Origin of the sequence: Enterococcus sp. FSL R5-0957 (genome assembly GCF_038008005.1) — a bacterium.
In the GTDB taxonomy this organism is placed as follows: Bacteria; Bacillota; Bacilli; order Lactobacillales; family Enterococcaceae; genus Enterococcus_B; species Enterococcus_B faecium.
Genome location: NZ_JBBOYG010000001.1, coordinates 346,029 through 403,699, shown reverse-complemented (window position 1 = coordinate 403,699; position 57,671 = coordinate 346,029). Strand labels below are relative to the sequence as shown.

Here is a 57,671-nt window from a genome sequence, read left to right as displayed (position 1 = left end):
AGCTCTGTGATTGCTCCGCTAGAACGGTAACTATTTCTAAGATCATACCGATGGATCGGCAGATGGTAGTCGTCGAAACAACGCATAATATCAGCAAAAGTATTGGAAGAATTAAAGATTGCCTGATTCTCGTCACCTACTAAAGTAAAGTGAGTTTTTGGAAATAATTCGATCAATAGACCTAATTGTGCCAGGGTATAATCTTGTACTTCATCAATCAATAGATAGCGAAATGCTGGTACATTTACCTTTTCAACAAGTAAATGACGAATAGCTAATATAATGACTGCTTCATCAACAGTACGTGTGGGTTGCCAAGCATAAGCTGAGCCATATCGCTTTTCATAAATTCTTTCAAACAACTGGTGCTCAGCCACCCATGCCATTTCTTCGATTTGTCTGGTTATTTTTCGATATTTTTTTTGTAAAAGTTTCCTTGCATAAGCTGCAATACTTTGTTCCGAATCATCAGAAATCAATTTACCGAATAATTCCAACTGCCTATCTTCTGTCAACGAGAGTACCTGATTCTGCACAGCAGGACTTTTTGCTTGTTTCAAAAGATGATTCTTCCATTCGCTCATCAGTGCCTTTTTCGTTGCTTGAAGCCTATCGATCAATTTAGGATGAGCAGGAACTTTCTCATATATTTTTTCGATCGTTTTTTTAGAAAGAACTGTTTTTCCATTTTTAGTAAGTCCACGGATAAAATTCGGATGATCTAAAAACAAAGGATCTGATTGTTTTAGATTATCGATAAACTTTTTGCTACGCAAACGTTCTGTCTGCTCCGATACATTTTCTCCCGTGATATGTTTGAAATAAGCCTCTTCACCTTCTATTTCCTCTGCTGAAAGCTGTGAAACCAGCTGCATGATGGTTAGATTCAGTGGATTTCTTTCACCTAATGATGGTAGGACATTCGAAATATAGTCGATAAACCGATGATTAGGTGATAGAATCAGCAAGTCATCAGATGTCATCGTATCTCGATATAAATAGAGCAGATACGCAATACGCTGCATGATAGCAGAGGTTTTACCACTTCCTGCTACGCCATTTACCAAGATATTTTGACTTTTCACATCCCGAATGATTGTGTTTTGTTCCGATTGGATCGTAGCTGTGATAGCCTTCATTTCATTGGTCTCATCTTGGCCTAAGACTTCTAATAATACGTCATCTTGAATAGCTACAGACGTATCAAAAAACTTGACCAAACGATCTCTTTCCAAAAGAAATTGTCGTCTTTCTTTAATAACCGTATCGATTTTATTTTGACGAACCGTATAAGAAGATGGACCAATCATGTTATTGTAAAAAAGTTCGGCAATTGGCGATCGCCAATCATAAACAAGATTCTCATCTGCATCATCTGTGAAATTTGCTGTACCAATATAAAAGGATTCTTGTGGCTCATTATCTAGAAAATCTACAATGACTTTTCCAAAGTAGGGACTTTTCAACAAACGTTCGATCTTTGCCAGCTGATTTTCTGCGTTTTTCTGTTTGATATTCATCTGATCGATTTCTCTATTTTTCATTTCAATCATCGAAAAAGTATCCAAATTATCTAAATAACTGTCAAAATTCAATCGAAGATCGCCAGCCATTTCTTTCAGCGACTGGTTTCCTTCTATTTTTGCCGTATCCATCGATTCCCACAGTTCGTTTCTTTTATCGATTAGCTTTTGATACACGTTCTTCAGATATGCTTCTTCTAACTGCTTTTGTGTGTTGACCATACACATTCTCCTCTTTTTTTAAAGTGGTGGAACCGATCAGTCTACCTCTTTTAAGAGTCGAATGCAAGCTTTTTAACGAGTATTATTTGTTAGGATATATCAGTTCTTCTGGTCGGACAGTTTGATATAAAGAAAATGCACCATCAAGGTTTTTTACGTGGTAGCCAGACTGCTTCAAGATTCTTTCCGCTAGATAGCTACGTAGTCCACTATGACAGATGACGATATATTCTTGCTGGCTGTCTAATTCATCTAATCGGTCCCGAAGTTCATTCAAAGGGATATGTTTGGCTTCCTTGAATTTGCCTTTTTCCAATTCTTCTGCTGTTCGCACATCTAATAAAATTTTTCCTTTTGCTAATTCTGTCGGCAATTCATGCCATTGTACGGTTTCACTAAGCCCTTCTGCAATATTCATTGCTGCATATCCTAGCATGTTTACTGGATCTTTGGCTGAGCCAAATGGCGGTGCATACGTCAATTCTAATTCCGGTAAATCGAAGATCGTCAAATGCCCTTTGATTGCTGTTGCTAAAATATCGATCCGTTTATCCACACCTTTTGCCCCAACACCTTGTGCACCATAAATCTCGCCAGTCTCTGGATGGAAGATCAACTTCAGTAAAATATCTGTTGCTTCTGGATAATAGCTTGCATGATCTTTTCCTGACACATGAACGACTTCAAAAGACAGCTCGTTTTCTTTGGCTGTTCTTTCACTTAATCCGGTGGATGCGGCAGTCATTCCAAACGTTCGTATAATTGCTGTTCCAATACCGCCTTGATTTCTTCGAGAAATTCCGGAAATCGTGTCCGCAACTTGTCTACCTTGACGATTGGCTGGTGAAGCAAGAGAAATAAGTGCATCTTTTCCAGTGATTTGCTGTTTTACAACGATAGCATCCCCCACCGCATAAATATCAGGAATATTCGTTTGATATCGTTCGTCTACTAGGATACCCCCGCGTATACCTAATTCGATTCCAGCAGTCACTGCTAGCTGGTTATCAGGACGAACACCAATGGATAAAATAACTAAATCAGCAGGGATGGTACGCCCATCATCCAGTCGCAATCGTTTCCCGTGGTCTTCAAATCCAGCGACAGCATGAGAAGTAATCACTTCTACTCCTTGATGAGACAATTCTTTTTCTATAAAAGCTGCCATTTCTTCATCCAGTGTCGGAAGAATATGTGGTGCTTGTTCGATCACCATGACTTCTAAACCTCTTCTTTTTAGGTTTTCTGCCATTTCCAATCCGATGAATCCTGCACCAACGATCACGGCACGCTTTGGCTGTTTTTCTAATGCATGCATCACTTTATCGATATCTGGTACATTTCTAATAGAAAAAACATTGTCGGCTTCTGTTATCCCTGGAATCGATGGAACAACTGGTTTTGCACCAGGAGATAAAACCAATGCATCGTACTGTTCAATGTGTTTTTGACCCTCATGTACGACTTCTACCGTTTTGTTTTCGGGAAAGATGGCTGTCACTTCATGATTTGGACGCACATCTAAACAAAAACGAGCGGATAATGATTCTGGCGATTGGACAAGAAGATTTTCCCGTTCACTGATTTCTCCCGAAAGATAATAAGGCAAGCCGCAATTTGCAAAAGAAACATACGGTCCTTTTTCAAAAACAACGATTTCTGCATCTTCCATTAATCGGCGAAGCCGTGTAGCAGCAGACATTCCACCTGCTACACCTCCGACAATAACGATTTTCATCTTATTTCCCTCCTACTGTTCGATCAAACCATTGATTCATGCCACCACGTACATTCACTACATCATAACCAGATTTCTTTAATTCTTTAGCTGCTTGTTTACTCCTCATCCCTGATTGACAAATCACATAGACGGTCTTTTCTTTGTCTCCATCATATCTGTTTATACTTTGTAACGGAACATTTTTAGCTCCTTTTATATGCCCACCCCGGTATTCTGCAGGTGTTCTAACATCAAGTAACGCTGGATTTTCCAAAAGCTTTTCCTTTAATTCTGGGACTGTTATCGATTTTATTGATTGAAATAGCAAATTCATTTTCTGCACCTCATTTACATTTTTATAAATACCTCGTGGGGTATATTAAACAGGAGCTTTATTAATATGTCAACCAGAATGACTCTTCATTTTTTTCACTACTTTTTATATTTGCATAAAATACCGATAAGGGGTATTATCTAATTATAAAAACAGAGGAGAATGTGTTATGGAGATTGATAATAAAAATATCCTGAACCGTTTGAAACGTACAGAGGGACAAATTCGTGGTATCCAAAAAATGATCGAAGACGAAAAAGAATGTATGGATGTCATCACTCAATTAAGCGCTGTTCGTTCTAGTATTGATCGCGTAATGGGCATGATCGTTGCAGATAATCTGAAAAATTGCTTTGAGAAACCTGATAGTAATCCAGAAGAACAAGCGGCTAAACTAGAACAAGCGATCAAGATGATTATTAAAAAGTAAAGGAATGATTTCAATGAAAGTCGTTTTCCATATTGATGAATTAGAAAAATGGTCAGAAACAGGGAAAAACGTAAAAAACCTGATAAAAGCTTCTCCAGAAACGACGATTGTCGTATCTGTAAATGGCATCGCGATTACCGGTTATCTAGACTCTGCCAATGCAGAATTCTTAGATTTGCAAGGAGTCGTTTTTCACGCTTGCGCCAATGCTATGCGTGCTAATCATATTTCAGAAAGTTCTTTACCTGAACAAGTAATCGTTGTACCAGCAGGTGTCCTTGATTTAGTTGAACTGCAATCCCAAGGTTATGCTTATATCAAGCCTTAGTCAGTAGAGGTTGCGACAGAAGTGATCAGCTTCAAGAAATTTCGGCTTATTTTTCGAAGAAGCTACTTCTGGAAAACCGTGAATCAAAGGTTGCGAAAACGCTGTCCTGCATCAAGTAATAAGAACAGCCAAACAAAAATAGCTTCTCATATTTTTCGTTTGGTTGGGCTTATTACCGCAGATGCAAGCTTTTGAACACCGTTTAAGGAAGAGATTGTGAAAAAGTCGCTTAGTTTCGAGTATTAAGAAAAATTTTGTGAAAATGGCTTTCTACATTTTTGCATAAATTTGGCTTAATACCGAGAAACTGGCTTTTGAATACCGTTTATCCAGAGGTTGTGAGCCTACCATTTAACTCCGAATCACAAGAAATAATTTCAAAAACAACTTCTCCTGTTTTTGGTTTGGTTGGCTTATTATCGAGAAGTAGCTACTGGGAGTCTATTTATCAAAAAAAGGAATGCGACATAGGTCACACCCCTTTTTTATTTTCTTTGAAACATCTTTCGGTACTCGACAGCATACAAGACAAAAGATTGTAAAAGACCGTAAGTGATGACGGCAAAAATGACTCTCACCCACAGCGTTGGTAATTCTGGGAAAAGCAGCAAAAGGATCATGCCAACATAGATGACAGCAGTCGCTACTTTGCCATACCACTTCGCTCCACTTAATTTGATATTTTTAGATAGCCCGATTAATCCAGCTACAAACATAAAGCCTTCTTTTATCAAGAATAGACCAAACAACAGCCAAAGCCACGGTCGATACCATGCCATAGACAAAATCAGAAAAAGTTGTGTCAATTTATCTGCAAACGGATCAAGCACCTTCCCTAAGTCTGTTACCTGATTATATCTCCGAGCAATGACCCCGTCTAGATAATCAGACAAACCTGAGACAACAATGACCGCTCCTGCTATATAAAATGACTGTCTCAGCACAAAATAAAGATAAATTGGCAGCAAAAAAATACGGAATATCGATAAAAGATTCGGAATCGTTTGTATTTCTTTACGCCAGTCTGTGCTTAATTTCATTTTATCGCCCCACCTCCTCAGCACTCTTTTCTTTTTATTTTAGCTTACACGGGGAATAAAACCAATGATTTCACTGTTTTTATTTTTCTTTACAGCCACTGATATTATGAGCTAATTTGAGATAATCACTTGCTGTTTTCATCGTTTACTCTTCTTTCTTCCTGTCGTTTGCGCATTTCTTTTACTAGTACTTTATGAGCTTTTTTTGATCCTCGCTCTAGGTCACGCTGCCGTTTACGTGTTTTATAATCGATAAACAGACTGTCTAAATCGTAACCTGTCGGGTACAGATCTTCTGCTGAACGCACCAGACGAACACGCTGACGAGGCACGTGGATTATTTTTTTGCCTAAATATACATCAATCGTATCTTCACCTATATCTTCATAAACTAACGCTTCTTTTTGGTATTCATTGACAAATATCCGATCACCTTTTGCAAAGAGCTGGCGTTCTTTTTTATTGTCCTTCCTATTTGTAACAGCTGTCTTAGGAAGAAATTCTTTTTTCTGTGTCCGATAGGCTTTTTCCGCCAAGTAACGCTCTGCTTGATGGATCAATTTCATCGACATATCCATTTTATGAGCAATCCACAAAGCTTGGCTTTCTCCTGTTTCTCCAACCCGCAACTGATATTTAGGACGAAGTGCTTCCCGATCGAAAGCCATAGCAGCCGGCACAAAATCTTCATGATCTCCGGCGAATTTCTTGATTTCTCCATAATGGGTCGTGGCAATGATCAATGCCCCTTGCTCATATATAGATTCCATGATTGCGATCGCTAGTGCAGCCCCTTCATTTGGCTCTGTTCCACTGCCAATCTCATCTAAAAGTACCAACGTATTCCTTTTTATCTTTTTCAAAATAGCAGCGATGTTTTGCATATGACCAGAAAATGTACTCAACGCATTTTCTAAATTTTGGTGGTCACCGACATCGACGAAAATCTCATCAAAGACAGCAAGCTCTGTCCCTTCTTTTGCCGGAACTTGCATACCGAACATCGCCATCAAAGTCAATAAACCGACCGTCTTCAACACGACTGTTTTGCCTCCGGCATTTGCTCCGGTGATAATCAAGCCTCGATAGTCTTTACCGATTTCAACATCCAATGGTACCGCATGCTCAGGTAAAAATGGATGTCTGCCTTGCTTGATAATGATATGTTCTGATTTATTGATTCTAGGTGTGATTCCATTGATTTCTCGGCTAACTTTTGCCCGAGCAAAGATGATATCTAACACCGTGATCGTTTCGATCAATAAATCGATCACTTCTTCGTTTTCTGCGATAGCACCAGTTAATGCCGCCAGGACTTGATATTCTTCACTGATTTCTTCAGCTTTTAACAACTGATAGCGTTCATTCAATTTAGAAATCACAGTTGGTTCAATAAAAACCGTCGTTCTTTTATTTGATTCATCGATAATCGTTCCATCTATTTTATTTTTATAGCTGGCTTTGATAGGAATCGTATAGTATTCGCCTTTTTGAACAATCATTGCTTCTTGGATCATTTCTTTGTTTTTCGGATGACGCAAGAATTTCAGCAATTTTGACTGGATTTCTTTTTCGATTAGTTGCAATTGTTTGCGTACTTTACGCAAATTACGTGACGCGTCGTCACTGACTTTATTATTTTTTATTTTCTGGTCAATCAACTCTTCTACATTTATCAAATCAGGAAGATGTTTGCTATAAGCAAACAACAAGGATGTCTGGTATTGATTCTTATCAAAAAACTTTGTGATCATCCGACTGCTTCTAAGAAAATCCGCATATTCGATCAAATCGGTTGGCTGCAGAATCAACCCTTTTTTGACTTGTTCTGTCAGTGCATCGATCCTCGGCAACCCCATAAATGGAACATGCTGACTGCTTTCTAAGATCAAGCGTGCTTCTCTTGTTTCTTCTTGACGATCCAAGACAGTTTGTAGGTTTGTCGAGACCGTCATATCGCTGATTCGTTTTTTGCTATAGTTTCCAATTGCTCTTGCTTGAATTTCCTTTTTGATCCGATCAAATTGTAATTGACTAATCATTTCGTTGTTCATACTCTCTCCTTTTCTTGAAGAGATACCTATCACAAAATAAATAAGGGCCTAGAGATAAATAAAAGGATAGAACACAGCTTAAAAAAGTCATGTCCTATCCTTATTAGAATACAAAGATATTGTTTTCCTGACAGGTACCGTTTCATAAGCACACCAAATAAACTTTGTTTATTGGCTATTCGACTTACTGATTAGATACCAGCTACACTCACAAAACATACCCCATTCTTCTAGGTCTTATTTATTTTCCACTTAACTATAGCAAGACACATTTTGGTTGTCAAACTTTAGTATGTTTTATAGATTTACACCATTAATGAATAGACACCTACAGCGATAATTGCTCCAATCATTGGCCCTGCAATTGGTACCCATGAATATGCCCAATCTGAAGTACCTTTATTAGCTATTGGCAATACCGCATGAGCTAATCGAGGACCAAAGTCCCGAGCAGGGTTGATTGCATATCCTGTTGGCCCTCCTAATGAAAGACCGATTGCCAAGATTAATCCACCTACAGCGAATACGTTCGTTCCAGGTGCAAATTCGTTTTGTCCAAAAGCTAGCAACCCAAGAACTAATACAAATGTACCAATTAATTCTGTTATCACATTTGCTGGATAATTCCGTATAGCAGGACCTGTTGCAAACGTGCCTAAAATCGCACTTTCATCTTTCGTTGCATTCCAATGTGGCAAATAAGAAAGCCAAACAAGAATGGCCCCTGCAAAAGCTCCTAAAACTTGCGCAATGATGAAAGGAACGACAAGATTCCAACTAATTGCCCCTGTCATCGCCATAGCTAGAGAGACTGCAGGATTCAAATGAGCTGGGCCCATGAATCCAGAAATATAGACAGCCATTGTTACAGCGAGTCCCCAACCAAATGCGATGACAATCCAGCCAGAAGCCTGTGCTTTACTTTTGTTTAAATTCACAGCCGCACACACACCATCTCCAAGCAAAACTAGGATCAGTGTCCCAATAAACTCCCCCATGATTTGAGTCATATCACTGTTCATTTATTTCTCCCCCTTTAGTTCCCGCAGATCTGATTCTGCAATCAATGCTTCTAAACGTTTAGTCTGTTGCGCCTTCTCCTCTTCTGTCCACCCAAAATACCCAGCAATTGCATCGATCACAGGTTGCTTGATCTCATCAAGCTGATCTCGTTCAAACAACAGATGATTTGTACGACGAATGAGATAATCGCCTGGGGCCAAAACCATTTCTTCTTCTAATCCATAACGTAACCGAGCTGACTCAGCACGACTCAAACCAGGATAAGGTGCCATTTCTTTTGCTAATTCAAAGATACGTCGGGCATTAGTCCCGTAAAAATCAGCGATATAAGTAGCGTCTTCTTCCTCTAAGCCGGCTGCTACTCCTTCTTTTGCCAATTCTGTCACTGTTTCTTCTAATTTAGTTGGATCGAAGTTTCCACCTGAAATCTGATATTTTTTAGAGTCGATTTCTTTCGTCTCTATTCCGTATTCTTCTTTTAACAGCTGACGGATCAATCGCAAAGCTCCTTCTGCCATCTTACGGTAATCGGTGATTTTCCCGCCAGATAAAGTCAGCAAACCATCTGGTTCTCTTTCTAAAGAACTACCTCTGGAAATCGTAGAAGGTGCTTTTTCATCACGGCTGTTTTCCAAATGGTTCAGCACGTCTTCTACTTCAGCACGAGAAACTTTGTTTTCCTTATATTCACTTACTGTATCGACAACTTTATTGAAGCTCTTGTCTGAAATCGATCCATTATCTCCACCATTGTAATCAGAACCAGAATTACCAATCAACAGTGGACGAAGTCCTGCCCAGCTTGCTTCGATATCTTTCAATGTGATATTTGCTTCTGGATAGCGATGATTGATCACATCCAATAGATAATCTACATCTTCTTGTGTGACTTTCGGATCCGTAAAATCTCCTTGGTAATCCGTATCTGTCGTACCAAAATAAGTCTTGTTTTCTCTTGGAATAGCAAAAACCATCCGCCCATCTTGCTTTCCTGTATCGAAGTATGTGGGTTGCGGTACAGGCAGTTTTTTCGCATCTACAACTAAATGGATCCCTTTAGTTGGACGCATTTTAGGAGAGACTGGACGCGTAAAATTCAAGTTTCGTACTTTATCTACCCAAGGACCACTCGTATTGATCACTAATTTTGCTTTGATTTCGATCACTTCATCTGTCAGCAGGTCACGAGCTTTGACGCCAACGATTTGATCGCCATCATATAAAAAGCCAACCGCTTTCATTTTACTTACTAGATAAGCCCCATCTTCGGCAGCCTTTTTGATATTATCAATCACTAAACGGGCATCATTGTTGCGGAAATCTAGATAGACACCCGCGCCTTTTAGCCCTTCTTTTTTCAAAAACGGTTCTCTTTCCAATACTTCTTCTGGTGTCAGCGTATAATTCTCATATTTGGTTCCTGTCACATTTGCCAATTTGTCATAAAGGTCCATTGCTACTTTGACCGAGAACATATTGAAGGTTGTTGCTCCTTCTCCCTCATAGATTGGCAAAAGCATTGGATCTGGTTTTGGGATGTGTGGGGCAATACTTTGTACGACTGCACGTTCACCAACTGTGTCAGCTACTACTTCCACATCAAATGTCTTCAGATAACGAATACCGCCATGAACAAGTTTGGTCGAGCGAGAGGAAGTCCCTTCTGCAAAATCCTGCATTTCGATCAATCCTGTTTTGATTCCTGATGCTGCTGACTGGACTGCCACACCGGCACCAGTGATTCCGCCACCGATGATCAACAGATCCAATTCTTCTTGCTGCATTTTTTGAATGCTATCTTGTCTTGTCTTGTTTGAAAACATATGGATTTCCTCCTTATTCAAATGCTTGGGTAGCTTTTACTGCTTTTTTCCAACCGTTGTAAAGTTTTTCTCGGCGCTCTTCCTCCATTTGAACTTCAAATAGCTTGCCAGCTTCATAAAATTCGCGGATCTCGTCTGTATCTTTCCAATAACCGACAGCTAATCCTGCTAAAAATGCTGCCCCTAGCGCCGTTGTTTCCAAGTTTTCTGCTCGTTGGATCGGTACATTCAAGATATCTGTTTGGAATTGCATCAGATATTCATTGTTTGCTGCACCGCCATCTACTTTCAATACAGGAATCTTGATTCCAGTGTCATCTTGCATCGTATCGATGATATCTCTCACTTGATAGGCAATCGACTGCAAAGTAGCTTTAATGATATCTTCTTTTGTCGTTCCACGTGTCAAACCAAACATAGCCCCTCGTGCTGCCTGATCCCAATAAGGAGCACCCAGTCCAACAAATGCAGGAACAACATAGACCTCATCTTCGCTTGTAGAGCGTTTCGCTGCGTCTTCTGAATCGCTAGCTTTTTGCAACATTTGAAGTCCATCTCTCAGCCATTGAATCGAAGAACCAGCCACAAAAATACTTCCTTCTAAAGCATAGTAAACCTTTCCATTTATGCCGTAACCAATTGTCGTCAATAAATTATTTTTGGATAATTGCGGTTTTTCACCGGTATTCATGACAATAAATGAACCTGTACCATAAGTATTCTTGACCATGCCTGGTTCGAATGCCATTTGTCCGAATAATGCGGCTTGCTGGTCTCCTGCCATCCCTGAAATTGGTGCTTCGCTTCCATAAAAATGATAACCTTGCGTATAACCATAAACTTCTGAGTTAGAAGTGACTTTTGGTAACATCACTCGAGGAATATTTAGTAAATCTAAAATCTCCTGATCCCAATCTAGCTGATGGATATTGAACAACATCGTCCGGCTGGCATTCGAGTAATCAGTAACGTGCGCTTGCCCATCAGTTAGTTTCCATACTAACCAAGAATCGATCGTTCCAAACATCAATTCGCCTTTTTCAGCTCGTTCTTGCGCGCCTTCTACATGATCAAGAATCCAGCGTATCTTCGTTGCTGAGAAATAGGCATCGATCACTAACCCTGTTTTTTCGTGGAAAAATTCTTGATAGCCTTCATTTTTTAAGTTATCTGCAATTCCAGCTGACTGTCTGGATTGCCAAACAACTGCATGATAGATTGGACGTCCTGTATCTTTTTCCCATATTACTGTTGTTTCACGCTGGTTCGTTATGCCAATCCCAGCAATCTGATTTGGTTTGATCCCTGATTCGATGAACGCTCCGGCAATAACTGACTGTACAGAATTCCAGATTTCATTTGCATCATGTTCCACCCAACTTTCTTGCGGGAAATATTGCGTGAACTCTTTTTGAGAACTGCCGATGTGTCTTCCTTTCTTGTCAAAGATAATTGCTCGTGAGCTAGTTGTACCTTGGTCAATCGCCATGATATACGTTGATTCTGTCATTGTGATTCCCTCCATTATATGCAAACGCTTTCTTTAACTACTCTTATCATACTACTGTTTTAAAAAAAGAAACTGTCAAAATTTTATTCTTTTTTTCTTTTTTTGACAGTTTTTTATTATGAAGCTATTTTTTAATCAATTCTTTTCTTTTTTCAGCGTCTCTATTCTTCTTTTCAATCGAATAATGTCGTAAGGTGACGCAAATTCTGACAGATAATATTCACACTGTTTTTTGTTTCTCTGGCAAAATGTGATCACCAAATCATATTCTTTACCTTCTTCATAACTTCCAATCTCAATACCGCCGATTCCCCTCAGTTCTCTGATCAGATATTGTTGAAAAGCAATACGATAAATCGGCAGACTTTCTAAATCGATTCCAATCACTACTGGTTTTGCAATATAAAAATCGATCATCAAAAGAACATTGGCATACTGGATCATCAGGTAACTAAGCTCACTGCCTTCAGCTCTTTTCCTCGGCAATTGCTGCACCGCTGTTTCCTGTAGTTTCGCCAGTAACTGTGTTAAGGAATGCCCGAGCATTTTCTGCTGCTGTTCCAAAAGCCGATCACGCTCGTAGACTTCGATCTTTCCAACAAAGAAAAACCATTCATTGTTGATCTGGGAAATTTGGTAGCCTACTGCCTTTTCTTCTTTGATTTTCAAACGACGAGGACGATAATGCCATAACATCGTTTCCCGAATGTAAGTATCTAAAACAGCGGTTGGTAACTTTTTGCTCCGTGTCAAATCATACTGATAAAATATTTCTTCGTCTACTATCGAAAAAGAAACAAAAAAGCTGTAAAACATCATTGTTTCGTATACATTCAGTTCTGCTGCTGTTCGACTAAGATGCATCACGATGATTGGATCGATTGCTTGATAAAGCCGGTCCGACTGATAGAGTAATTTCTTTTCTTTCAAAGTTGCGTACGTACTTTTTTCATTCAATAGTCTTTTTTTCGTAATCCCGAGCCAGCAAGCAATCTGTGCTTCTGCTGATGCCGTAAACGTTGTTTCTAATACACGGTCCAATCCTAGAATGAACGGTCTTTTTTCTGGTGTATTTTGCAAAAAAAGCGGTCGCTGATCTTCCGGGATATATTGGAATAGTTCATAATAAAAATATCGTATCTGTAGCTCTTCTCCGTATAATTGACCGTTTTTGATTTGTAATCCAAATTCCTCTAAGAGCTGGTTCAATTCTTTGATCTTTCGAAAAACAGAAGACTCACTGATATTAAACGCTGTCGCTAATCGAATGATGGATACTTGCTGATGTTCTAATAAATAGACGAGCATCTTAAACTTCAAGCTTTCCTGCAATAAAAACAATAGAATTTTTTCCAAACTTACATCTTCGTCCAACACCAGCAGCGCCTGATACTCATTTCGCTGTACTTCTACTTTTTTTTCCATCATTCGGCCAATCAATTCAATATCTTCCAAATATTGATCAAACGAGGCTTTTGACAGTTGGACATGCTCTCTCAAACCATTGATAGAGGCTGTTCCCCCTTGCAGAACAAGGTTTCGCAAAATCAGGATCTGTAACTGCTCTTTTCTTTCTAATAATGCTTCAATCTTCATAGGCAGTATTCGCCACCTTTGACCACACCATATCTGGCACACGGTATTCTGGCTGGAAAAATAGCTCATGTTCTTCTAACTGTTCAAACGTCCATCCTTCTTCTACTGCAATTGTCAGTTGGTCAAGAAGGTGGAACATCTCTTTTTTGCTTTGGAGCTGTGCTCCAAGAATCTTTTTTTCAGAATCAAATAGAAATTTGAGTTTAACTTTGCTTTGATTTATTGCTGTAAGCTTGTATTCTACGTATCCTGTTTCAATTTTTTGGGGATAAAAAATGCTCTCTTCTTCTGTCAAACCTACGCTTCCTAAGAAATAGCCAAACCACTGATTGCCGACTGGACGATAGGTTCCCTGATCCTTTGTCTGTGAGCCACTAATTGTCTTGCTGACATTTCGTGCTGTACGGACAGCGTTATTTACTAGAGAAACATACATTTTTTCATTTGTTGGACGAAAAGTTACTTGGATCGCATCGCCAATCGCATAGACGTCTTTTTGAGACGTTTGCAAGTAGTCATCTACCCAGATCGTTCCATCATCATTCAATGTTAATTGTTCTTCCCACATCTGATTGTCGGGGCGAGAATGATTAGCCAGCAAAACAAGATCATAGTTCTCCTTTCTTTTTTCCGTCTCTACAATAGCGGTTTCATTTTCAGTCAAAGACACAACTTGTTCTTCTAAAAAAAGTGAAAGCCCTTGATTTTTCATTTCCTTTACTAACGGTTCTGTCATTTCAGGATCTAGATAACGAAAAAGAATTGACTCTCGGCTTTCGTAAAGATGGATTTGTTTTTTTCTTGATGCCAAACCTTCAGCTATTTCGATTCCTGCTTGTCCTGCACCAATAATTGCAATTTTCTTTGCATTCATGATCTTTTGCTGAAGAGCCGTTACGTTTTGTATCTTTTTAACTGGATGAATAAGCGTTGATTCTGCAGAAATATTTCGAAACTTTTGATTTGAACCAGTCGCTAGAATCAAACGATCAAAATCCAATTTTTTTCCTCCTGCTAAAACGACTTTTTTTTCTTTCAATCCTATTACTGTCTTTTCTGTGTAAACATGGATTCGATAGCGGTCAGTCAGTTCTTCTTTCGTGATCCAAGAAAGTTGTTTTTCACTGGTAACCTTTCCTTTTAATATCAAATTGAACCCGCTGGGAATCCATCCTAACTTCGATTGCTTTTCAATCAAATATATTTCACTTGTTGGCATCAATTGGCGAAGATAAATAGCCGCATGAATCCCTGCAAACGACCCGCCGACAATTACAATGTTCATCTGCATTCCTCTTTCTTATAAGGTGTTCTACTGCTAACTTCTCAATCAGAAAACACAGTATTCATAACTCGCTTTCAACCTTATGATACATAGCGATGCAGCAGAATCAACCCTCTCCATCATACCGTGTTCTAGGTCTGTTTCTCAATAATATACTAGTGGACCTAATTGAAGAGTATCATTTCTGAAGAGATGTTTCAAAAAATGTACTCTTATAAAAGAAAAAAACTCGCCTTTTACGTACCTCTGTCCAAATAGGAAACAGAAAAGAACGAAAAGACGAGTTTTAGTGTGTGTAATGTAATAGTTAGAATAGACACATCATTTTTATGCTAACAATTTTTAATTCTTTAATGCTTCAACAACTGCTTCGCCTAATTGATGAGCAGATTGAGGATTTTGCCCTGTAAGAAGCCGCCCATCAATGTGAACCACTTCTGAAAAAGCTCCACCAGACTGATAGTTTGCTCCTTTTTCTTTCAAAGCATCTTCTGCTAAGAATGGTACTTCATTCGTTGTACCATTTGCTTCCTCTTCTTCATTACTGAACCCAGTCACTGTACGTCCAGCTAAAATAGATTTTCCAGACTCATCTGTAACTGGCAACAATCCTACAACACCGTGACAAACAGCTGAGACCAGCCCTTCATTTCGATAGATTTGTGAAGCGACTTTCCCAAGATCTATTGCTTCTGGAAAATCCCACATTGTTCCGTGGCCACCAGCATAATAAACCGCTGCATAATCATTTGCATCCACATCATCAGGACGTAAGGTATTTCCCAAGGCCCGATTTCTGAAATCTTCATCTTTATAATAGGCCCAATCGATTTCATCCATATTCAAAACACTTTGCGGTTCTAAAGGTACATATCCGCCTTTAGGACTGACAAAATCTGCATCGATCCCATTTTTTACTAATACATCATAAAAATGAGTCAGTTCACTTAACCACAAACCTGTAGGACGCTCGATCTTTTCGTACTTTTCTACATTTGTTAATACGATCAATACTTTCATTTTCCCATCCTCTTTCTATAAAAATTGCGTTATTGATAACGTGCTTTCAAGAAATTATATAATGGACTTGGCAAATAAAGCTCTTTATATGCTTCTTCGAAGGGTTTCGTTACAAATTCATCCTCACGGTTTTCCAATAATTTCTCTGCCCAGTCAGGATCGACGATCATTTGCTGTCCAATTGCTGCAAGTTCTGCATATTTCAATACCTGCTCTACATCTTCGCGATTGCGGATCCCACCGACACCAACTAAAGGGATCTTTCCTTGAATCGTGTTATGGACCACTTCAAGAATCGATTTATCGTTGTATTTATCAGAACGAGCTATTCGATCATACATATTTAATGAAACATGCAGATAATCTAGTTTTGACTCACGTAATCGTTCAAGAAGCCAGATCGTGTCTTCAAAACGGATACCTGGTGTTTCATATTCTTCTGGTGAGAAACGATACCCTACGATGAATGGTTTTTTAGCATATTGTTCAACCGCTGAGAAAACCGTTGTTAATAATTCTTCAATAAAACGATAACGACTTTCCAAGCTACCGCCCCATTGATCCTCTCGTCTATTCGAATGCGGAGAGAAAAATTGTTGAATCAAATACGTATTTGCTCCATGCAACTCGATTCCATCAAATCCTGATTCAATCGCTCTGCGTGTGGCTTCGCCAAATGCTTGGATTGTTTCTTTGATTTCATTTTCACTTAATGCTCGCGGTGTTTCTGCATCAGGTCGTTCCGCTGCAACTGCACTTGCAGATACAGGCTGTTCTCCTGATAGAGTAGCTCGACTAGTCATTCGTCCACCGTGGAAAATCTGAACAATCGCTTTTGCACCTTCTCCTTGGATTGCTTTAGCTAGTTCACTTAACCGAGGAATCATTTCATCGTGAGCGATGCTCAGTTCACCTGGCCAGCCTTTTCCGATATCTTGGACATTTGCAGCACCAGTAATAACAGCACCAAGTCCTTTAGAACGTTGTTTATAATAAGTGATCTCATCTTCGGTGATCACTCCATTGAAGAAGCTGAGTTGTGTCGTCATAGGCGACAGCATCAATCGGTTCTTCAATTGAACTCCTGAAGGTAAAGTAATTGATTGATCAAATTGTGACATTGTCATTCCTCCCATAATTCGCTCTGATTAACCTATCGAGAATCATCTATCATTAAACCACTCTGTTAGTTGCACATGCAACTAATTTGCTTAAAAAATTTTTATTTTTTTTGTAACTTATCTGTTGCTTCATTCATTATCTCGGCTAATTCTTTACTTGCTTCATTTCCCAAGACTGCTTTGTACGACTGATGGAGTTCTTCCCAACTACCATCGACTTCCTTAGTAAATTGGCGTCCTTGTTCTGTAAGATAAACTAATGACAAGCGCCCTTCGCTAACTGTTTTGACGTATCCTTTATATTCTAATTTTTCAACAAAACGAGCGATTGTTGAAGGCGCAGAATAGAGCATTTGTGCAATATCTTTTTGCGGTATACCATCTTTTTCTTTTAATATCAATAAAATAAATCCATAAGTTGGTGCCAGACCTGTTTTTCTAAACGCTTCATCAGCTAATTTATTCAATAGGCGATCTAGCTTTTTCACGCTAAAGAAAAGACATTCATCCAACGCTTTTTCAATTGGCTTTTCCATTTCATCCCCTCCATTGGCGTACATATCATAGTATGATTTTTATTTTTTGTCAAAAAACACGGAGTAATGACCGCCTCCTCTGTTTAGTTTTGAGAAAAAGAAGTTGTGACAAAAAATGTGTCACAACCTCTCGGTAATACGTTTCAATCAAATAAGCTTTTCTTTATTTACTTCCACCACAAATGCTTCATATGGTCGTAACTCGACTTTGCCGTCTGGTAACTGTTTCAGAGGATAATTTGACACAATAATCCTTAAAGCTTCACGTGGAACAGTGAACACCTGTTTTTCACTAGACATATTGCAAACAACGAGCCATCGCTGATCTTCATATATGCGAGAATAGGCAAAGACATGCTCTGGCGTCTCTTCTACTAATTCATAGTCTCCCCAGACGATGATGTCATGTTTTCTACGCAAATCGATCAATTTCTTGTACATATAAAAAACAGAATCTTGATCTGCTAACGCTTCTTCTGCATTGATTTCTTTATAATTTGGGTTGACTCGAAGCCATGGAATTCCAGTAGTAAACCCAGCATGTTCACGGGCGTTCCATTGCATAGGCGTCCTAGCATTGTCTCTTCCTTTCACATTGATTGATTCCAAGATTTCCTCTTTTGTAAATCCAGAAGAAATCCTTTCGTTATACATATTGATTGTCTCAATATCTTTTGCTTCCGCGATATCATCAATTGGGCAATTCGTCATGCCTAATTCTTCTCCTTGATAGATATAAGGAGTACCTTTCATCATATGAAGCAAGATAGCAAACATCTTGGCACTTTCTTTTCGATACACATCGTCATTTCCCCAACGAGAAACAATTCGCGGAAGATCATGATTATTCCAAAATAAACTATTCCATCCTTCACCACCCAAAGAAGTTTGCCATTTCGATAATACTTTTTTCAGTTCAGAGATACTCAAGGGTTTCAAATCCCATTTGTCTTTGCCTTCTTGCTGATCTAATCCTATGTGTTCGAATTGGAAGACCATGGATAATTCATTTCTTTTAGGATTGGAATAAAGTTTCGCGATTTCGGTAGTTGCTCCCCATGTTTCGCCAACAGTCATCAGATTTTTGTCACCAAAAGTTGCTTGATTCATTTCCTGAAGATACTCATGCAGTTTAGGTCCATTACTTGTGATTTCTTTATCCGGTTCTTTGCCAATCATATCGATCACGTCCATACGAAAGCCACCAATACCTTTATCGATCCAGAAATTCATCATTTGATAAATCTCTTGGCGAACCTGTTTATTTTTCCAATTCAAATCAGGTTGACGCTTGCTATACAAGTGCAGAAAATATTGCCCCGTTTTTTCATCCAACTGCCAAGCAGAACCACTGAATATTGAGCGCAATCTATTAGGCTCTTTTCCATTGACCAGATCACGCCAAATATAATAGTCCCGATAAGGATTTTCTTTATTTTTACGGGCCTCAATGAACCACGGATGTTCATCAGAAGTATGATTCACCACCAGATCCATGATGATACGGATATTTCTTTTCTTTGCTTCTTCAATCAGTTCTTCCATTTCTTCCATCGTACCGAATTCTGCCATGATTGCTTGATAATTACTGATATCATACCCATTGTCATCATTCGGAGACTCGTATACTGGAGAAAGCCAAATTGCATCAATACCTAAATACGCCAGATAATCCAACCTGGAAATAATCCCCCGCAAATCTCCAATACCATCTTGATTTGAATCTTGAAAACTTCTTGGATAGATTTGATAAACAACTGAATGGTGCCACCATTTTTGTTCCATGATTTTCCTCCTATAAATGGATGTTTCTATTTTTTGCTTAATCATTTATTTTAGTCTCTCTCACTAAAAATTGTAACGCTTTCAAATAGCTATTGCACCTTGTTATCGGTAACAGAATAAAACAAAAAAACAGCTGAGGAAATTTCCTCAACTGTTTTTTGAAAGGATTGATTTATGCAGGGAAGAATGCTGATTTCACAACTTCTTTATAAACGGTGTTCACTCAGCTGTCCCTTGGTATTAGCTCAAAAAACGGCAAAATATGAGGAACTATTTTTTCGTTTTTTTCTCTAATACTCAGGCCAGAACACTGATTTCACAACCTCTTTATTTCACATTCAATATCCACATGAATCCCACGAATACAAAGAACAGACCATACATGATGGGAGATACTTCTTTTCCTCTTTTAGCTGCTAACATGGTAATTGGATAGAAGATAAAACCTAATGCAATCCCATCTGAAATACTATAAGTCAAAGGCATGCCGATCAAGATCAAGAATGAAGGGATCGCAATCTCTAATTTTCCCCATTCGATTTGTCGCAAAGATTGTGCCATCAATACTCCTACCATAATCAATGCTGGTGCAGTTACTTGTGAAGTAACAACTGATAGTAATGGAGAAAAGAACAAGCCTAACAAGAAGAAAATCCCTGTAGTAATAGCTGTGATACCTGAACGTCCTCCAACGGCGATACCAGCTGATGATTCTACAAATGCACCAACAGGAGAAGTACCTAATAAGGAACCCGCAAGCATAGCTGTTGAATCAGAAGCTAAAGCTTTCCCTACGCGAGGCATCTTGTTGTCTTTCATGAAACCTGCTTGGTTTGCTAATCCAACTAAAGTTCCTGCTGTATCAAAGAAAGTCACAAGCAAGAATGTCAGCACTACGACCCACATTTGAAGAGAATTGATGTCCCCTACATGTTTTAATGCAACTAAAAATGTTGGTTTCAAACTTGGTGCTGCGGCAACAATTTCAGAAGGCATTGGAATCAAACCTGTGACCAGACCTAAAATCGTTGTAGCTGCCATCCCGATGAAGATGCCACCTGGTACACGCCGAACAAGCAAGATAGCAGTTACGACTAATCCAAAAATCGTCAACCAAGTAGAACCAACGTTGAGTGATCCTAATCCTACTAATGTAGATTCATTCGAAACGATGATCCCACCTTCGCTCAGACCAAGGAAAGCGATAAATAGACCGATACCGCCAGAAATCGCATATTTCAAATCTGCTGGGATCGCATCAATGATCATTTCCCGCAGCTTGAAGATTGTGATCAAAATAAAAATCAAAGAAGCAACGAATACGCCGGCTAATGCTGTTTCCCATGGAATCCCCATTCCTAAACAAACAGAATAAGCAAAAAAAGCATTGATCCCAAGAGCAGGTGCCGTTCCAATTGGATAACGGGCTAATACCCCCATTAAAATACAGCCGATCGCACTGGCTAATGCAGTCGCAGTAAACACTGCTCCTTCATCCATTCCAGAAGCACCTAATACAGTTGGATTTACAAATAAGATATAAGCCATTGAGATAAATGTTGTAAATCCTGCCAGTACCTCACGTTTTACCGTGGTGTTCAATTTTTCTATTTCGAAGTAGGAAAGTATTTTTTCCTTCATCTTCCATCCCCCTAAATCCGAACATTATAAATAAAGTCCGTTAAAATTTCGATTTATTAATAAAACAACGTGTTTTATCATATACTAAAACAAAACATAAGTAAACAAAAAATTCGGATTTTAAGCAAAATCCGAACGTTCCATCTGATTAAATCTCTTTATCTCAAAGTTCATGAACATTCACTTTGGATTACAAGAATTTCTTTATTGTGTTAATAAAGTTTCTTCATTCTAGTCTCAAAAATCAATAGTGTGATTTGATTTTACCATTTCGTTTCTGTTCTTCTTTGATGAATTCTTTTGTATCGACAGGATTCAGATTATTTAGTCCGCCAAAACCTGTATCGACCATTTTTCCCCAGCCTTTTGTCTTCTTTTTTCCTGATTTGAGATTCTTTGCTCGAAGCTTCTCACTATGTTTTGCTCGCCGATACTTCAAATAACCTTCTAATCTTCCCATTAGATCCACTGTTTTTCCTCCTTTTTATTCAATCAGACGACTCAGCTTTTCCTATAACAAAATAATTGCCTTCAGGGTCAGAAAAATTGAAAGTCAAGATGCCATTGTTATCTGTGATTTCTCCTGGTTCTTCCATGTTCTCGTAGATAGTCTCAAATTCGTCCGTAAAAAACACTAAAGAAGGCGGTGGTCCTAATACTTCTGGTGAAAATTTCTGCACAAATACTTTTGGGAATACGCCTAATTCTAATTCTTTTGAGATGCTGAGTACAATACTCTTAAATTCTTCTGGCAATTCGATTGTTTCAGAAATTTCTGCACCAATTTTTTCTACAAAGAATCGGCAAATCATCTCTACGTCATTGACATAAAGCATCACACGTGTTTTTTGTATCATCGTTTGACCCTTCTTTCTATTTGATTTTCTTTCCTGTCTATAAACTGATTTCATTATATCACGAAAGCGCAAACACCTTGTGTTTGATACTATTCAAGAAAAATAAAGCAATAGTTTCTAGGATTGCTTTCCTCCACAAACTTTTTTTACAAAAAAAAAACGGCAATGAATGCCGCTCTTCTTTTTTCGATTCTTTTATAATTCTGCTTCTGATTCATCTTTGGTTAGTGTGTGTCTAACACTAGTTACGCCAAATGTTTGATCGATTTTTTCCTTCAACGCTTCGATTGCCTGTGCGCCACGTGCCGCTTGTTCAGCATTGATGGATTCAATGACCAGCACCGCTGCTTGTGTTTCTTCCGTCAGCATCGTTCTTTGGGCTTCACGCCAGTTGAGACAGCGACAGATCGCTCCTTGTTCATCATAGTAGATGATTTCTTCCGGAAGTGCCGGAGCATCGGAATCTGCACCTAAAGGCAGGAATGATTCGCCACCTTGGGCTTTTCCTAAATGCAGATTTCCTGCGATCTTTTCGATATCTTCTCCGCCGCAAGGTACGCCAAAAGACAAGGAAATACTATTATAGATATCTACAAGCGGATTGATTGGGAAAAATTCCCGTTCTTGATTTGCACGTTTCAGTAAAGCTTCAATAGAAGAACGTGCACCTTTTTTAGTCTTGAATGTGGTAAATGCCTGACGCCACTGAGCAATGACTTCGTTTTGGCTGAATGTTTCTTCTGTAAGGTAATTTCTTGCTTCTTTTGCTGCCTCATTCAATAATTGATGATACGTTTCTTCACTTTCTTTTGTTACGTGGTTATCGATACCATTTACGGATAAGATTTCGATGGTTGCTTCAGGAAATACTTCCCAGAAATTGGTATCCACTATTACTTTTTTCATCTGTTCACACCTCTTGATTAGAATAATTGCTTGATGAATAGATAGTCTGTTTGGGGATCATCTCCCATATAAAAAACATGTTCGCTGTATTTGATAAATCCTTTTTTACGATAAAAAGCGAGCGCAACATCGTTGTGTTCCCAAACACCGAGCCAAATGGCTGTTTTTTGCTTTTCTTTTGCTTTTTCAATAGCTGTATCTAGTAAAAATGTACCGATACCTTGATGTTTAAATTTTTTTCGTACATAGATTCGCTCGATTTCTAAAAAATGATCAGCCATTTCCTCAGATTGACTCGTTCCTGTATTTAGTTTCAGGTAACCCGCAGGCTCTTGATCGATACTCACTAGGAAAAAATCGGTTTCTTTATCTTTTAGCTCTTCTGTAAGTTTTTCTAGTGCATAAGCTTGTGTCAAGTAATCAGCTAAATGCTCCGGTGAATTATCTTTTCCAAATGTATCTGTAAATGTTTCGATACTAATTTGTTGTAGTAAGTCTACATCTGAAGGCGTCATTTTTCGAATTTCGTATTTATTCACGGCTTCTTCCTTTCAATAGATCCTTTTATTGCCTTTTTTGACAAAATTCCAATCTTCGCTAACATTCTTGCATACTTTATTTAAAAGATATTCCAATTGTTTTGCTTCTTCGTCAGAAAGACCATTTAATGCGACTGCATTGGAGTAGTTGTTTTCTCGAATGATGAAAGGATAGATTTCTGCTCCTTTTTTAGTCGGATAGAGTTTCTTGATTTTTTTATTTTCTTTATCTTCCAAACGTTCGATCATCCCATTGGATTCTAATTTCTTGATTGCTCGGGCAGTCGTTGTACGATCTACTTTGATCATTTCTGCTAGTTTTTCTTGGATGATTCCAGGATTTTCGCAAATACGTACTAAATAAAGATACTGTCCTCTTGTTAAATCGACTTCTTTGAATTCGATATTGCTAATAGAATCTAGCGCTCGGGCAATCATTCCGATGTCTCGAAGGATTTCAGCCATTTCATCCCACCTTTATTTTGTTTGTAAGACTAGTTTACCTCTTTTTGTTGCAAATGCAACTATTTTCAATAAAAAAATCAAGTTCTTTTTTAATAACTAGTAAAGTATATTCTTTTCTTCTTTTACGAAAAAGCTCAATCACAATAGATCTGGTTTTTGTTTTCTAAAATAAGTAACTGTTTCTTCGTTGTTCGCTTTTCTGATAGCTTTGGCAACTCTTCTATACTAAAAAATCCCATGTTGGAAGTTTCATTATTCTCAATAAACTTGGCCTCTTCACCGTGGATCGCACAAGCAAAAACAAGTTTATAATACTGAAAAAGCTGTGGAATATCTTTTTGTTTATTCGTATCAAAAACTGCTCGCAACTGAGTAGTTTCTACTGTTAATCCTATTTCTTCATAGACTTCTTTACGCACATTTTCTTCAGGAGACAATCCTATTTCAGCAAATCCACCAGGAAGTGACCATTCTTTCGTCCGTTTATCTTCGATTAGTAGGACCTTGCCTTCTTTTTTGATATAGGCACGAACATCTATTTTTGGTGTTGGATGTCCTTCTCCAATCGTTGTGAGCGCTTTTATTTCTTCGAAAGTTTCTTTTCCTATTTCACTGATCAATTCCAATGAAATCGTCCGGATCTCCTCAAAACGCTCTTTATCAAATACATCTTTTCCATAATATAGACCAGCTTGAGAAAGTGCGAGTAGTCTTTTGTATTGAGCCAACTTCTTGTTCATTCTCTTCCCTTCTTTTTTAGCAAATGTATGACTATGTAATCAAGTATAGAAGACTAGTTTAATTACGGCAAATAAATATAATGAAATCTGCAATAAATAAAAGAATGTTAAAAAACTCGAGAACAAAAGACATTCGACTTCTCTGGGGCTGTGAATAAACGGCGTTCAAAAGCTTGCATCTGCAGTAATAAGCCCCACCAAACGAAAAATATGATGAGCTATTCTTGTTTGGCTGTTCTTATTAATTGAGGCAGGACAGCTTTTTCACAACCTCCCCACTAAACGGTGTTCAATCAGCTGATGCTCGGTATTCACTAAAAAAACGGCAAAATATGAGGAGCTATTTTGCCGTTTTTTTCTATAATACTCATATTAAAACACTGACTTCACAACCTCTTCCTTAAACGGTGTTCAAAAGCCAATTTTTCGATATTAAGCCATTTCTTTGTTACTTATTGTCATTGATTTCTTTTTCTAATTTATCCAATAGTGGAGTGTAATCCACTTGAGTATAGTCTGTTACATCAAATTCATATAGTGTTCCTAACTGGAATTTGTCATATTTTCGGTCGGCGATGATCTTTTTGAATGCTTCTTTCGTAATATGATTGGTCCCTTTCGTTCGATCTTCCAATACGTCACCATAGTGATAATGATCCATGATATAGCTCAAATGACGATCTGATTCACGATCACGTTTGTACCGACGTTGCCATAACACTTCAAAGTCTGCTGTTAGGCGAATCGTGATCACCTGATATCCGTATCTATCTGCTAATTCTTGGAGTCGTGCTTTTTGCTTATCACTAAAAGGATACTCGGACACAATCACTTTCTTTCCTGCTTCCATATACAAATCAAGTGCTTTGTAATAGAAAGGATAAACTTTCGTCCTTTCTTGTTCCGCCCGTTCTTCCAAATTGTTAAACCCGATGGATTCTGCATAGTATTCCTTGATTTCATCGAGCGTGATGGCATACATATCTGGAAATCGTTCCCGTAGTTTATTCATAAGATATGTTTTTCCTGTACCAGGACTACCAGCCAGAAGAATGAAATACTTTTTCATCTCATTTATTTCCTAAGTTAATTGGACTTTCCAAGTTCATAAACAGTCCAATCTTATGCTTGACAATTTCTTTTACTGCTTCATTTGCTGGAATCACATTATGGCGAAGAGACTTGTTGATTTCTGTTTCACTAAAGGTTTCTTTAGCTACTTTCGTCCAGTTGACTAAAAGCTCCGTTCCAACATTGAATTTGCGGATCCCGTTATTGATCAATTCAGGATAATCTTCTTCTTTCACACCTGTTCCTCCATGGATAACTAGGGGGACATCAACTACTGCATCGATTTCTTTCAGCAAGGGAATGTTTACTTCTGTTTTTGATTTGAATTGTCCATGATTCGTACCGATAGCAATAGCTAATGCATCCACGCCTGTAGCTTCTACAAATTTCACTGCGTCTTCCGGTCTTGTATATACCTTGTCATTTTCAGCGACATGGATTCCTTCTTCTGTACCGCCGATTGTTCCAAGTTCTCCTTCTACGGAAACACCGTGCGCATGGGCATATTCTACTACTGCTTTTGTCTTCAGGATATTTTCTTTGAAAGGCAGATGGGACCCATCATACATGACAGAAGTATATCCGCTGTCGATTGCTTCTTTGATATCATCAAAGTCTCGGGCGTGGTCTAAGTGCAAGACTGCATCAACCATTTCTTCTTCTGCAATAGCTGTCATTACATTGACTAACACATGCATGCCGATATATTTAGCGGTATCGACACTTGTTTGAATAATGATTGGCGAACCCATTTCTTTTGCTGCGCCTAGCATGGCAGGAAGCATTTCTAGGTTATGCGTATTAAAAGCTCCAACTGTAAAATTCAACTCTTCTGCTGTTTTTGTTACTTCTTTCAATGTTGTATACATCTTTTATTGCCACCTTATCTTTTTATTTGTTTCCTTTGATCGTTACTTGTTTTGCAATTTGTCGCATCTCATCCATTTTGCCCATGTAGTAATCGATCCCTTGATCATCACCAGCACGAGCAGCATCTGCACGCTTCTGGTTATAGAGGCTCATCAGTTTTTTATACCCATCTCCGATCGTCTGTTTATTTTCCAAGCTCTTTTCTAAATATTGGATGGCTTGATCGTTCTCATACAATTCAGAAAATTTAAGTCCAACTTGTTCATAAAGTTCCGCTAATTTATGCCTATCTTGGGTAGTGGAAATCTCTTGTTTCAATTGTGTAATCTCTGATTGAATCTTTTCGGTCGCTTCTGGCGATAGGGCTTTTTCTTCTTTTGCCAGAACTTTTTTCGGTTCTTTTTCTTTTTTCTTAAAAAATCCAAACATCATTTTCCCTACTTTCAATTAAAATGCTTTCAAAACTGGGCTTAAGATCCAGGCATATAAGAGTGCTGCGGCTACTGTATCTACATCGGTTGCTGTAGCATTGATGAATCCCATCGAATTAAAGATCGTTACTAGCAAAGCGGGCAATAATGTAATAAAGAAACCATGAGCAATACCGCCAATGATCGCTCCTCGGCGTCCGCCAACTGCGTTGCCAAATATCCCTGCTGTCCCTCCGGCAAAGAAATTGGTTAGCATACCAGGTAAAATCATCGCTAAGCCGAACATGGGCAAAGTAAACATGGCAATAATCGTACCAATCGTTGTCGTAATGAAACCTAAAATGACAGCATTTGGGCTATAAGGAAAGAAAACTGGACAATCTAAGGCAGGGATCGCATCAGGAACTAATTTCATAGCTATCCCTCGAAATGCCGGCACGATTTCACCTAACAGTAGACGTACACCAGCTAGCAATACATACACACCCACTACGAATTGGATGGCTTGTAAAAAGGCAAACATGATATAGTTTTGATCTCCTGATAATTCAGAAGCGAATGGTTCGCCTGCAAATAAAACAGTGATGATATATAGCGGGACCATCACGACCATGACAGACAAATAAGTATCTTGCAGAAATTCGAAATGTGTCGGCAACTTGATATCTTCGATCGACTTTTTATTTTCGCCTTTCTCACCAAAAAGCTTAGCAACACCGGCTTCAAATAAGTACCCGATCGTACAAAAATGACCTAAAGCAATATCATTTGATCCAGTGATTTTACGAATGATCGGTTGCGCTACTGCCGGCATAGCAATGGCGAAACAAGCTCCGATAAAACCACCGACCAAGATCAATACGATCCCTCGCAGACCGGCAAAATAGCCAAAGACTGTCGTCATCGTTGCCATCCATAAAATTGCTTGACCAGTTAAAAAAATGTACTTCCATTTTGTGAAACGAGCCAAAATAATATTGAATACAAAAATGGCTAAGAATGTCAGTGCAATATCTCTACCTAAACCCAAATCATTCATTGCTTGACCATTGATAGATTCAATAGAAGGGATGATCCCTTGCATATGAAATCCTTCAGTAAAGATTTTCCCGAAATAAGTTAAACTTCCAACGATGATGCTCGAACCGGCACTCAATACTTGAAATCCTAGGAGTGTTTTTAACGTGCCAGAGATGACTTGTCCTGCTGATTTCTTCTGCAGTAGTAGACCCAACATAGCAATCAATGCAATGGTGATCGATGCCTGAGTCAAAATATTTTCGATGATAAAATTGATAACGCCCATGTTTTTACCCTCTTTTCTTTTTGTATTTAGATAACTCCCTTATCTTGCAGAACTGGGGTGATTTTTTCTTCAATTTCATTTTTTGAAACAATATTTTTCAAATAGATCATCGCCGTTTTAGGATCAACTGCGAACTTTTCGAACTGCGAACGAAAATTTTCTGCTGTGATGATCACATCTGGTTTCATGGAAACTGCGGAAGAAATATCACAATGGTCCAGTTTGGCTTCTACTCCTAATTTGTTCAAAACATCCTCAGCAGACATCTGTGCTGCAAAACTGCTTCCTAAACCTGCACCGCATACGAATAAAATGTTCAATTTGTTCATCTTTGTTCTCCCCCGTATCATTTATTATTTCTCAACTACTGAAAAAAGCAGTTGTTTGAAATCTTCGATATTTGTGCATTCAATCAATCGATCCAATTTCTCTTCGTTGTTGATCAATTCAATTAGTTCTTTCATGATGTTCAGATGCGAGTAGGAGTCTACTGCTGCCAAACAAAAAATAATCTTTACTGGATCCATTTCAGGATTACCGAAATCGATTGGTTGCTCAATCGTAGCTACGCTGACTCCTAATTTATTGACCCCATCTTCTGGTCGGGCATGGGCTAGCGCCATGTGTTTGCCAATCACGATATACGGTCCATATTCATTCACTGCACGAATCATCGCTTCGACATAGCGCTCTTCGACAATGTTTTCTTTAACCAATGGTCTAGCAGCTAGTTCAATCGATTCCTCCCAAGTAGTGGCTTTTTCTTTGATCATGATATTGCTGTCCGTCAAAATATCTTTTAACATAGGCTGGATCTCCCTTTTGTTGATTTCTAAATTGTTTGTTTCGAATAATTTTTCTAACTTGCCATAGATGATTCGATCTACTCGGCCACCACTTTCTTTCATGACATCTATTATTTGAGTGAATAACTCCGTCGATTCATGACTGTTAGGCTCTAACCGCTGTAGTTCTTCATTTCTTTTCAAAAAGTCTTCTATAACCAAGATATTCGTCTCAGTTAAAATCGGATCGACAACTAAAAGCGGCTTATTTCGATAATTCAATTGAAAGGTGCTGAAAACCAGATTGACATCCAATTTATCTACTAATTCGATTTCTTTTGAACTTAAAACTGCAGTAATCTCGATCTGAGGAAACTTTTCTTTCAGATTCTCTGCTAACAGATTTCCAGTAGCCATCCCATGGTTACAGACAACGACTGATTTATAAACATAATTCAAGTCTCGCTTGATTACACTGGCGATCGTCGAAAAGTGGATGACAAGAAAAGCTATCTCGTCCTCCAGTATCTTGCCACCAATTACTTCTTCGATCGTAGGAACAAAATGAGTGACTGCGCGGTAGATTGGGAAATAATTTGTTCGGATGTTTTCTTTCAATGGATTCATGACTTGGATATGATTCTTGATTCTTACAATCAGTGCAGCCATGTGCTTATAGAGATTTTCGAATAAAGCTTCTTCCTTTAGATGGAAAGGTACGTGTGTCTCGTTCTCTACAAATTGGATCAATTGGATCGTTAGTAATTGAGCTTGTACCCACTCGATTGAATTGGAGATATCTCTAGCATTGAACGTCTCAATAGTGAAACGAAGATAATTTCTTTCTACTTGCGGGACATTGTCCAATTGAAATTCCTCGATCATGTGGTCAATAAATGCAGAAAAGCTACTGTCTTTTATTTCTGTATTTTTCCAATTAATGGCAGAGATAAATTCATGTTTCCTGATTCGCTGGATCCAGATCAATGTAAAAAGCAGGATTTGTTTTTTATAAATATCATCTTCTTGTTTCAACAACTTATTGGAATAGATCTCCTGTATTCTTTTGATTTCCACCAAAGGAAAATAATGGAGAAAGATTTTTTGAGCCGGTGTTAATTGTGCATCTTGATTCATAAAGAAGCCGGTCATTCCCAGATTCTGATTGATAAAATCATAGATCATCGTACGGATAGATCGTTCTGAACCTTTATAAACCAGTCCTTGCTTTCCATAACTGACGATCTCTATCCCATAACTGACCAGTGTTGCTCGTAACCGTCTCATATCTTCATCTAATGTACTTTTAGAGATTTGAAATTCTTCTTCTTTTTTGTTTAGATGGATCGGGATTCGGCTGTAAGCAACGGCTAAAACTAGATCAAAAATACGTTCGCGCCGATTCAAAAAGCCGTCTTTCACATCTTTTATTTCAGTTTCTAATCGAGCTTGCTTTTCCTTTTCCAGCTTCAACAAAAAACCTTTGTTGCGAATTGTACGGATCTCCGGAAGCTTTTTACTGCTCAACCAGATATTCGCTTCAAGAACTTCCTGACGAATCGTCCGCTGACTGACATTGAACTCACTTGCTAGATGTTTTGCTTTTACTGGATATTGGGCTGTCATGATTCTGTGAAGTATTTCAATTGTTCTTGTTTTCATAGAAATGATCTCCTTCTGATTTCAAGTATATGGTTCCGCTTACATAATAAAAAGTAGATATTTCTGCCACTTGAAGTGGAAAGAAAGTAAGCAAAGCAAACAAAAAATAAGCCATATGCTTTTTCATCTCCTCAACGAAAAAGACATACGCCTATTATTACAAAAATTTTGCCCATCTATACAAAAAAGAGGTTGTGAAAAAGCTGTCCTGCATCAAGTAATAAGAACAACTAAACTAAAATAGTGCTTCCTATTTTTCGTTTGGTTGTTCATATTATCGCAGATGCAAGCTTTTAAACACCATTTAGTGGAGAGGTTGTGACAGAGATGTTCAGCCTTGAGCGATAAGAAGCGATTTTGAAAAATAGCTTCCCATCTTTTACAAAATCGTGCCTTATTGCCGATAGGCTATCTCTGGCACACCGTTTATTCAGAAAAAGGAGCTGCAACAAGGCTTTTGTCACAGCTCCATTCATAAATATTTCCTGTCAATCCAGCATAATCGGCTGAATAAAATCGGCTTGCCATCTTTTTTCTTTCTCAGAAAAATCAAAATACCATATCTGAGAAAAATACTGTCGTTGTGTCTTACTTCCTGAGATCAATCGCCCATCTTTTCGATCGACTGAATAATCACAGCATCTGAAATCAATTCGGATGGCAAAACTATTTTCGTGGATCTGTCGATAATTTCCTACTTCCTGAATAGTTATTTTTTTAGTATGATTTCTTACACCGTCTGCTTTGTTTTTTTGCAGAACTTTCTGATGTTTGGCAAACAGCTTGTCTGTATAACAGCTTCTGGCTTTTTCAGGAGTTTCTTCTTCCCAAGCGGATTGGATCTTCATGAATATCTTTTGGATTTCCAGAAACTGTGCTTTCTTTTCTTTAGCCGTTCCTGACATGCGGGACAATATCTCCGCTTTCAGCCTTTTCTTTTGTCTTTTATTCTTGACGATAGAAAAAGCAGAAACCCCTCCTACTGACAAAACAGCTAATGCAAGAAATCCCGTTTGCTCATAACTAGAAGGACCTGTACTTGGACCATAATACCCATAAGAATCTCTGCCGTAAGAACGACTGCCAAAATAACTGCCCCCATATGAACGACCGCCAAATGAACCTCTGCCCGAACTTCGACCGCTAGATGTACCTCCACCATGACCACCCGCGACAGCGAATCCTTGGGTCGGCAGAGCAAACAAACATAGGCCCACTAACAAAATGATTGCTAAATAATTGATTTTTTTCATTGTCTTCCTCGTTATCTTTTATTACAAAAAACTATTTTTATCATAGCCTTGCTAAAAGGAAGAGTCAATAACCAGATGCATAAACTGTTTTTTTAGCAATTTTGTCTTATTTAGTCATTGAGTAACATCGGACAGATGTATGTGTCGGCAGTCCATAATTCCTCTATCTTCAGCATGAACAAGCTTGCAGACAAGAGATCTGCGCTTCCTCCAGGAGAGATTTGGTTTTCCTGACAAAAGTGCAACAGTGCTGTAAATGGACGATTTGGTAAAGCACTTTGACTAGCAGCATGAGCAAGTTTTTGCATTTCCACTAACGTTTTCTGATCACTGCGATGCAATACGCATGTGTCATCTAGCGAACTCATCAAAACTAACAACATATGCATTTGTTTCTGTACATATGAATCATTATCTAGCTCCTTAGCTGCTTGGATTGCAAGCCTGATATGCGGATACCCTAATATCGCTTCTTCATATGCACCATTTACGCCATATTTTTGCTTCACCGTATGACCATGAGTGGTTTTTTTATGACGATATTTTGTATCAGGAAAAGCAGCAAGCTTGCTGACATCATCAAGTATTTTCGATAAAGAAAAAGGCTGTTCCATACTGATTTTTTGTGCAATGACACTGATCAATAGCCCCATTGCCCAAATCGCTCCTTTATGGGTATTGATGCCATTTGTAGCAATCAGCATTGCCTTTTCCGCTTTTCGCCCAATCTCAGCAATTCTTTCTCTTAACTCCTGATCAATAGCATGATGCCACGCTATTTGAGCCATTTCTTCAAAAAAAGGAGTTAGCGTCTTAGCAGACTTAAGAAATAAAGCATAGTCCATATCGGAATGTGCACCCGCATCCAGTGCATCCACTAATCCAGGTTTTGGACTTAATGTTACTTCTGCGATCAATGCTTCCTCTACCAACGCAGCGAGTTGCTGAGTCACTGCTTTTTTTCGTTCGTCATTTATCATGACACTCACTCCTTCTTCCTACTATTACTTGCTGAAACCTTTTTTGATAGCTACCCAAATGATATGAAGTAACCAGCTTAAAGCAAATGCACAACTTGCCGTCATTAGATAAGCTACAAGAATCATGACTCCTGAAGGTAACTGCAGCCAACTATCTTTAAACAATAATAACAGTACTTGGAAAACAAATACATTGGCTAAATACGTACGATAAGCATAAACAGACAACCATTTGAACAATGGCAATTTTGGCGAATCGTTTACAATCATTTTGGAAGCGCCTATGAAGACAGCAAAGATGATGACTAAACTGTATAAACTTTGGAGCGTATTCAAGTAAGGCGCAGTCGCAAAGCTCAAGTCTCCTGGATGTGCGAGCAATGAACGGACAGAAAAGAACGCGATAACTAAGGCAACAGGTAAGAAAAGATAACGTACTCTGTCCAAATATTGATAAACTTTTTCATGATAAACAAATGCGGCTACCCCATAAATCCCGTAAATCATGAAACTAGCAACAAACCGATCTAACAAGTACCAGCTGTCATGATAAGGCTCAGTCAATACTTGTGTTTGATAGAACAGATACCATGCGACATATAAAATCGTTGAACCAATCAATACTGGCCATACATATTTTTTATTATCTTAATTGTCAAATTAAGTTAGACAAATCATCAATACTTACGTAACTCAAAAATACTTCCAAAGGTGTTCGATAATTCAGTGATTTTCTAGGAATATTATTTCGTTTCGATGCGACAGATTGAATAAAAGATTCATCTACTGAATTGAAATCCATAGATTTCAATAAACCATCTCTACGTAACAATCCGTTAGAATTCTCGTTTAGGCCTCTTTGAGACGGCGTTCCTGGATCAGCGAAATAAATGGCAATATCATTGGCATTACTGATCTGTTTCCAATTTGAAAATTCCTTTCCACAATCAAAAGTGATGGATTTGAATAGATTTTTCGGTACAGATTCAAACCAATGATTTAATTTGTTTTCAATATCAATCGCTTGTCTACCACACGGTTTCAATGTGATGATAACTTTTGATAATCGCTCAACTAAGGTAATTACAGCACTTTTATGTTTCAAACCTACGATAGTGTCACCTTCAAGGTGACCAAACTCATTTGAGAATTGGCTATAATCTTTTTCACGTTCATGAATAGAGCGACGGAAAGCTTGTTTTCCACGTCTTTCTTGATGTCCATTTGGTTTACGCTTGCCTTTCATCGGTAAGTCAGAAGGATTAAATAGCCCCTTTTTGAACATACGATAAATGGTACGAGCAGAACAACGAATAGGAAACGCTGCACGACCAACAATCACATCGGGTGTCCATCCTTGAACAACCTTTCTTTGAATATATTCTGATTGTTCCTCAGGTAAAACAAGCGGGCGTCTACCACAGTTTGATTTGTTTTTCTTATACTGTTGATAGTACTCTAAGGCTGATTTTCCTTGCTTGAAGAACAGGTATACTTTATGGATCGTTTGTCTTGAACGATTCAAGCAATGCGCAGTTTTCGCAACAGATTGATTTATTTTGAAATAAGACTCTATCATTACAAGTTCATCCGTTGTAAGATGGGTATAGGTCATTTGTACTCACTCCTTATAATTCTTTGGACGGAACTATTTTGAGTGTAGCACAAATGACTTTTTTAGTTGTCTAGCTTAATTTTACAATCGGCGTTAGCAAATACTTTGTAACCGAGCCAAACAAAAAACGGCATGAACAATTGGATCTGCAGCATCATAACGGTATACCATAAATGAGGCGCTCCATCACCTGTGACATATTTCAGTAAAAAGCTTGCAGTATCCGTATACGGAGTTTGTTGTTGGACTGCTGGAAATAGCCAAAGATAAGCCGTCGTCCATAGAAGATACGGAACGACTAGTTCAAAAAACTTTTCTTTCAAAAATTCCCAATAAGACAAATGCTGGCTTGTTTTTACCATATTATAAACAATTGCAAAAATAAACATTGGTGCTGTGTATTTAACGATGACGTAAAAGGTACCAAGAAAAGCTGTATTTGTTGCGCTGTGGCTGTTTGCCAAAGCAAAGCTCAATATCGTTTGCATCATAACAGCCGTTACAGCTGATACTTTCTGGAAGTCACTTACGTTGATTTTGATTTTTTTGTTTTCAAACATCTCTTTCTCTCTCTTTTTCTTTATTACCAAAGTTCTTTGGTTAATTTAGGTCCTTCGACTGTTTTCAATAGAATTTTTTTCTCTGGCTCTCTCAAATACTCTTTTAGTGAAAAACCGCCTTGCCGAGTCACTACTTGGGTATCGAATTGCTCAAAAAAAGCAGGATGCGATTGAATTACCTGAATTGGCAATTCAATCGGTGAATCTGCGTACAGTAGCAAATCAAAATCACTGGTTTCTTTTACTGCCGGAATCCCAGTCGATAATTCAAATCCTAAGCTGCCGCCGATTCCCCATTTACATCCTGATAATATGTTTCTAGCAGCATGAAATTGCTGATAAACAGGATAATCCATGATTTTCTCTTGTCTATACGATTCTTGTTCGATGATGTCCCACGGATGAATGACTTGTTTGACGGCATGTTTTGAGATTTCTGTTGCCCATCTCTGATTGCGGGCAGGTCCACGTAAACCAATCGGTAGTATTTCTGCGTGATCCGTCGACGCACGACGAACTGTTCCGAACATCTTTTCAGTTAGAACGACCCATTCAGGCAAGGTAAACCCTTCTATTTCATGTTTATCAAAAAGGACAATATCATGTGCTTGAATCATTTTTTATGCATCCCATTCTTCGTCCATTTTGGCACGGACTTTATTTGTTTCGACACGTCCGAATGTTTTGGCTGTTTCGTTTGTGTATCGATTTGTCAGCATCGTGTCATTTGTATTGCGGACATCTTGAATGGCTTCATTGATTGCTTCGATGACTTTGCTGACATTTTGTTCTGAAGAAGCTTGGTCGGTGATATCTTCTAGGAAATGATAGATCGCTCCTAGTTTTGTATAATTATTGATATCGTAAGCGATAGCTGGAACTTTTTCAGCAGCTGCTTCGATTTCAGCAACCGAACGTTTTGTCACACGTGCAGCACTTTCTTTAGACATCGCTTGGACGGTAATTTCTTTATTGTTTAAAGCAATCAAGCGGCTTGATTGTAATCCATGTGCTAAAAATGCACCTGAAATAGCATTTCCTGCAATCAATCCAATAACTGGATGTCCAGCTTGACGGAGTTTTGCATAAGCAGCAGCACTATTAGCCAAAGCCACATGGATACCGATCAATTCTTCGTTATAGCCGTATGCTTGGCTTGGTACATCGATCACAACGATGATTGGCCGTTTCACTTTTTTGTCTTTATCTTCTTCGTAAACGTGATCCAAAATTTGTCCCATGCGGAAACCTTCAACTAAACCAACTTCACCGTTTCGTACACGGTACATCGGGTTTTTAGGATCAGGTACGATTGATGTCACGATGGCTTCTTCTATGAATTTACTTGATTTACCATAATACACAGTACTAATAGAAGAAGTTGGATTTTTCATGCCAGTTAGTGCCGCAAACCAATCGTAACCAACACTTGCTGCAGCTGGTTCATTTCCTTCTGCTACTTCTGGTAAGTCAATTGATTTTGCTTGATGGTTAGCAATTGCTTCATTGTAATCGTCAATGGCCATTGGTTTTGAAAGATCTAAAGAATCAAGTAATGATAAATAAAATGCTGAGCTTTCACTGCGATGCGTGTCTTTTCGTTCGTCCATTGCTGCGATGACAGCAGCTTTGATTGCTTCTACACTATCAGTCACTAATTCATCAATGATTTTTGATTCTACCCGTTGACGAGATCCTAATGTATTCCAAATCAAGTCTTTGTCACTAGAATCAAATTCTCGAACGCCTGCTTCTTGTTCAATAACTTCTGGTCCATTCAAACCGACTCTCGCTTTTTTTGTTGCGATTAAATAACTCATTAATGCTGAAGTAATCGACATACCGCCAAATGATCCTACACGTCCTGGAATCAAACCGATGACTGGTACATATTGTTTTAGAGCAATGATTGCATTTCCGATTTCTGAAATAGATAACAGTCCGTAGTTTGCTTCTTGCAAACGAACACCACCTGTATCTAGTACAATGACTGGAAAGATCTCATTTCCTTTTTTATTTTCTTCTAACACATGTTCAAGTGCAGCAACGATTTTTGCACCGGAAACTTCACCGATACCGCCACCTTGGAATTTTCCTTCCATAGCGATTACTACTGCTTGTTTGCCATTGATCGTTCCACGGCTGACAACGATCCCGTCATCACTTTCAGGGACGATTCCTTGTGCTGGTAAACTTGGCGCGATGATTTGATCGAATGGGCCAATCAATTCACGTCCATTGTCAAGTAGAGCATTCACTCGTTCTCTGGCATTTAATTCTACAAAACTATTTTTCATCTGAAAGTTCCTCCATTGCTTGCGTCAATCGCAGGTACACAACTCCTGGTGTAGCACCGAAGTCATTGATAACGATATCTGCTGAAATTGGATAACGATCAAAAAATCTCGTTAATACATTGTTCCATACTTCGCCGAAGCCATCGCTTCCTGTACAGATTTTTACAGTAGATTCTGTTTTTTCTGTTGGAAACATCAAGATTTCCAAATCTCCTGAACCGACCACTCCTACATGAATTTTCTTATTGATCGGCTGTTTCGTTGGATATTTATAAGCTAATTGTTCCATGGATCTCTCCCCTTTTTGTAAAACAGAGCATACACGTTCTGCTTATTCGTCTTTCTTCTTCCATCTGGGTAAATGGCGACAAAAGGTTTTTCTCGCCAATTTTATGACCAAGTTCTGAATTTCATTGGTGGTTCATACAGGCCATCTGACCATTCGATCAAATCATCGATTGTTTGTGCAGCTAATAATGAACGTTTCGCTTCACTGCGTTTGATACCTAGATCTTCTGGTAATTTCACGATGCCGGCTTCACGCAAGCTATCTAGTGATTCTTTCGTGCTAGTCATTCCAAGAGGTGTAACACCGCCAATTGCTGCAATTGCTGCTTGACGTTCTTCTTTTGTTTTTGCTTTGTACAAATAAGCAATTCCTTCTTCTGTCACGATATGGGTAGTATCTTCGCTATAGATCATCACTGGTGCATTGGCTAAGCCTGCCTGTTTTTGAACAGCTAATGCATCTAATTCTTCGACAAAGACTGGTTTTTTATTTGAACCATATGTTTCAACCATTTGAACAACTAATTTTTGTCCTTTACCTAATGGATCATCATTGTCGCGAAGTGATTGCCATGCTGGTGTAGAATGACGACGACCGCCAGGATTATGTCCCATGTTAGGCGCTCCACCAAAACCAGATAAACGTCCTTTTGTTACGGTAGAAGAATTTCCTTCGTAATCTAATTGCAAGGTTGAACCGATAAACATATCGATTGCATATTGTCCAGCTGCTTGTGATAATGTTCGGTTACTGCGCATCGTGCCGTCTTTACCGACAAAAAAGACATCTGGGCGAGCAGAAATATATTTTTCCATACCAACTTCGCCACCAAAACTATGGATGCTTTCAACCCAACCTGATTCGATGGCTGGAATCATCGTTGGATGTGGGTTCAATACCCAGTTCTTCGCGATTTTCCCTTTTAACCCTAGTGATTCACCATAAGTTGGCAGTAACAATTCGATAGCTGCTGTATTGAATCCAATACCGTGATTCAAAGATTGTACGCCGTGTTCTGCGTAGATTCCTTTGATTGCCATCATTGCCATTAGAATTTGCAATTCTGTGATGTTTTGAGGATCTCGTGTGAATAAAGCTTCTAATTGATAAGGTTTATCTGCTTTCACGACAACGTCTACCCAGTCACCAGGGATATCTACACGTGGTAAAGAATCGACAACTTCGTTGACTTGAACGATCACGATACCATCTTTGAAAGCTGCAGCTTCGATGATTGTTGGTGTTTCTTCCGTATTGAAACCTGTGTACAAGTTGCCGTCTTTATCTGCTTTATCTGCAGCTACTAAAACAACATTTGGAATCAAATCGATGAATAAGCGTCCATAAAGTTCCAAATAAGTATGGATATCACCTAATTTCATTGTGCCGTCTTCAATCATTTGGGCGACACGCAAGCTTTGTGCACCAGCATAAGAGAAATCGATCTTGCTTGCGATTCCTTTTTCAAAAATATTCAAATGTTCTGGTCGTGAGATACTAGACATGATCAAATGCAGATCATTCACTTTTTCTGCATCTACTTTTTCAAGACTTTCTGAAAGAAAACTTGCTTGTTTTTGATTGTCGCCTTCTAATACAACTTTGTCGCCGGGAGCAATCAGTTTTTCCATTACTTCTACGATTTTTTCAGTTTCTACATACTTGCCATTGAGCAAGTTGCTGATTTTTTCCAATCGCTGCGCTTTTTTTTCGCGTTTAGAAGCCCAGTTGCGGTTTGGTTTTTCCATAATTAGTCATCTCCATTTTTGATATAGAAACGTGGCGTCATCAATACCATGTTGGTCTAGATTGATCGTACGGATCCCTTTATCTACACCAAATTTTGTATGAATCAGCTTTGTCAAAGTATTGCCGGGGGGACATTCAATCGTCAGATCCATTCCTAATTCTTTTGCCAAGTCCATCATTTGGTTCCACTGCACAGGGAAAGCTAGGTTTTCCAACAAATCTTTACAAATCTCTTCTGCGTCCTGAGTGGCTCTTCCATCCGTATTTTTTATATACAAACATCTAGCATCAGATAGATGGACAGACTGCATATACGGCTTGAATTTCTTGACCGTATCATTCATCAAGAGACAGTGAGATGGCACAGGGACTTTCAGCAGCTTCGCTGTTTGCGCTTGGTGCCGTTTGGCTTCTGCCAACGTAACGGATAAACCTTCGATACTCCCAGATAACGTATGTTGCATCGGACAATTTTCATTTGACAGATAAACTGGATGGTCAGGATCAAATGTTTTTGCTACAATTTCCTCAGCTTCGCTTCTCGTCACACCTACTACTACGCCCATTGCATAACCGCTTGGATAAGCTTCTTTCATTAAGACTGCGCGGTGATAGACTAGTTCCGCTGCATTCTCAAATCTCAAAGATCGACAAGCAACAGCTGCACAAAAAGCACCAATCGAATGTCCTGCTGCAATATCAGGCTGAATACCGTTTTTTTCCATTTCATCTAAATAAAATACTGCTTTTGTCAGTAATGCTAGCTGGATAAAAACCGTATCTTGATAGTTTTCTTCTTTATCAACTAACCGATACCCCGTCACATTTTCTAAACGTTCCATGTACATTTCAGGGATATCCGCTAACATCCCTAACTTCTGACTGCCTTGTCCAGGAAATAAGAAACCTGTACTCATGAGCCTCGCCTCCTCAGCACTTACTTTTTCCACTGCTATCTTAGTCAATTTCTGCTATAATAAAAAATGCCAAAAAAAGAAAAAACCATAACAAAAAGGTATGGATGGGATGGATAATTATGAAATTGCTTCATCTGCAGTATTTTAAAAAAGTATTCGAAACAAAAAATGTTACCCAAGCAGCCAAAGAATTATTTATTTCTCAACCTGCCTTGAGCCGTGCGATCAAACATTTGGAAAACGAATTAGGGGTCCCTTTGTTTTACCATAGCGGCAGAAACATTGAGACGACCGTTTTTGCAGAAGAATTTTATCCATATGCAGTCAAGACATTAGACACATTAGAAGAAGGAATCAAATTATTGTCTTCGGTCAATGAGAAGATCGTTACTTCCGTCATATTGTATTTAGAGGTAGCCTCTGTTTCTATTCCGAACTTGGTCCGAATTTTTATGGAAAAGCATCCTGATATCCAATTAACGATCATGCAACATCATTTACCAGATGATATTACCGATCCTGTACTGTACATCACTTCGGAGATGAAGCCTGGCATGACCAATATTCCTATCATGAAAGAACCTGTTTATGTCGCCATTCCTAAGAAACATCCTCTTGCGAAAAAAGAACATCTGCAATTAGAAGATATCCAGCGCACCCCCATCTTGATGCTGTCAAAGAGCAACGCCTTCCGTCATACACTGGATGCAGCACTTGAAGCGAAAAGTATCGAATTGACGATCAGTTCGACGACAGATGATCCTGCGACATTACGTTCTATTGTCAAGCAAGGATTAGCTGTTAGCTTTTTCCCAAAAGTTTCTTGGTCTTACGATAAAAATGATCCTTTCGTCTTGCGGGAAATCAAAGATTTGCCCTTGACACGAACAATTTATTTATCTTCTAGCTTCACAGAAGATCATCCTTTGATCAAAATGATTGCAAAAACGATGCGGGAATTTTATTTAGGAAAATAAAAAAAAGAGCTGGGACAAAATTCTTGTCGCAGCTCTTTTTTCGAACAAACGGTGTTCCAGAAGTAATTTCTTAGAAAATAAGCCGAAATTTCCCAAAAATTTGAGAAGCAATTTTCGTAAATTCCTTCTTATTTCTTGAAGCTAAACATTTCTGTCACAACCTCTTCTCTATTGTCCTAGACATTCATTGCGTTGATTTAAAACTTCCATCAATCAAATCTGCTAGTTCATCTAGCTTTTCTATTTTACGTAGATCAATAGAGATCCAATGTTCTTTATTCATGTGATAGGCTGGAAAATACCCCTCTTTTCCTCGCAAAATTCCGCCAAGTTCAGGATCGACCTTCAAATCAAGAATATTGATGATCCTATGGTCACTTGCATCATCATAGATTTTTTCTTCTGGAACAGACATCAGGACCCCAAACCATTTTTTGCTTTTTTGATGTCTGAATACGCAATAATCAGGAAATTTTTTAAAAATATATTCTGGAGACAAATTGTATGTTTCATTGATGTGATCGATTAGTTCTTTTTTCGTTAGCATCTGCTTCCATCTCTTTCTTATTGATTCGCTTTATTCAAAGATACCACGTAAGAATAGAAAAATGAATACAAGTAGTTGCTAATCAAATACTTCGATATTTTTCTTTTTTATCAACTCTTAAATGTTCAATCCGCCTGTGTTGGTCTTGCTACCATCTACTATTAAAATGTTGATTATTGTTTGCCCATCTATTTTTTTATTTTAGTGGTATCATTTTTCAAGTTCATGATGAAATTCTTATCATCAGTAAATGCTCCATAAAAATAAACACTGATTGAAAAATCAGTTGAAACTTGACCACCGTTTATTTTCTCCGTATTCTTAGAATAGAAGGGAGTCTGATTGATGTATTCACTAATGAAAAAAATCATTACCGAAAAAGATATTCGACGTCATGTTTCTTTAGTAGAACAATTGCTGAATCATACAAAGATAACCGTAAATGAATTAGCTGAAATCATAGGGACAACCGAACGAACGATTTATTCTGACCTTCAATCTATTCGCTCTCAACTGCCTGAAGGCTGGGACATCATTAGCGATCAAGCAGGGATTAGTTTGCAAAACCAGCAAAATTTATTAGCAAATGACCTTTGGGAGATTTTTTTCAAACAATCAGTCAGTGTCGAACTATTGAAAAGTCTGCTTTTTACAAAAAAAGTTGCTGTCCCTGATTTTCTAGCCGACCATGGGCTTTCTTATGGGACATTGAAAAGACATGTGACTAAAATCAATCAGCGTTTAGCAAGTTACGACTTGCAGATCGATTTGACGAAATATACCGCTTCTATTCTTGGGAAAGAGCGTGCGATTCGCACTTTCTATCATCGACTGCTGATTCCTTTTACTCATAACAACTATTTTTTCGAAGATTATTCGATTCATGAATCCCATTATTTTCAATTTTTAAAAACAATAAATCGAACGGAGCTAGCGGTTGAAACAGAAGAGATTTTTGGAACATGTTGGTTCTTTATCAATACGATCCGTATAAAAGCGAATTGCCGATTAGATTCTTCTATCCATATCAACAGTACACTCTCCTCCCTGTATGACTCTGCATTGAAAAAATTGTATTTAACGGAAGGTATTTATCTCAAAGACACTGAGCTTTCTTTTGCTTCTTTCTGCTTTCTGGAAAGTTGGAATTACAACAATAACTATGGAAAAGAAACCGCTTGCTGCCTGCATCATTCTCCATTTTTCGAACGCCTCGAAACGTTTGTAGAGGAACTAGCTTCAGAGCTGTCTCTTGATCAACTAAAAAAAACATCTCTAACTGATAACTTGGCTCTTCTCGTATTAAAATATCATGAATCGCCGATATTGATTGAAGCATTGGACCGTCAATACCATCGTTTTTTAGAAACATATGATCAGCAATATGCACATTTGTCTCAACAGAAAGAGAATTTACTGAACGATCTAAAAAAAGAAATGGAAATCAATGAACCGAATTTCTTCCTTCAACTCTTGTCCTTACTGATCCAACAAACGATTTTTTCTATCAAACCGAATTTGTTCAATGTCTATTTTATTTTCCAAGGAGAACCTTCATGGAAGGCATTCTTGCAGCAGGAATTAAAAGATTACTTGGGAAAACGTGTCTGCTTCTTACCTATCGAACTAACCGATCTTTCCACTATTTCTTTCGAAAAAACAGATATCTTGATTTCCAATTTCCCGCTGGATTCTCTAGATATCCCTATCGTATACATTTCTTCTATTCCTACGAAAAATGAGCTCAATCGTTTGACTGAACTCACTTTCAAAACTTTTTTATAGTAACGGCTAGCGACTGTATTCTCTAGCTGTTTTTTCTTTTTTGCGAAACAGTTTATTCATGATCCCTTTTTCTATTTCTACAACTAAGAATAGAAGAATCACATTTGCCCCAATCAATAACTGTTGTGTCATCGTTAAACTTACTGTACCGATCAGCTGCTGGCCGACTGGTAGAAAAATAACCATCCCTTGCAATAAAGCAAGGATACCTAATGAAAGAAAAAGCGCTTTGTTTTGCAAAAGGCCCTGGTTCAATGACGGCTTGGACAACTCTCTGCAATTGATCATGTAAACAGCTTGAGCTAAGACGATATTTTGTAGAAGAATGGTTTGCTGTAAGCTTTGCCCTTCAAACTGCATAGCCAATAAATAGGCAGGAACCATGATCAGTAGGGAGACATAGATGATCCGAAACAAATGATAACCAGATAGGATTCCTTGCTTTGGATCTCTTGGTGGGCGCTTCATGATTTCTGGATCTGGCGACTCGAACCCTAGTGCATAAGATAAAGTGATTGTCGTTACCATATTGACCCATAAAATCTGTACTGGGGACAAAGGTAGCGGGCGATTCAGCATAAGTGCCCAAATCAAGATCAATCCTTGAGCTAATGCAGTTGGCAAGAAGAAATTGATGGTTTTTTGCAAATTATCCAAAATCCGCCGGCCCTCTTTTACGGCTTTTGCAATCGTATGGAAATTATCATCTCCTAAAACCATATCAGCTGCCTGTTTGCTTACTTCACTACCTTTGATTCCCATAGCAATTCCTACATCGGATCGTTTCAAAGCAGGTGCATCATTTACGCCGTCTCCGGTCATTCCGACGATTTCTCCATTTTTCTGCAAAGCTTTAACAATCCGCAGTTTATGTTCTGGCGTCGTTCGAGCAAAGACATCGACTATTGGCACTTGCTGAATCAACTCTTCATCAGACATAAGATCCAAATCGATCCCTTCTAAAACTTTGGCAGTATGTTTTAAGCCAATTTGTTCCGCAATCGCTTTTGCTGTGTCTTTGTGATCCCCTGTAATCATTTTCACTGAGATCCCTGCTTGTTGACATTCCTTTACAGCTTTGACTGCACTTTCTTTTGGCGGATCGATCAATCCGGCGATCCCTGCAAAAGTTAATTGGGTTAAAGTCTCATGCGTGAGTTCCTGTTTCGAATCTACTTTTTTATAAGCAAATCCTAAAACACGCTGACCTTTTCTCGCAAATTCTGCAGCTGTCTGACTCCATGCTTCTTGTTCTGCAGAAGAAAGAGTTGATTTAGCAAATAATACTTCTGGTGCACCTTTGACGTAAATCACCGCTCCTTTTTCCTCCGCATGCATCGTTGCCATATATTTGTATTCAGAACTGAACGGAATCTTTGCTTCTATTTTTTTCAAAGGCAGATTGGCTGTTTCTGTGTGTCGAATCAGCGCAACTTCTGTCGGATTGCCACTTAAATTTTCTGATTTCTGTTCTTCTTTTGTTTTTAATTCCTGACAGTTTTTCATAATGGACAACACGCAGGCTTCTTCTTTTGCAGATACATCCACAACTGTCATTTCATTTTTTGTCAATGTCCCTGTCTTATCTGAACAGATCACTGTCATAGAACCTAATGTTTCTACCGAAGGAAGTCCTTTGATGATCGCCTTTTCTTTTGCCATTTCATGTACTCCAACGGATAGGATCATGGTCAAAACAGCTGGCAATCCTTCGGGTACCATTGACACCACCAAAGCAATCATAGCCGAAAGAAGGATATGCCAATCCATACCATAGCGAAATGTCGTAAAAATAACTAAGAATAGACTCAAACAAAGAATGCCTTGAAAAATTTGTTTGTTTAATCGGTTGATTTTTTTAATCAGAGGCGTCGTTTGTTGTTCGACCGATTGCAATGCTTGATTGATTTTACCGATTTCTGTCGTGTTTCCTGTTTCTACAACGACACCGACTGCAGAACCAGATTGTACAAGCGTTCCTGAAAAAGCCATATTTTTCTGGTCGCCGATCGATTCTTCTTCTGTCAAAACGGCATGACTTTTTTCAGATGCTTCTGATTCTCCCGTCAAAATCGATTCTTCCACTAATAAATCATGTGCTTCGATTAATCGGATATCTGCTGGAACGACATCTCCGGCACGTAAGACAATGACATCTCCTTTTACCAGTTCTTTCGCAGGGATTTTTTCTTGCATCCCGTCTGATAGTACTATCGCTTCTTGTCCCATCAGCTGCTTCAAACCATTCAATGATTCTTCCGCTTTTCTTTCTTGCCAGTAACTAACGAGTCCATTGACGATCACTACGAATAAAATAATACTTCCTTCAATATATTCACTAGAAGCAAATTTCAAAAAAGAGGCAATGATCAACACGATCATCAGCAGATCAGTAAAATGCTTTGCTATTTTTTTCCATCGTTTTGTCTGCTGCCTTGCTTTTATTTCATTATATCCTTGATCAGTCAGGCGTTTCTGTCGTTCTTCTTGCGACAAGCCTTCTGTTGATGTTTGATAGTTTTTCAATACATCTTCTACCGTCAATCTGTACCAGTTCATCCTATCCCCTCCTGTTTAATTGATACTGTTATTATACGCAGGGAAGTTTTTTCAGGCGTATCGATTATTTCAGGGGGGTCTGAAATAATTCGTTTTGCAGAATGTATCTGGGCCTAACTGATATTTCTATTGCTTATTCTTTTATATACAAAATTTAAGAATACAAACCAGATAACCAATAAAAAAGGAATAAAGCGTGTCGTGCTTTCGAATAACAAGCTGAAAGCAATTGAAGTAAAAAACACCAACAAAGCAAGATCTTTATATCTTTGTGTAGTGTTCCGTTTCTTTTCTTTAATAAATTGAACATGTGCACACAAGATCGAAGACCACACAAATAGAAAACAACTCGTTGTCATGCCTGCCAAAAGCTGAAAAAACAATCGACTATCAGCTACAAAAAAATGTAGACAAAGACCGGCAAAAAATAACATCCCTGTAATTAAAATACCGTGTAAAGGTACGCCTTTCTTAGAAAGCGCACAAAACCAATGGGGCAAACTTTTTTCTTTTGCTGTTTGATATAAAATCCTGCTAGTACTGTAGACTGCACTATTTGCTGAGGACAAAGAAGCAACCAAAATCATTAGATTGACAATTGCTGCTCCGCTTTGGCAATGGATCACTTGCAGCATAGTCACTAAAGGACTTTCTTTTAAATCTAAACAATGCCATGGAACAACAAATAAAATCGACAAAATCGTTCCTATATAGAAAAAGAGAATACGCCAAGGCAGACAGTTGATTGCTTTTTTCAAATTCTTTTGCGGATCACTTGTCTCGCCAACGGTTAAGCCGATCATTTCAATTCCAGCAAAACTGAATAAAACCATAGGAAATGAGACTACCATTCCAGCAAAGCCAAACGGTAGTAATTCATCGATCTGTCCAAAATTTTCTTTGATTCCGATAGACTGGGTATGAAAATCTGAGACACTCAATCCTATACCCAATAAGATAAAAAGGAAAATCCCCAAGATCTTGATGATTGAGAAAAAAGATTCCAATTCACCAAACCACTTGACTGCAACAAGGTTGACTGCCATTAAGATCATTAGTGCGCTACCTCCGCTTATCAAAGCTGGTACATGTACAAACCAGAAATGGATATACAATCCTATTGCTGTTAATTCCGCAAGTCCAGCTCCAATCCAGCAAAGCCAATAAGTCCAATTGACAAAAAATGCCCACTTTTTGCCTAAATAGTAGTCAATGAAATCACTGATAGAGTTAAATGTACTATTTGCTAAAAATAAATCACCCATGGCCCGCATCAAACCATAAATAGCCAAACCGCATATCAAATAGACGAGAATAACAGCTGGCCCTGCTGATGCAATTGCCTTTGCTGAACCTAAAAATAATCCTGTTCCAATTGCGCCACCTAATGCGATTAACTGGATATTTCGATTAGTTAGAGTCCGTTTCATGGCCGGTTTTTCCATCAAGTTCACCTTTTTCTTTTTCAAGCAGCATGGCGACTTCCTGTTCCCAAGAAGGTTTCTTTATTTTTTCAATACAGAGTGGTACTACAAACAAAATGACACTGATGGCGGTGACTGCAATTAGATTGATCCATGTTCCAGCTTTCATCGTCAGCCCGACAGAAAATCCGATTGCCGCAAATAAAACAATAACGACAGTCCAAACTCCAAGATTGCTCTTTTTCTCTTTTTTTCCAATTCTAAATGGTCGATTCAACTTTGCATGTGTATAACGCAATCTCAAAACTGCGATCCCCATGATGACATAGACGATACAGTAGATAACAGTAGTTGAATTTACGAGCATCAAAAATGCTTGATTGACGCCAGGAATCAGCAAATAAAAAAGTGCAAAGATTGAGATAATGACGGACTGAGTCAAAATAACGGATTTGGATACGTCAAATTGATTCGTCTTCCAAAAATTGAATTTTGGTGGATACGCACCTTTTCTAGCACTTTCTGTCACTGTCTTTGCTGGTCCTGAGGCCCAAGCAGATAATTGGACTGCTACACCAATGAAGACAAGTAAACTAAACAGATTCACAATAAGATGTGGCAAACCAAGAATTTGGCAATAAATCGAAATAGATTGCGCGATATTATTCAATTCCATTTGTCCTTTTGGTACGACATTTGCTACAACTAAAGCATTCAAAATATTGACGAAAAATATAAAAATTAACGCGGCAAATACTCCGCGAATATACGTTTTAACTGGATTTTTCAACCGAGTGATATACACAGAGGACATTTCGATACCAGTAAAAATAAACATGATCGGCGCAAAATAAACAAATGAGGATGCAGTCGTAGTATCTGGTATTAATTTGTCCCATGAAAAACTGCCTAATGTTCCGGTTGGTACGATCCCAACTTTGATCCACGCAGCAAACCCTAATAAGAGCATCATCGTCAAAGGCACGTACAATCCTAACCAAACACCGACTTTTCCGCCGATTTTTGCCATATCAAATTTCAAATTCAAAAAAGTGATGATCCAATAAACGACTAAAATAACAACTAATGTAAATTTGCTGTTCAAACCAAGCGGCACATTATCGATAATATTACCAAACAACGGAGCAAGTGCTGAAGCGACCATCACCATCCCAGGAAACATTTGGACCCATAACAGCCATGAGACAACGAACCCCCATTTTTTTCCTAGAGCATTCGATACCCAAAGTTCTGGACCACCTTTTTGGGGAAACATTCCGGCAAATTCACCAGAGATCAATGAGATTGGAAAAGCGTACAATAATACTGCAACCAGCATGTAAAAAATCATCATCCAGCTCGTTGCTGCTACATCTGGAATATTTCGTACACTTGCTACAAGGGCGCAGGTCATTCCGATAAAGGTCATGGTCGTGATTTGCTTTGATGAACCAGTATCTTTCATCTTTATTCCTTCTTTCAATAGCGACATATGTTTTTGTTTTCTTTTATTTTTGTTCAAGAACAGAAATGACAAGGTTTCATCGATTCAGTACAAAACCCAGTATCACCGAAACATCCATTGAACGATCTTAGTGAACTGGGTTTGATACATGAAACGAACGATCCAACTTATAGAACGTTTTATAAAAAAGAATATCTTGGCGAGGAATATATGAAAAACAGGGGGAAATACAATTGTTTTGATGAAGCAAATAATTGTCTGTTCTCCATATGTCTCTTGTTATTCTTTCACACAAAAATCAGTTCTATTGGATGATTTCGTTTAGTTTCTTTTCCATTGCTTTGGCGATTTCTTTTGTATAAAAATTGAAAATTCGATCATCATTCAAATAAGGAGTCATGATAGCCGCACGTAGCAGAGTGATTTTCTGTTCTTTTTTCCATTCTTCTTTCGTTAGACCCATTCTTTCAACAAAACGAATCGGAGAATCACCGTAATCTTCTTGTGTAAATGTAGTATGAGAAGTAATAAACCGTTCACCATAAACATCGCCATCCATATAAGAAGACCGATCGAACATTTTTTCATTTAATTCATTGATAGCGTTCAAATCTGTACAGCCATGTTCTTTGAATACCCAATTGACCATATTAAAATCAGGATGATTCAATGGATAGACTTCGATTGTTTTTCCTTTAACAGTAAAAGTCAGATGATCGAGAAATTCTCTGAATCTTTGAGCTGCCTCGATTGAAGCCCCAATCAATTGACCATATCCGGTCACATTCAATGGCAATACACGATGTGCTGTCCAGACTGCGGCGGCGGTTGCTCCAGCTTTTGATCCTTCCAAAATATAAGCTCCTAACATATCTGGAGCCTTTACTGATTTTTCAAACACATATGGCGCGAAATAAGAAATGATATTTCTCATATTTTTATGTTTGATTACGATTCCTCCAGCAGCATAAGGGACATAGCCCATCTTATGAGGATCTATCGTGACAGAATCCGCTTCTGAAATAGCTCTGAACCCTTCATATACCTCTTTGTCAATCGTTACGCAGTGGTGGAAAACATGATGTTCTTCAAAGAATTCAGCTAAGGAAGCATACGGCACAAATTCTCCTGCTTCGTTTAGAAACAGTGAACGCGCATAGCCGCCATATGCGGCATCAACATGTAAATAGAAATAGATCCCTTCATCTTTTAACCTTTCTCTTAATTGGACGATTTTATCTACACTGTCTACTTGACCTTCTTCTGTCGTTCCTACGACAGCAACCACACCTAGAATTGGGATTTTTTGTTCAGCTAATTCACGAATTGTTTTTTCCAAAGCATTAATATCCATTCGATAATCCTCTTGAACTGGGATAGCAACCATCTGATCTAAGCCTACTCCGCAAATATCTAACGCCTTCATCCAAGAATAGTGTTTTGTTTGAGGGACCAGCCATTTCCCTAATCTTTGGATATTTTTTCCGCTACGGGAAGAAGCTGCTTTGACCTCATCCATTTCTTCGTCCGTAAAGCTTTCGGTCATTTCCAAAATTTCTTCAACAGATAAATTCAAAAGTTCCCACTCAGACATTTTTTTCACTTTTTCAGGCAGCACTTCCTTGACAGCTAAAGGAATCGATTTGATGCAACGGGCGTACCATAATCCTTCAAGATTAGCAATAGAACCATCTGCTGCAATGTGTCCCCATCCGTCTGTCATATTGAATAATGAAGCAAAATCCTGTCCTACTTCTGCTTCCATTTGCGAAGTTGCCATAGAAGATTCCAATGCAACATTATTTGGGTTCCACAGCATCGCATAGTTGTAAGCTAATAAAGCAGGCATCAATGTTTCAGCATTCATTTGTCCCCAGTAACGGCCTGCTGAATGCCATGGGATCGATCCTGCGCGTAATCGCTGACTGACTTCATCCAAGACCTCTATCATATGGTCGCGGGTGGCTAGATAATCTGGAGTGAGCTTATCTCCTTCGCTAATTGCAGGCATATCTGAAGGAATATAATTTTCTCTCCATCCAAGATGTTCATCTACCATCTTGTTCAACAACATTTTATAAACTGGTCCATTTTCAGCTTTGTCGCCTATAAAGACGGCCTTGATATCCATATCTTTCATTTTTCTTCCCTCCATATTTTGTTGGTCAATGTCTCGCAGATACATGTGTTTATCTGTAACACCTCTTCACTATAGCGCCAAAAATGAGAAATTTTTTTTTATAACATCAAATCCACGTAGATTTTTACAAACAAAAATAAATAAAGTCGGATTTTTCTGATAATTCAACGCAAAAAAACGAACAATTTTTCAATAAATCAGTCTTCTAAAATAGATAACCTAAAAAAAACGAACAAACAAATAAAATGACTGTCCTTCATTCACTAAACATATTTTTATTTTTTTATATTGTTAAAAATTCACAATTTATTTTTTAATAGAATTATCTGTTTTCCAAATTTTATAACATAAAAAACCTTTTTTAACGGCATTTATGTGCTTTTTCAGAAATTAACTGATGATTTCAAAAAGAAAACATGTCATAATATTTCCCATATTGTGCAAAAAAATACAAGGTGGAGGCTCTACTATGATTGAAGAATATATTGAGAAAAATATTTTAAGACAGCTGTTTTTATGTGGGCAATTCTATGTAAATAAAGAAGTCAATCTAGAAAAGCTCTCCAATCTCCTGCATTTTTGCAAAACCACTTTGCTCAATGATATCAATAACATAAAAAAAGAATTTGAAGAACAGATCGCTTATACACATCGGGAAAAGGACCGTTACACTTTATATTTTTCAGAACATATACCTCGATGCAAGATCATGCAGCAATTGTCTCAAAATTCGTTGTTTTTAAAAACTTGTCTGCTTTATTTGGAAGAAGATGAACCTGATTATCTTCAATTAACTGAATGTGAATTCATCTCTGTCAGCAAAGCTTATTCATTAAAAAAACAAGTATTAGCTTATTTTAATGACTGCGGGATCGAAATCGACCGCTACTCCCCTCGATTCACTGAAATGGAAAGACGTCTGCTGCTTCTTAATGTGTCGTATCGTTTAGGCGGTTTTAATTCTTGGGAGCTACCTGAATCGTTTTTTGAACGTGCCGATCGTTTCATTGAATCCGTAACGGAAAATAGTGGTAGATTTTATGATAAAGAAAATAAAGAAATCTTATCGATTGGTTTTGCTATCAGTTTCCTACGCCAGCAAGTGTGTGCTGTGACAATAGATTCAAAATTTATCGAAGAAATCAAAAAACGTCCTATTTACAATTATGTCGAATCAGCATGGGAAAACACTGATTTCCAAACCTATTATAAAAAAGAAGAATTCGCCTTTATTTTGACACTATTCAATCTTTGTAATTATGGTTTCCATTCTTATCAGTTGATTGCGGAAGACTTTCAACAGCTATACCAAGTGTTTATTGACAATACTCCCGAAATAAAAGAACTAGTTGCTACCTTTGAATCTCACTTCAATCAAGAATTATTCGGAAACCAACCGTTCGAACGTGCGCTGATTCATCTGATGCGTTCGGCTTGGGATAACTATCAATTATTCATGCCAGAAAAATTTTATCTTTTAAATGAGGAACAGACAAATTTATATAAAGAAGTCCAGACAATTTTTTCCAGCTGGTCCAGCCAGTTACCTTATGATCTACGGTTGAATCCTAATTGCATGCGGGCTTTTGTGATCGAATTGAGCGGAATTCTCCGTCTGACAAAAGAACATCTGACTATCTATATCGTCACAAATTCGGATGTTCATTATCTGATTTATCGGGAAGCCTTGGAAGCTGTAACTACTTTCGATTTTCAAGTTGCACCAACAATTTATTCAAGTATATCTGATATAAAGAAGTATGCGCAGCAGTCCTCAAACCGGGTATTATGTGAACGTACATTATATACACCAGATGCGGTCCAATATGAAAATATTATTCCTATTTCGATCAATACGATCGATCGAGCTATCATTTCAGCTGTGCAAAACAAATAAGGGGCTGTGACAAAAATCATGTCACAGCCTCTTATTTGTTGAAGATGCCCATTTCTGTAACAATCTCTTGATACACGTCAGGCTCACAACCTCACTTATTTTGGACATCTACGGGTCCGATCTCTTTATTTAAAAAATAAGAAATGATGGTTCGGATAACTACCAACGCCGCTAGTTGGAAAATATCCTGCAAGGTAGGTTTGATAATCGATTCGATGATCCCAGCTGAAACAAGAATTTCCAAACTTAGAAGTATATAGCCTCCCAACATCTTTTTAATAGCATTGTTCTCGCTGACTCGGTCGTTTTGCACTTTTGTATGGACAAATAAATATTTCAAAAAATCCTTGATTGATAGACAAACACCCCAAACCAATAAACAGATAGCAAAGATATCAAGTCCCAGTACAAGTTTTTCAAAATATGGAAGAAGAAACTGCATCAACTCTGTCGTCATCCTACCTCTCCTCTTCTTTGTTTTTCTTTGTCTTCTATTTCCTGATTCAAGAAATAAGAAATGACTGTTCGAATGATAATAATAAGTGCAAGCTTCAAAATATCTGTCCAAGTCGGCTTGATAACTGACTCGATGATATCAGCAACGACTAGTACTTCCAAGCTTAACAAAATATAACTTGCTAGCAATTTTCTTGTATCTGCATTACGAGTATTACGTTCTGCATAGTTTTTCTTGACATGAGACCAATCAAAAAGTTTGAATAGAACAAGAACGATCCCGACAATTAAGATACCGATAGAACAAATATTTAAAATAGCAATGATCCATTCTAGAAATTCAATTAAATTTGAGCGAAACATATACGCTACCTACTTTCTTTTAATTTGTTCCTATTCTTTTATTGTAAAAGAAAGTTACCTTGTTCGTCTATTTAAAAGTTGTTCTAATGATAACGGTTCGCTTAAATTTTTCTTTTTCACTCTCCCATTTTTCTCCCCCCATCCATAAATCGTGGAAGTATCCAAAACAACGTAGCAAGTTAAAATAAGGCTTAGTCCGTCATCAGCTTTTCAAAGAAGCACTGTCTCGGTGCTTTTTTTGTACCCAAATTTCTAAAAATAGAACCATACACCTCCTCAAATCTTTTCTTCTTACCTACCCTATTTTTATTTACAGGAAAATCAGACACTTCTTCTTTTTTGTCAAAATTTCCTTTTTCTTCTCGTCCTATCATTTGGCATTCTAATAAAAACGAACTATCCTTGGATATAGAAAGAGAAAACAAGGAGGCGTTTTTCATGAGTAAAAAATTAATCAAAGTCGGCATCGGTTTAGGTTTGCTTGCCCTTGGCGCTGCATATCTAGGAAAAAAGACAGGACTATTCGAAGATGACAGTCATTTATATGATGAATTCGAATCAATCTAGCATCCTATTTAGTTGAATCACTACGGACATACTTGGAAGACATTGGAGGAATCACAATGAGAAAAAGTAAAGCAATAATGATTGGTGCCGGTATTGCCAATATGGCAGCGGCTGTTTATTTGATTCAAGAAGGCAAATGGAAAGGGGATCAGATCACCTTTTATTCATTGGATGATCACGGTTCAAATGATGGTGCACCGACCGACACTGTAGTGGATGAATATTGGAATAAAAACCATCCATTAGAAAACCAAAAAGGCTATATTGCTCGAGGCGGTCGCATGCTTAATTACCGTACCTATGTAGATTTGATGGATCTGTTAAGTCGAATACCTTCTGTTACTGAGCCAGGGATGACTGCTGAAGAAGATACGAGAGATTTTGATGCAAAACACCGAACCTTTGACAAAGCACGTTTGATGGAAGGTGGCAAAGGAATCATTGATGGCGGAAAACTGGGATTCAATAATAAAGACCGTATTCTTCTGACTAAACTGATTGCTATGCCTGATTCAGAAGAAGAAAAACTAGACAATATCACTATCGAAGAATATTTCAAAGATGATCCACACTTTTTTGAAACAAACTTCTGGTTTATGTGGGAAACAACATTTGCTTTCAGAACACGTAGTTCTGCTCAAGAATTGCGTCGCTATATGCATCAAATGATTTATGAATTCACTCAAATCGAACATCTAGTGGGCGTCAATCGAACACGTTACAATCAATACGAAAGTATTATGCTTCCTTTGATCGAGTACTTGAAAGAACAAGGATGCAAAATCATTTTGAACCGCCGTGTCACTGACTGGGAATTCAAAGAAACACCGATGCAAGATGAAATCACTGTGACTGGTTTGAAAATGACCAATACACTGACTCAAGAAGAAGAACACGTTGTGGTCGATGAAGATACAGCAGTTATTTTCACTAATGGGTCCATTACAGATTCAGCTACTTTAGGAGATTACGAAACACCAGCTGTAGAAAATATGGATTATGGTGCAGCTTCTAGTCTCTGGAAAAAAGCCAGTGAACGTTTCTACAACTTGGGAAATCCTGACAAATTCTTTGCTGATCGAGATGCAAGCGAATGGGTCAGCTTTACCCTGACGACGAAAAACCATTTGTTGTTGAATGAAATCACCCGTATCACGACTCAAGAACCAGGAAATGCCTTGAATTCATTTATTTCATCCACACCGATCACGCCGTTAGGCCAAAAAGATGTCAATATGTCTATCGTCGTGCATCATCAACCGCATTTTACGTCTCAGAAACCAAATGAAACAGTTATTTGGGGTTATTTCCTTTATCCAAGACGACGTGGCGAATTTGTGGATAAACAGTATATTAAAATGAATGGAAAAGAAATGCTAGAAGAACTGATCGGACAACTTTCAAAAGTAGATCCTGGACCAGTGAATATTCGTGAAAAAGAAACAGAAATTTTCGACAGCGTAATAAATAATATCCCTGTCTATATGCCTTATGCTTCCGCGTTGTTCAATAATCGTGCCAAAAGCGATCGGCCAAAAGTCATTCCTAAACATTCGACCAATCTGGCCTTTACAGGAGAATTTGTCGAGCAGCCTTATCAGATGATCTTTACTGAACAAAGTGCTGTACGTTCTGGAGAAATCGCTGCTTTCCATTTTGCGGGTATCCCTATGTCCCGTCTTGTCAAAACACCGCGTTACGACAAAGATATTCCTACTCTAGCTCGTGCCGCAAAAAAAATGTTTGAATAACCAAGAGGTTGTGAAAAAGCTGCCCTGCATCAAGTAATAAGAACAACCAGGCTAAAACAGCTTCTTATGTTTTTGATTTGGTTGGACTTATTACCGCAGATGCAAGCTTTTGAACACCGTTTACCAAGAGGTTATGAAAAAGGCGTTTAGTTTCGAGTATGAAGAAAAATTTTGTGAAAATGGTTCCTCACGTTTTTGCATAAATTTGACTTAATACCGAGAAACTGATCCCTTCTGTCATAACCTCTTTTTATTTATGTCTGTTTCTTTTTGAAAACAACTATTTTTTCAACGTTTACTCTCTTGCCAATCCAACATCATCTAACGGATACAACTATTTCAATGATTACCATTACACTAAAAAATCGGAAACACACCTCTCCGAACACAAATACATAAGACTATAGAATGTTTCATTTAAGAAAAAAAGCGTTTCATTATCAAAAAGGTAAGATCTCCTTTAAAATGAAATTATCTGTAGTACTAATAATGCAGACAATTTTATGAATCTGAAAGGAGCATCTCCAATGAAAGCAGTCACTTGGCAAGGAAAACAGAAAATGGAAATCAGAAACGTAGATGATCCAAAAATATTAGAACCAACAGATGCAATCATCCGTATCACAGCAACAGCCATTTGCGGCTCCGATCTGCATCTTTACCATCATGGTGAAGCAGTTTTGGAAAAAGGGTATGTTGTAGGACACGAACCAATGGGAATCGTTGAAGAAGTGGGATCTCAAGTTCAAACATTGAAAAAAGGGCAACGTGTGGTTATCCCTTTTAATATTAGTTGTGGTCATTGTCATTTCTGCCTGAATCACATGGAAAGCCAATGTGATGAATCAAATCCAGATCAGTTATATGGCGGGCTTTTCGGATTTGGCAAGTTGAACGGTAATCATTGGGGTGGTCAAGCGGAGTATCTAAGAGTTCCTTATGCAGACTCTACTTCATTTGTTGTACCAGATAATGATCTTCCTGATGAAAAAGTTTTATTTCTATCAGATATTTTGCCCACAGCTTATTGGAGCGTTGAAAATGCAGGAGTAAAAAAAGGCGATACAGTTGTGATTCTAGGTTCTGGTCCAGTCGGTCTATTCGCTCAAAAATTCGCTGTTATGGCTGGAGCAGAGCGCGTGATCGCAGTAGATCCAGTACAGCACCGTCTAGATAAAGCAGCTAATTACAATGGGGTGGAAACTTATTTCTTAGAAGACACGGCACAAGCTGGAACGGAATTGTATGAACTGGCTAAAGGTGGCGCAGATGTCATTATCGATTGTGTAGGAATGGACGGATTAGAGCCTGTCAAAGAAAAAGCGAAAAATTTAGTAAGCTTACAAAGCGGCACAATCTCTCCATTACAGATGGCATCGCAAGCTGTCAAAAAATTCGGAACAGTCCAAGTAACTGGTGTTTATATGACTCCAGCTTCTTCTTACCCGCTGCAAGAA

Annotated in this window: 51 protein-coding genes and 3 pseudogenes (2 of these 54 cut by a window edge); 8 read left to right on the top strand and 46 right to left on the bottom strand. The window is 38.3% G+C overall.

Going from position 1 to position 57,671, the window contains the following annotated elements:
• From MKX69_RS01955 to MKX69_RS01945, 3 genes and pseudogenes are all read right to left on the bottom strand, one after another.
• Window positions 1–1,745, bottom strand: a pseudogene (locus MKX69_RS01955) (HelD family protein); it reaches 390 nt to the left of the window's first position.
• 82 nt (window positions 1,746–1,827) lie between these two features.
• Window positions 1,828–3,483, bottom strand: a complete 1,656-nt coding sequence (locus MKX69_RS01950) for an FAD-dependent oxidoreductase (protein ID WP_114635004.1) — start codon at window positions 3,481–3,483, stop codon at window positions 1,828–1,830.
• 1 nt (window position 3,484) lies between these two features.
• Window positions 3,485–3,799 carry a rhodanese-like domain-containing protein gene (locus MKX69_RS01945; RefSeq protein WP_002294651.1) on the bottom strand — a complete coding sequence of 105 codons (315 nt, stop codon included), beginning with the start codon at window positions 3,797–3,799 and terminating at the stop codon, window positions 3,485–3,487.
• 169 nt (window positions 3,800–3,968) lie between these two features.
• Here MKX69_RS01945 and MKX69_RS01940 point away from each other — a divergent pair, with 169 nt between their 5' ends.
• Both MKX69_RS01940 and MKX69_RS01935 read left to right on the top strand, forming a co-directional pair.
• Window positions 3,969–4,229, top strand: a complete 261-nt coding sequence (locus MKX69_RS01940) for a metal-sensitive transcriptional regulator (RefSeq protein WP_002294653.1) — start codon at window positions 3,969–3,971, stop codon at window positions 4,227–4,229.
• 13 nt (window positions 4,230–4,242) lie between these two features.
• Window positions 4,243–4,557, top strand: coding sequence for a DsrE family protein (locus tag MKX69_RS01935; RefSeq protein WP_002321527.1), 315 nt, complete (start codon window positions 4,243–4,245; stop codon window positions 4,555–4,557).
• 485 nt (window positions 4,558–5,042) lie between these two features.
• On the opposite strand, the gene MKX69_RS01930 is transcribed toward MKX69_RS01935, so the two are convergent.
• From MKX69_RS01930 to MKX69_RS01765, 34 genes and pseudogenes are all read right to left on the bottom strand, one after another.
• Complete coding sequence (locus MKX69_RS01930; protein ID WP_002294657.1) at window positions 5,043–5,597, bottom strand: CDP-alcohol phosphatidyltransferase family protein; 555 nt, start codon at window positions 5,595–5,597, stop codon at window positions 5,043–5,045.
• A gap of 125 nt (window positions 5,598–5,722) precedes the next feature.
• Window positions 5,723–7,651, bottom strand: a complete 1,929-nt coding sequence (locus tag MKX69_RS01925; protein WP_131774615.1) for an endonuclease MutS2 — start codon at window positions 7,649–7,651, stop codon at window positions 5,723–5,725.
• Window positions 7,652–7,956: 305 nt separating this feature from the next.
• Window positions 7,957–8,673, bottom strand: a complete 717-nt coding sequence (locus tag MKX69_RS01920) for an MIP/aquaporin family protein (protein ID WP_002292560.1) — start codon at window positions 8,671–8,673, stop codon at window positions 7,957–7,959.
• Window positions 8,674–10,497: a type 1 glycerol-3-phosphate oxidase gene (gene glpO, locus MKX69_RS01915; protein ID WP_002317146.1), complete on the bottom strand. Its 1,824-nt coding sequence runs from the start codon at window positions 10,495–10,497 to the stop codon at window positions 8,674–8,676.
• Window positions 10,498–10,510: 13 nt separating this feature from the next.
• Window positions 10,511–12,007, bottom strand: a complete 1,497-nt coding sequence (gene glpK, locus MKX69_RS01910; protein WP_002294668.1) for a glycerol kinase GlpK — start codon at window positions 12,005–12,007, stop codon at window positions 10,511–10,513.
• A 135-nt stretch (window positions 12,008–12,142) separates the two neighbouring features.
• A complete protein-coding gene (locus MKX69_RS01905; RefSeq protein ID WP_002339544.1) occupies window positions 12,143–13,603 on the bottom strand; it encodes a helix-turn-helix domain-containing protein in 1,461 nt (486 codons plus the stop codon).
• Window positions 13,593–14,888, bottom strand: a complete 1,296-nt coding sequence (locus tag MKX69_RS01900) for an NAD(P)/FAD-dependent oxidoreductase (protein WP_258430222.1) — start codon at window positions 14,886–14,888, stop codon at window positions 13,593–13,595. The genes MKX69_RS01905 and MKX69_RS01900 overlap by 11 nt, the downstream gene beginning before the upstream one ends.
• Window positions 14,889–15,230: 342 nt before the next feature.
• Window positions 15,231–15,908 (bottom strand): type 1 glutamine amidotransferase domain-containing protein, encoded by a 678-nt coding sequence (locus MKX69_RS01895; RefSeq protein WP_002319529.1) that lies wholly within the window; start codon window positions 15,906–15,908, stop codon window positions 15,231–15,233.
• 29 nt (window positions 15,909–15,937) lie between these two features.
• On the bottom strand, window positions 15,938–17,029 hold the full coding sequence (locus MKX69_RS01890) for an NADH-dependent flavin oxidoreductase (protein WP_002328304.1): 1,092 nt from the start codon (window positions 17,027–17,029) through the stop codon (window positions 15,938–15,940).
• A gap of 101 nt (window positions 17,030–17,130) precedes the next feature.
• Window positions 17,131–17,565, bottom strand: a complete 435-nt coding sequence (locus MKX69_RS01885; RefSeq protein ID WP_002315975.1) for a MarR family winged helix-turn-helix transcriptional regulator — start codon at window positions 17,563–17,565, stop codon at window positions 17,131–17,133.
• A 147-nt stretch (window positions 17,566–17,712) separates the two neighbouring features.
• Window positions 17,713–19,350 carry a glycoside hydrolase family 13 protein gene (locus tag MKX69_RS01880; RefSeq protein ID WP_114634711.1) on the bottom strand — a complete coding sequence of 546 codons (1,638 nt, stop codon included), beginning with the start codon at window positions 19,348–19,350 and terminating at the stop codon, window positions 17,713–17,715.
• 327 nt (window positions 19,351–19,677) lie between these two features.
• Window positions 19,678–20,991: an NCS2 family permease gene (locus tag MKX69_RS01875; RefSeq protein WP_002307889.1), complete on the bottom strand. Its 1,314-nt coding sequence runs from the start codon at window positions 20,989–20,991 to the stop codon at window positions 19,678–19,680.
• 244 nt (window positions 20,992–21,235) lie between these two features.
• The gene (locus MKX69_RS01870) at window positions 21,236–21,460 is read right to left on the bottom strand and encodes a hypothetical protein (RefSeq protein WP_002294687.1); all 225 of its coding nucleotides are present in this window, start codon (window positions 21,458–21,460) and stop codon (window positions 21,236–21,238) included.
• 19 nt (window positions 21,461–21,479) lie between these two features.
• Window positions 21,480–21,902 (bottom strand): VOC family protein, encoded by a 423-nt coding sequence (locus MKX69_RS01865; RefSeq protein WP_002376108.1) that lies wholly within the window; start codon window positions 21,900–21,902, stop codon window positions 21,480–21,482.
• 141 nt (window positions 21,903–22,043) lie between these two features.
• A complete protein-coding gene (locus MKX69_RS01860) occupies window positions 22,044–22,754 on the bottom strand; it encodes a B3/B4 domain-containing protein (RefSeq protein ID WP_002296773.1) in 711 nt (236 codons plus the stop codon).
• Between the two features lie 17 nt (window positions 22,755–22,771).
• Window positions 22,772–23,269 (bottom strand): GNAT family N-acetyltransferase, encoded by a 498-nt coding sequence (locus tag MKX69_RS01855; protein WP_002321138.1) that lies wholly within the window; start codon window positions 23,267–23,269, stop codon window positions 22,772–22,774.
• Between the two features lie 36 nt (window positions 23,270–23,305).
• On the bottom strand, window positions 23,306–23,758 hold the full coding sequence (locus MKX69_RS01850; RefSeq protein ID WP_002294693.1) for a MarR family winged helix-turn-helix transcriptional regulator: 453 nt from the start codon (window positions 23,756–23,758) through the stop codon (window positions 23,306–23,308).
• 134 nt (window positions 23,759–23,892) lie between these two features.
• Window positions 23,893–24,498, bottom strand: a complete 606-nt coding sequence (locus MKX69_RS01845) for an NUDIX hydrolase (protein ID WP_114634712.1) — start codon at window positions 24,496–24,498, stop codon at window positions 23,893–23,895.
• Window positions 24,499–24,946: 448 nt separating this feature from the next.
• Window positions 24,947–25,567, bottom strand: a complete 621-nt coding sequence (locus MKX69_RS01840; protein WP_002294697.1) for an AAA family ATPase — start codon at window positions 25,565–25,567, stop codon at window positions 24,947–24,949.
• Between the two features lies 1 nt (window position 25,568).
• Window positions 25,569–26,438, bottom strand: coding sequence for a class II fructose-bisphosphate aldolase (locus MKX69_RS01835; protein ID WP_002294699.1), 870 nt, complete (start codon window positions 26,436–26,438; stop codon window positions 25,569–25,571).
• A 22-nt stretch (window positions 26,439–26,460) separates the two neighbouring features.
• On the bottom strand, window positions 26,461–26,868 hold the full coding sequence (locus MKX69_RS01830) for a hypothetical protein (RefSeq protein ID WP_002307887.1): 408 nt from the start codon (window positions 26,866–26,868) through the stop codon (window positions 26,461–26,463).
• Between the two features lie 18 nt (window positions 26,869–26,886).
• Window positions 26,887–28,176, bottom strand: a complete 1,290-nt coding sequence (locus MKX69_RS01825; protein ID WP_002294703.1) for a PTS sugar transporter subunit IIC — start codon at window positions 28,174–28,176, stop codon at window positions 26,887–26,889.
• A gap of 26 nt (window positions 28,177–28,202) precedes the next feature.
• Window positions 28,203–28,505, bottom strand: a complete 303-nt coding sequence (locus tag MKX69_RS01820; RefSeq protein ID WP_002287534.1) for a PTS sugar transporter subunit IIB — start codon at window positions 28,503–28,505, stop codon at window positions 28,203–28,205.
• 24 nt (window positions 28,506–28,529) lie between these two features.
• On the bottom strand, window positions 28,530–30,623 hold the full coding sequence (locus MKX69_RS01815) for a BglG family transcription antiterminator (RefSeq protein WP_002339541.1): 2,094 nt from the start codon (window positions 30,621–30,623) through the stop codon (window positions 28,530–28,532).
• 488 nt (window positions 30,624–31,111) lie between these two features.
• Window positions 31,112–31,876: a TIM44-like domain-containing protein gene (locus MKX69_RS01810; protein WP_341008554.1), complete on the bottom strand. Its 765-nt coding sequence runs from the start codon at window positions 31,874–31,876 to the stop codon at window positions 31,112–31,114.
• Between the two features lie 110 nt (window positions 31,877–31,986).
• A complete protein-coding gene (mdcB, locus tag MKX69_RS01805) occupies window positions 31,987–32,856 on the bottom strand; it encodes a triphosphoribosyl-dephospho-CoA synthase MdcB (RefSeq protein WP_002339538.1) in 870 nt (289 codons plus the stop codon).
• A gap of 24 nt (window positions 32,857–32,880) precedes the next feature.
• Window positions 32,881–33,501, bottom strand: a pseudogene (locus tag MKX69_RS01800) (hypothetical protein); the annotation flags it as partial.
• A 10-nt stretch (window positions 33,502–33,511) separates the two neighbouring features.
• Window positions 33,512–34,471 carry an IS30 family transposase gene (locus tag MKX69_RS01795; protein ID WP_000222573.1) on the bottom strand — a complete coding sequence of 320 codons (960 nt, stop codon included), beginning with the start codon at window positions 34,469–34,471 and terminating at the stop codon, window positions 33,512–33,514.
• Between the two features lie 92 nt (window positions 34,472–34,563).
• Window positions 34,564–35,031: pseudogene (locus tag MKX69_RS01790) on the bottom strand (acyltransferase family protein); the annotation flags it as partial.
• Window positions 35,032–35,054: 23 nt separating this feature from the next.
• Complete coding sequence (locus tag MKX69_RS01785; RefSeq protein ID WP_002325259.1) at window positions 35,055–35,648, bottom strand: malonate decarboxylase holo-ACP synthase; 594 nt, start codon at window positions 35,646–35,648, stop codon at window positions 35,055–35,057.
• A gap of 3 nt (window positions 35,649–35,651) precedes the next feature.
• A complete protein-coding gene (gene mdcD / locus MKX69_RS01780; RefSeq protein WP_114634716.1) occupies window positions 35,652–37,328 on the bottom strand; it encodes a biotin-independent malonate decarboxylase subunit beta in 1,677 nt (558 codons plus the stop codon).
• The gene (locus MKX69_RS01775; RefSeq protein WP_002287548.1) at window positions 37,318–37,617 is read right to left on the bottom strand and encodes a malonate decarboxylase subunit delta; all 300 of its coding nucleotides are present in this window, start codon (window positions 37,615–37,617) and stop codon (window positions 37,318–37,320) included. Before MKX69_RS01775 ends, mdcD begins: the two co-directional genes overlap by 11 nt.
• Before the next feature lie 101 nt (window positions 37,618–37,718).
• Window positions 37,719–39,365: a malonate decarboxylase subunit alpha gene (gene mdcA / locus MKX69_RS01770; RefSeq protein WP_114634717.1), complete on the bottom strand. Its 1,647-nt coding sequence runs from the start codon at window positions 39,363–39,365 to the stop codon at window positions 37,719–37,721.
• Window positions 39,366–39,371: 6 nt separating this feature from the next.
• The gene (locus MKX69_RS01765; protein WP_114634718.1) at window positions 39,372–40,283 is read right to left on the bottom strand and encodes an ACP S-malonyltransferase; all 912 of its coding nucleotides are present in this window, start codon (window positions 40,281–40,283) and stop codon (window positions 39,372–39,374) included.
• Between the two features lie 119 nt (window positions 40,284–40,402).
• Here MKX69_RS01765 and MKX69_RS01760 point away from each other — a divergent pair, with 119 nt between their 5' ends.
• Entirely contained in the window at window positions 40,403–41,260 is an 858-nt protein-coding gene (locus tag MKX69_RS01760; RefSeq protein WP_114634719.1) for a LysR family transcriptional regulator, read from the top strand.
• 184 nt (window positions 41,261–41,444) lie between these two features.
• On the opposite strand, the gene MKX69_RS01755 is transcribed toward MKX69_RS01760, so the two are convergent.
• Both MKX69_RS01755 and MKX69_RS01750 read right to left on the bottom strand, forming a co-directional pair.
• The gene (locus MKX69_RS01755) at window positions 41,445–41,807 is read right to left on the bottom strand and encodes an MmcQ/YjbR family DNA-binding protein (RefSeq protein ID WP_002287552.1); all 363 of its coding nucleotides are present in this window, start codon (window positions 41,805–41,807) and stop codon (window positions 41,445–41,447) included.
• Window positions 41,808–41,995: 188 nt separating this feature from the next.
• Entirely contained in the window at window positions 41,996–42,178 is a 183-nt protein-coding gene (locus MKX69_RS01750; protein WP_002349831.1) for a hypothetical protein, read from the bottom strand.
• Here MKX69_RS01750 and MKX69_RS01745 point away from each other — a divergent pair.
• Entirely contained in the window at window positions 42,153–43,592 is a 1,440-nt protein-coding gene (locus MKX69_RS01745; protein ID WP_002339532.1) for a helix-turn-helix domain-containing protein, read from the top strand. The genes MKX69_RS01750 and MKX69_RS01745 overlap by 26 nt on opposite strands.
• A gap of 6 nt (window positions 43,593–43,598) precedes the next feature.
• Here the strand turns inward: MKX69_RS01745 and MKX69_RS01740 are convergent, their stop codons facing one another.
• The 4 genes from MKX69_RS01740 to tdc all read right to left on the bottom strand — a co-directional run bounded on the left by MKX69_RS01740 (window position 43,599) and on the right by tdc (window position 51,180).
• Window positions 43,599–46,151, bottom strand: coding sequence for an HAD-IC family P-type ATPase (locus tag MKX69_RS01740; RefSeq protein ID WP_002345779.1), 2,553 nt, complete (start codon window positions 46,149–46,151; stop codon window positions 43,599–43,601).
• A 113-nt stretch (window positions 46,152–46,264) separates the two neighbouring features.
• Window positions 46,265–47,596, bottom strand: a complete 1,332-nt coding sequence (locus MKX69_RS01735) for an amino acid permease (protein ID WP_002338577.1) — start codon at window positions 47,594–47,596, stop codon at window positions 46,265–46,267.
• A complete protein-coding gene (locus tag MKX69_RS01730) occupies window positions 47,562–49,040 on the bottom strand; it encodes an amino acid permease (protein ID WP_002339529.1) in 1,479 nt (492 codons plus the stop codon). Before MKX69_RS01730 ends, MKX69_RS01735 begins: the two co-directional genes overlap by 35 nt.
• A 304-nt stretch (window positions 49,041–49,344) precedes the next feature.
• Window positions 49,345–51,180, bottom strand: coding sequence for a tyrosine decarboxylase (gene tdc, locus MKX69_RS01725; protein ID WP_341008547.1), 1,836 nt, complete (start codon window positions 51,178–51,180; stop codon window positions 49,345–49,347).
• Between the two features lie 469 nt (window positions 51,181–51,649).
• Between tdc and MKX69_RS01720 the strand changes: the two genes are divergently transcribed.
• Window positions 51,650–53,077: a helix-turn-helix domain-containing protein gene (locus MKX69_RS01720; protein ID WP_258430218.1), complete on the top strand. Its 1,428-nt coding sequence runs from the start codon at window positions 51,650–51,652 to the stop codon at window positions 53,075–53,077.
• A 91-nt stretch (window positions 53,078–53,168) separates the two neighbouring features.
• Here MKX69_RS01720 and MKX69_RS01715 read toward each other — a convergent pair whose 3' ends face one another.
• The 3 genes from MKX69_RS01715 to MKX69_RS01705 all read right to left on the bottom strand — a co-directional run bounded on the left by MKX69_RS01715 (window position 53,169) and on the right by MKX69_RS01705 (window position 54,336).
• The gene (locus tag MKX69_RS01715; protein ID WP_002307868.1) at window positions 53,169–53,534 is read right to left on the bottom strand and encodes a DUF1622 domain-containing protein; all 366 of its coding nucleotides are present in this window, start codon (window positions 53,532–53,534) and stop codon (window positions 53,169–53,171) included.
• Window positions 53,531–53,896, bottom strand: coding sequence for a DUF1622 domain-containing protein (locus MKX69_RS01710; protein ID WP_002287567.1), 366 nt, complete (start codon window positions 53,894–53,896; stop codon window positions 53,531–53,533). The genes MKX69_RS01715 and MKX69_RS01710 overlap by 4 nt, the downstream gene beginning before the upstream one ends.
• Window positions 53,897–54,087: 191 nt before the next feature.
• Window positions 54,088–54,336 carry a hypothetical protein gene (locus MKX69_RS01705; protein WP_002321251.1) on the bottom strand — a complete coding sequence of 83 codons (249 nt, stop codon included), beginning with the start codon at window positions 54,334–54,336 and terminating at the stop codon, window positions 54,088–54,090.
• On the opposite strand from MKX69_RS01705, the gene MKX69_RS01700 reads away from it, so the two are divergent.
• The 3 genes from MKX69_RS01700 to MKX69_RS01690 form a co-directional block, all read left to right on the top strand.
• A complete protein-coding gene (locus tag MKX69_RS01700; protein ID WP_002287569.1) occupies window positions 54,335–54,463 on the top strand; it encodes a hypothetical protein in 129 nt (42 codons plus the stop codon). The two genes, MKX69_RS01705 and MKX69_RS01700, sit on opposite strands and share 2 nt — an antisense overlap.
• A 56-nt stretch (window positions 54,464–54,519) precedes the next feature.
• Window positions 54,520–56,214, top strand: coding sequence for an oleate hydratase (locus MKX69_RS01695; RefSeq protein WP_002326427.1), 1,695 nt, complete (start codon window positions 54,520–54,522; stop codon window positions 56,212–56,214).
• A 527-nt stretch (window positions 56,215–56,741) separates the two neighbouring features.
• Window positions 56,742–57,671, top strand: the 5' portion of a protein-coding gene (locus MKX69_RS01690) for an alcohol dehydrogenase catalytic domain-containing protein (RefSeq protein WP_002299903.1). 204 nt of this gene lie beyond the right edge of the window; the window shows 930 of its 1,134 coding nt (coding positions 1–930); its start codon is at window positions 56,742–56,744; its stop codon lies beyond the right edge, outside the window.

Bases quoted from the DNA above. Each gene is read 5' to 3' on its own strand.
- MKX69_RS01950 (WP_114635004.1), bottom strand. From the start codon at position 3,483: ATGAAAATCGTTATTGTCGGAGGTGTAGCAGGTGGAATGTCTGCTGCT.
- MKX69_RS01945 (WP_002294651.1), bottom strand. From the start codon at position 3,799: ATGAATTTGCTATTTCAATCAATAAAATCGATAACAGTCCCAGAATTA.
- MKX69_RS01940 (WP_002294653.1), top strand. From the start codon at position 3,969: ATGGAGATTGATAATAAAAATATCCTGAACCGTTTGAAACGTACAGAG.
- MKX69_RS01935 (WP_002321527.1), top strand. From the start codon at position 4,243: ATGAAAGTCGTTTTCCATATTGATGAATTAGAAAAATGGTCAGAAACA.
- MKX69_RS01930 (WP_002294657.1), bottom strand. From the start codon at position 5,597: ATGAAATTAAGCACAGACTGGCGTAAAGAAATACAAACGATTCCGAAT.
- MKX69_RS01925 (WP_131774615.1), bottom strand. From the start codon at position 7,651: ATGAACAACGAAATGATTAGTCAATTACAATTTGATCGGATCAAAAAG.
- MKX69_RS01920 (WP_002292560.1), bottom strand. From the start codon at position 8,673: ATGAACAGTGATATGACTCAAATCATGGGGGAGTTTATTGGGACACTG.
- glpO (WP_002317146.1), bottom strand. From the start codon at position 10,497: ATGTTTTCAAACAAGACAAGACAAGATAGCATTCAAAAAATGCAGCAA.
- glpK (WP_002294668.1), bottom strand. From the start codon at position 12,007: ATGACAGAATCAACGTATATCATGGCGATTGACCAAGGTACAACTAGC.
- MKX69_RS01905 (WP_002339544.1), bottom strand. From the start codon at position 13,603: ATGAAGATTGAAGCATTATTAGAAAGAAAAGAGCAGTTACAGATCCTG.
- MKX69_RS01900 (WP_258430222.1), bottom strand. From the start codon at position 14,888: ATGAACATTGTAATTGTCGGCGGGTCGTTTGCAGGGATTCATGCGGCT.
- MKX69_RS01895 (WP_002319529.1), bottom strand. From the start codon at position 15,908: ATGAAAGTATTGATCGTATTAACAAATGTAGAAAAGTACGAAAAGATC.
- MKX69_RS01890 (WP_002328304.1), bottom strand. From the start codon at position 17,029: ATGTCACAATTTGATCAATCAATTACTTTACCTTCAGGAGTTCAATTG.
- MKX69_RS01885 (WP_002315975.1), bottom strand. From the start codon at position 17,565: ATGGAAAAGCCAATTGAAAAAGCGTTGGATGAATGTCTTTTCTTTAGC.
- MKX69_RS01880 (WP_114634711.1), bottom strand. From the start codon at position 19,350: ATGGAACAAAAATGGTGGCACCATTCAGTTGTTTATCAAATCTATCCA.
- MKX69_RS01875 (WP_002307889.1), bottom strand. From the start codon at position 20,991: ATGAAGGAAAAAATACTTTCCTACTTCGAAATAGAAAAATTGAACACC.
- MKX69_RS01865 (WP_002376108.1), bottom strand. From the start codon at position 21,902: ATGAAATCAGTTTATAGACAGGAAAGAAAATCAAATAGAAAGAAGGGT.
- MKX69_RS01860 (WP_002296773.1), bottom strand. From the start codon at position 22,754: ATGAAAAAAGTAATAGTGGATACCAATTTCTGGGAAGTATTTCCTGAA.
- MKX69_RS01855 (WP_002321138.1), bottom strand. From the start codon at position 23,269: ATGACGCCTTCAGATGTAGACTTACTACAACAAATTAGTATCGAAACA.
- MKX69_RS01850 (WP_002294693.1), bottom strand. From the start codon at position 23,758: ATGGCTGAAATCCTTCGAGACATCGGAATGATTGCCCGAGCGCTAGAT.
- MKX69_RS01845 (WP_114634712.1), bottom strand. From the start codon at position 24,498: ATGAACAAGAAGTTGGCTCAATACAAAAGACTACTCGCACTTTCTCAA.
- MKX69_RS01840 (WP_002294697.1), bottom strand. From the start codon at position 25,567: ATGAAAAAGTATTTCATTCTTCTGGCTGGTAGTCCTGGTACAGGAAAA.
- MKX69_RS01835 (WP_002294699.1), bottom strand. From the start codon at position 26,438: ATGTATACAACATTGAAAGAAGTAACAAAAACAGCAGAAGAGTTGAAT.
- MKX69_RS01830 (WP_002307887.1), bottom strand. From the start codon at position 26,868: ATGTTTGGATTTTTTAAGAAAAAAGAAAAAGAACCGAAAAAAGTTCTG.
- MKX69_RS01825 (WP_002294703.1), bottom strand. From the start codon at position 28,176: ATGGGCGTTATCAATTTTATCATCGAAAATATTTTGACTCAGGCATCG.
- MKX69_RS01820 (WP_002287534.1), bottom strand. From the start codon at position 28,505: ATGAACAAATTGAACATTTTATTCGTATGCGGTGCAGGTTTAGGAAGC.
- MKX69_RS01815 (WP_002339541.1), bottom strand. From the start codon at position 30,623: ATGAAAACAAGAACAATTGAAATACTTCACAGAATCATGACAGCCCAA.
- MKX69_RS01810 (WP_341008554.1), bottom strand. From the start codon at position 31,876: ATGAAAAAAATCAATTATTTAGCAATCATTTTGTTAGTGGGCCTATGT.
- mdcB (WP_002339538.1), bottom strand. From the start codon at position 32,856: ATGATAAATGACGAACGAAAAAAAGCAGTGACTCAGCAACTCGCTGCG.
- MKX69_RS01795 (WP_000222573.1), bottom strand. From the start codon at position 34,471: ATGACCTATACCCATCTTACAACGGATGAACTTGTAATGATAGAGTCT.
- MKX69_RS01785 (WP_002325259.1), bottom strand. From the start codon at position 35,648: ATGATTCAAGCACATGATATTGTCCTTTTTGATAAACATGAAATAGAA.
- mdcD (WP_114634716.1), bottom strand. From the start codon at position 37,328: ATGAAAAATAGTTTTGTAGAATTAAATGCCAGAGAACGAGTGAATGCT.
- MKX69_RS01775 (WP_002287548.1), bottom strand. From the start codon at position 37,617: ATGGAACAATTAGCTTATAAATATCCAACGAAACAGCCGATCAATAAG.
- mdcA (WP_114634717.1), bottom strand. From the start codon at position 39,365: ATGGAAAAACCAAACCGCAACTGGGCTTCTAAACGCGAAAAAAAAGCG.
- MKX69_RS01765 (WP_114634718.1), bottom strand. From the start codon at position 40,283: ATGAGTACAGGTTTCTTATTTCCTGGACAAGGCAGTCAGAAGTTAGGG.
- MKX69_RS01760 (WP_114634719.1), top strand. From the start codon at position 40,403: ATGAAATTGCTTCATCTGCAGTATTTTAAAAAAGTATTCGAAACAAAA.
- MKX69_RS01755 (WP_002287552.1), bottom strand. From the start codon at position 41,807: ATGCTAACGAAAAAAGAACTAATCGATCACATCAATGAAACATACAAT.
- MKX69_RS01745 (WP_002339532.1), top strand. From the start codon at position 42,153: ATGTATTCACTAATGAAAAAAATCATTACCGAAAAAGATATTCGACGT.
- MKX69_RS01750 (WP_002349831.1), bottom strand. From the start codon at position 42,178: ATGATTTTTTTCATTAGTGAATACATCAATCAGACTCCCTTCTATTCT.
- MKX69_RS01740 (WP_002345779.1), bottom strand. From the start codon at position 46,151: ATGAACTGGTACAGATTGACGGTAGAAGATGTATTGAAAAACTATCAA.
- MKX69_RS01735 (WP_002338577.1), bottom strand. From the start codon at position 47,596: ATGGAAAAACCGGCCATGAAACGGACTCTAACTAATCGAAATATCCAG.
- MKX69_RS01730 (WP_002339529.1), bottom strand. From the start codon at position 49,040: ATGAAAGATACTGGTTCATCAAAGCAAATCACGACCATGACCTTTATC.
- tdc (WP_341008547.1), bottom strand. From the start codon at position 51,180: ATGAAAGATATGGATATCAAGGCCGTCTTTATAGGCGACAAAGCTGAA.
- MKX69_RS01720 (WP_258430218.1), top strand. From the start codon at position 51,650: ATGATTGAAGAATATATTGAGAAAAATATTTTAAGACAGCTGTTTTTA.
- MKX69_RS01715 (WP_002307868.1), bottom strand. From the start codon at position 53,534: ATGACGACAGAGTTGATGCAGTTTCTTCTTCCATATTTTGAAAAACTT.
- MKX69_RS01710 (WP_002287567.1), bottom strand. From the start codon at position 53,896: ATGTTTCGCTCAAATTTAATTGAATTTCTAGAATGGATCATTGCTATT.
- MKX69_RS01700 (WP_002287569.1), top strand. From the start codon at position 54,335: ATGAGTAAAAAATTAATCAAAGTCGGCATCGGTTTAGGTTTGCTTGCC.
- MKX69_RS01705 (WP_002321251.1), bottom strand. From the start codon at position 54,336: ATGAAAAACGCCTCCTTGTTTTCTCTTTCTATATCCAAGGATAGTTCG.
- MKX69_RS01695 (WP_002326427.1), top strand. From the start codon at position 54,520: ATGAGAAAAAGTAAAGCAATAATGATTGGTGCCGGTATTGCCAATATG.